Origin of the sequence: Tenacibaculum aquimarinum (assembly GCF_022478115.1) — a bacterium.
Lineage (GTDB): Bacteria > Bacteroidota > Bacteroidia > Flavobacteriales > Flavobacteriaceae > Polaribacter > Polaribacter aquimarinum_A.
In genome coordinates, this window is sequence record NZ_JAKGSC010000001.1 from 576,715 (window position 1) to 634,385 (window position 57,671).

The window sequence follows — 57,671 nt, forward strand, 5'->3', positions numbered from 1 at the left end:
AATCCGTTATTGATAAATTCTCCAATCCAAGTTCTTTCTTCTGGTAAAAATCCAGAAACACCTTTCATTTTTGGATTGTGAATATCAATGGCTTCGTGACAAATATTATAATCTCCACAGATAACTAAATTCGGAATTTCTTTCTTCAAATTATTGATGTATTCTTGAAATTCATCCATATAATTGAACTTATAATCCAAGCGTAGAGAATTTGTTCCTGACGGAAGATATAAGCTCATTACAGAAACCTCGTCAAAATCTACACGTAAGTTTCTTCCTTCAAAATCCATTGATTCTATTCCGGTTCCGTATTCAATATGATTTGGTTTTTCTTTACAAAAAATAGCGACTGAAGAATACCCTTTTTTCTCTGCTGAAAACCAATAATGATATGGGTAACCTGCGTTTTCAAACAATTCTAAATCTAATTGTTCTTTATGTGCTTTGGTTTCTTGAATACAAATTACATCCGGATTTGCAGCTTGCAACCAATCTAAAAAGCCCTTTTTTAAGGCAGCTCTAATTCCGTTTACGTTATATGATATTATTTTCATTTAGTTTAAAAAGATAGGGTTTTTAAGAAAAAGCCAAGTTAATTGCTTTTTTTCTCCTGTTTGTGTTTGAATTTTCTTTACTCTTGGTGATAAAACTATACCAATTCCTGCAGCAATAATTGCTCTTGTAATTGTACTTTCTAAACCTAAAAGTTTCATTCCAAAAAAGAGAGCTACAAATACAATTGGGTAAATTAGGAAATAATATTTTTTTAGAAAATTCATCTTAAATACTCATTTCAGGAATTTCTCCGTTTACAATTAAAGTTCCTTCTGTTGCAGCTTCAATTTCTTTAACAGAAACTCCAGGAGCTCTTTCTAATAAATGAAAAGCACCATTCTTTACTTCTAAAACTGCTAAATTAGTAACTACTTTTGTTACACAACCAACACCTGTTAACGGTAAAGAACATTGTTTTAATATCTTAGATTCTCCACGTTTGTTTGTGTGCATCATGGCAACAATAATGTTGTCAGCAGAAGCTACTAAATCCATAGCTCCACCCATTCCTTTTACCATTTTTCCTGGTATTTTCCAGTTGGCAATATCACCGTTTTGTGCAACTTCCATAGCACCTAAAACAGTTAATTGAACGTGTTTACCACGAATCATAGAAAAACTTGTTGCAGAATCAAAAATAGAACCTCCATCTAAAACTGTTACGGTTTGTTTACCTGCGTTTATTAAATCGGCATCTTCTGTTCCTTCAATAGGAAAAGGTCCCATTCCAAGTAATCCGTTTTCAGATTGAAATTCAACTTCAATTCCTTCAGGAATATAATTTGCAACTAATGTTGGTATTCCAATTCCTAAATTTACATACCATTTATCTTGTAATTCTTTTGCAATTCTTTGCGCTATTTCTTGTTTTGATAAAGCCATCTTTATTACGATTTAGGAGTTACAGTGCGTTGTTCAATTCTCTTTTCATACTTTTCTCCTTGAAAAATACGCTGTACAAATATTCCTGGAATATGTATTTGATTTGGGTCTAAAGTTCCTGCTGGGACTAATTCTTCAACCTCAGCAACAGTAATTGTTGCAGCTCCACACATATTCGGATTAAAATTACGTGCCGTACCTTTAAAAATTAAGTTTCCTGCAGTATCTCCTTTCCATGCTTTTACAAAAGCAAAATCGGCTTTAAATGCCGGTTCTAAAACATACATTTTTCCATCGAACTCACGTGTTTCTTTTCCTTCCGCTACTTCTGTTCCGTAACCAGCAGGAGTATAAAATGCCGGAAAACCTGCTTGTGCAGCTCTACATTTTTCTGCTAAAGTTCCTTGTGGTGTTAACTCTACTTCTAACTCACCCGATAACATTTGACGTTCAAACTCATCATTTTCTCCTACATAAGAAGAAATCATTTTTTTTATTTGTTTTCCTTGTAGTAATAACCCTAAACCAAAATCATCCACACCAGCATTATTAGAAATACAAGTAACATTTCTAACATTTAATTTTACTAATTCTGCAATAGCATTTTCTGGAATACCACAAAGACCAAAACCACCTAACATAAAAGTCATTCCGTCTTTTACACCGGTTAAGGCTTGTTCTACGTTACTTACTTTTTTATTTATCATTTGCTTAGTTGTTTATGTTATTTTCCAATACTTCGGAAAACTTATTTTTATTTTTCTTCCCGCTTAGCGGAAAAAACTAGAAATCTGTCTCTTCTTCGTTCTTTTGGTCATTATTTTCTTCACCATCTTTTTCGTCTGTAGCCGTTTTACTACAATCTAAATTTATTGAAAGATTTTCTGGTTTAGAAAAATTGCTTTTGCTAATTTTTAATGTTTTATCAGCATAACATTTTTCCATAAATAACGCCCATGTTGGTAGAGACATTGTTGCTCCTTGCCCTTTTGTAATTCCCGCAAAATGGGTTGCTCTATCATCTCCACCTGTCCAAACTCCTGTTGCTAAATTAGGCACAATTCCCATAAACCAACCATCAGATTGATTTTGCGTGGTACCTGTTTTACCAGCAATTGCATTTTTAAAATTATAAGGAAATCCGGTAACTGCATCTTTTCCTGAAGTCCAATTAGAACGTAATCTTGCACCAGAACCCGATTGTGTTACACCTTCCATTAAATTTAAAATTGTGTAGGCAGAATCTTCACTTAAAACTTCTTTTGATTCAGGAACAAATTCCATTAAAACGGTTCCGTTTTTGTCTTCAATTCTAGAAATCATCATTGGACTTACTCGTAAACCTTTATTTGCAAAGGTTGAATAAGCACTTACCATTTCTAATAAGCCTAACTCTACAGCTCCAAGAGCTATTGAAGGATTTGCTTGTATTTCTGTTTCTATACCTGCAGATTTAGCTAAACGCGCTACATTAATTGGTGAAACCTTATCTATTAATCTTGCAGACATGGTGTTTATAGAACCTGCTAAACCTTGTTTTAAAGTTAACATTTCTCCATATTTTGGACTAGAGTTTTCTGGTGTCCAATCTTCTGGAATTCCATATTTTCCTTTTGGAATTGTATATAATGTATTTGGAAACTGATCGCACGGAGACATATTTAACTGATTAATAGCAGTTGCATATACAAAAGGTTTAAATGTAGAACCAACCTGTCTTTTTTGCTGCGCAACAGCGTCATATTTAAAATACTTGTTATTTATACCGCCAACCCACGCTTTTATATGACCTGTTTGTGGTTCTATTGAAACCAAACCAGAACGTAAAAAGTGTTTGTAATATTTAATAGAATCATAAGGCGACATAATTGTGTCTATATCTCCTCTATGAGAAAAAACACGCATATCTGTCTTTGTAGTAAATGCGGTTTCTATTTCTTTTGAAGATTTTCCTTGCGCTTTCATTCGTTTATAACGATCAGAATTCTTCTTCTCTCTATTTAAAATTCTAGTAATATCCGATTTTTCAATATCGTAAAAAGGTGCTGTTTTATTTCTTTTTTGTTCTTTAAAAAAGTGATCTTGTAAATTGGTCATATGTTCTGCCACTGCTTCTTCTGCATATTTTTGCATTCTAGAATCAATAGTAACAAAAACCTTTAAACCATCTTTATAAATATTATAAGTTGTACCGTCTGACTTTGGATTATCTTTTGCCCATTTTTTAAGAAAATCTCTTAAATGCTCTCTAAAGTAAGTTGCAGATCCGTCACTATGACTTTCCGGTGTAAAGTTTATCTTTAATGGCAGTTTTTGCAACGAATCTTTTTCTTTTTCCGATAATAATCCATTTTTTTCCATTTGTCCAAAAACTACATTTCTACGACTTAACGATTTCTTTTTAGAAACTTCTCTATGTGGATTAAATTGCCTTGGATTTTTTAACATAGCAACTAAAATTGCCGATTCTTGCAAGTCTAATTCTTTAGGTTCTTTACCAAAATAAATACGAGATGCAGAACGAATACCAGTTGCATTAAACAAGAAACCTTGTGTGTTTAAATACATGGTAATAATCTCTTGCTTAGTGTATTGTCTTTCTAATCTGGTAGCAATAACCCATTCTTTCATTTTTTGAGAAAGTCTTTTAAAAATATTACTAGAACCTCCATTATTAAATAAGTTTTTGGCTAATTGTTGCGTAATTGTACTTGCTCCTCCTCCAGCACCTAATTTAGCAACTGCTCTAGCTAAACCTCTAAAGTCTATACCAGAATGTTCATAAAAACGCTCATCTTCCGTTGCCACTAAAGCTTTAACCAAGTTATCTGGTAAATCTTTAAATAAAATTGGTGTTCTATTTGCTTTTACATAGTATTTTCCTAATGTTTTTCCATCGGCAGAAATTACCTCTGTAGCTAAATCTCTTTTTGGGTTTTCTAACTCATCAAAAGTCGGTAACTCTCCAAAAACACCCCAGGAAGCTAATAAAAACAAGAAGCATATAAAAAGGAATCCGCCTAAAACAAGCATCCAAAACCATTTTATGTATTTTTTAAAACTTGTTGTATTTGTTGTTGTTTTCTTTGTCATTTTATTGTTCAATTTTTTCAATTCTAAATCCTACATCTGTAATTCCTTCAAGCGGAGCTATGCCTTCTGCATCACCATTTTTTCGCATTGCTTGCGCTATTGATAAACTATATTTTCCTGAAGAAGGAAATGTTATGCTTTCTTTGTAAAAAAGTTTATTTTCTTTTATTTCTGAAAATCCTTTACCTAAAAACTGCCCCGTTATATCTGCCATTTCATACTCTAAAGTATCTACAATTTGTTCTCCAGATGGTAACTTTAATTTTGTTACTAAGAATAAATTACTAAATGGATAATGGCTATTGTTTCTTAGGTTGATAAATAAATTTCTACGCGCCAAAGTATCTTCAACAGAAAAATTAAAAACTAACGTACTATCAATTTCCCAAATTCCACTTGGAACAGAAACATAGCTATCAAAAACTCTTTTGGAATCGCAAGAAACCAAGAGTATTACAGCAAAAAGAACTGTAATTAACTTATTCTTTTGGCTTGTCTTGACCATTTTTATTCACTGTTTTTTTGCGTCGATTGTTATTTTTTCTACGAGGTTTTTGACCTGTAGTTTCTGCCTTTGGCTGTTGTTGCTTAGGTTGTTTTTGCTTAGGTTGTTGCTTTTGAGGCTGCTTCTTTTTAGGTGGATTTTGCTTTGGCTTATTTTGGTTGTTATTTGCCTTTGCAGTAGCTGGTTTACGCTTGTTTCTATTATTTTTACGCCTGTTGTTTTTTCTAGGTTTTTTAGGCGTATCAAAACGTGTTAAACTATCTTGACCTACAACATTTTCAAAATCTACTTTTGCCTCTACAACTATGTCAGATTCGTATTCTTCTAACGATAGGCCTTTTTCATTATTGTTGTTTAATGCTATAATTTCATTAACCTGTTCTAAGGACAATTTGAACCATTTAAAGCTATCATTTTTGTAAGTGTACCAAAGCATATTTTGAAAAATATCCATCTTAACATAAACAGCTTCTCCTTTTTCGGTTTTCAAGATTTTATCTTGCTTCGGAAAGTGTTTTAGCGCATCTAAATAAGTGTCTAATTCAAAATTTAAACAACATTTTAACTTACCACATTGTCCTGATAATTTTAACGGATTTAATGATAATTGCTGGTAACGAGCTGCTGCAGTATTTACTTTTCTAAAATCGGTTAACCAAGTAGAACAACACAATTCTCTACCACAAGAACCAATACCTCCTAAACGTGCTGCTTCTTGGCGCATACCAACTTGTTTCATTTCTACACGAATAGAAAACGCACCTGCTAAATCTCTAATTAATTGTCTAAAATCTACACGTTCATCTGCTGTATAATAGAATGTTGCTTTTTTACCGTCTCCTTGATATTCTACATCAGAAAGCTTCATTTTTAGCTCTAAACGACTAATTATTTCTCTTCCTTTTCGTTGTGTTTCTAACTCCTTGTCTCTAGCCGTTTTCCAAATATCTAAATCTCTTTGAGAAGCTTTTCTGAAAATTTTCTTAACGTCTTCGCTATCTGCTTTAACGTTTCGTTTCTTCATTTGCACCTTTACCAACTCGCCACCAAGAGAAATAACTCCAATATCGTGTCCTGGAGAACCTTCTGTTGCAACAACATCTCCCATTGAGAGTGTTAAGTTTTCTGTGTTCTTAAAAAAGTGTTTTCTTCCGTTTTTAAAACGGACTTCATAAATATTAAATGGAGCTTCGCCAGTTGGCAAAGTCATGTTAGATAGCCAATCAAAAACAGCTAATTTACTTCCACTTCCGCAAGCACCACCTGTTCCGCAATTTCCGTTACTTTTACATCCTTTTGGCACACCATTTTCGGTTGTACCACAATTTCCACACGCCATGTATCTATATATTTTGAGGTTTTTAGTTTTTTTCCGAAGAAAAAATAAAAACTCTTTGTATTAATTATTTGATTTTTAGAAAACTACAAAAAAAGTGCTGTTTTTCTTTAATCAGTAAATATACGCATTCTCAAACAATGAAAAAATAGGTTTAAAAAGTTCTTACTGTTTCTTTTAATTTCTACTATAAATCAAAGGTAATCAGTAAGTTTTTAAGAAGTTTTATTCTTTTAGAATTTGAAAGCATTAATTTAGAATTCGTATAAAATTTTGATTTTTTAAAACTGAAATCCAAAACTTACACCATAACCTCTTGCGGTTAAATTCCCAGGGTTTTCATTTAAATCTAAAAGTGGTTTTTTAATACCATAAAAATTATAATCCCAAAAAACATTCATAGTTAAAGTATAATTTGGATCTTTATCTATTGGAAATTGAAGTCCTAATCTGAGGTTTCCCATCGCAGAATTTATTTTTTCTGAAACTGCAATGTTTTTAGCTAGTAAAGCATACATGTTAGCGTTTTCGTAATCTTGAAAATAATAACGAAACATTCCACCAAGCTTAACGGCAGAAATTGATTGTTGAGATTGGTATTGAAAACCACCAACTGCACCTAAGGTAAACTTCTTAAATAACGGATAATTTACAGTGTATAATACTCCAAAAGAAAGTTTATTGTCAAGCTCACTTTGTTTATATTTAATTTCTGAAGGTAAAATAAGTTCTAATTCTGCGGTTTGAATCCATTGTTTTTCAAGTGCATAATTTGTAGCTGTTGATTCTTTATCAACTTGTTTTGCGGTGTTTATTCCGTCTGAAACAGTAAATTGAGCAAATGTTGAAATTGAAATCAGTAATGCGAATACTAATGTAATTTTTTTCATAAGTAGTTTTTTGGTTTCAAGTTACTCCACAACTTTTATTCCAAAAAACTGTTAAATGTTTTTTTTATTACTAAACGATTGTTTAGTTTTGTGTCGTATTTATATTCAATGGCTAGAAAAAAACAATATAACGAAGACGAAGTAGTAGAAAAAGCAATGAACCTTTTTTGGGAAAATGGTTATGAAGCTACTTCTATGCAAATGCTTGAAAAAGAAATGGGCATTAACAAGTTTTCTATATATTCTAGTTTTGGTAATAAACACGGTTTATTTTTAGAAAGTTTAAAAAAATATAAATCTAGAAGTAATAATGTTTTAGAAAAATTTGGAAAAGGAACAAACGGAATAAAAGATATTAAGCAATTTTTTTACGATTCTGTAAGTTCTAATTTTAAAACAGACGAAATAAAAGGTTGTTTTGTTACCAACACTTATAATGAGTTTTCTGTAAAAGAAGATGAATGCATTCAAAAACAAATGAGTGCATTTATGGATAACTTAAAATCTATCATTATTAAAAAATTAAAAACCGATACTTCTAAAGATGAAGAGACTATAACAAAGCAAGCTAACTATTTATTATTGGCAAAAAATGGTTTGGCTGCTGCCGCAAGAGTAAATACAAAAAAAGAAATTGAAGATTACATAGAAATGGTCTTCAAAAATTTATAAACATTTTTTTTACACAATAACTAAACGGACGTTTAGAAATAATTAACAGAATAATAAAAACAAGAATTATGACAACTTTAAAAGTTCACAACATCGAAACTGCTCCAGAAGGAAGCAAAGCATTATTAGAAAACTCTCAAAAAGCTTATGGAATGATTCCTGGTTTACACGGTGTTTTAGCAAGTTCACCTCAAATATTAAAAGCATATCAAACAATACACGAGTTATTCACGCAATCTTCATTTAATGAAGAAGAATTAACGGTAGTTTGGCAAACAATTAATGTTGAACATGCTTGTCATTACTGTGTTCCTGCACATACAGGAATTGCACATATGATGAAAGTAGATACAAATATTACAGAGTCTTTACGTAACGAAACTCCTTTAGAAAACGCTAAACTTGAAGCTTTACGCACAATGACATTGTCTATAGTTAGAAATCGTGGTAATGTTTCTCAAGCAGATTTAGATGTTTTTTATGCAGCTGGATACGAAGAAAAACATGTTTTAGATATCATCTTAGGATTATCTCAAAAAACAATAAGTAACTACACAAATCATATTGCAAATACACCTGTAGACGAAGCTTTTCAAAAATTTGCGTGGTCAAAAAAATAAAAAGTTGTAGAAAAACTAGAACAAGGCGCAAGGTGTACTTAAAATTAATGAACTTACAGAATTTTAAATTATGACAGATAAATTAAAAATAGATATCGTTTCAGACGTAGTATGTCCTTGGTGTACTATTGGTTACAAACGTTTACAAAAAGCAATTGACGAACTTGGAATTGCAAATCAAATTAACATTGAATGGCAACCGTTTGAGTTGAACCCAAATATGCCATCCGAAGGTCAAAATGTAAACGAGCATATTACCGAAAAATATAGATCGACTAAAGAGCAACAAAAACAATCGAAAGAAATGATGACAGAAGCTGGTGCAGAACTAGGTTTTAAATTCGATTATTTTGATGAAATGCGAATGGTAAACACTTTTGACGCTCATGTTTTATTAGAATATGCAAAAGACTTTGGTAAACAAACCGAATTAAAAATGACTTTAACCAAAGCCTTTTTTAGCGACCGTAAAGATGTCTCTAAAATAGCTGTTTTAAAGGAAGCACTTTTAGAAGTTGGTTTAAATGCTGATGAAGCATTATCAAAATTAGATAATGAAGACGCGCGAACTAAAGTAAGAATCATTCAAAATCAATGGAAAAATATGGGTGTAAATTCTGTACCAACTATTGTTTTTAATCGTAAAAGTGCAGTTACAGGAGCGCAACCAGTTGCAACTTTTAAACAAGTATTAACGGAGTTAATTAAAGAACAACAATCCGTTTAATATAAAAGCCGATTGTAAAAAAATATAAATCATGGAAAATAATAACAATAAAGGTGAGTTAGATGTTTTATTAGACGTAAAACGTAGTGAAGGGGCTGCAAAATTCTCAGACGAAAAGAAAAAAATATATGCAGACGGAATTACAAGTGTTGCAAACTCTGGAGTTTTAGATTCGGCTTTAAAGGTTGGTGACAAAGCGCATAATTTCACTTTAAAAAATGCATTAAATGAATCGGTTTCTTTATATGACGAATTAAAAAACGGACCCGTAATTTTAACTTGGTACAGAGGTGGTTGGTGTCCATATTGCAACATTACTTTACATGCATTACAAGAAAAATTACCTGAGTTTAAACAAGAAGGTGCTACACTTTTGGCTTTAACACCAGAATTACCTGATAACTCACTAAGTACTTCAGAAAAAAACAATCTAGAATTTACAGTTTTAAGTGATTTAGGAAATACAATTGGTAAAGAATATGGAGTAGTTTTTACATTAACAGATGATGTTGCTACTATTTACAATGCTGGTTTTGGACTAAACAACGTAAATGGAGATACAAGTAATGAGTTACCTTTAGCTGCAACCTATGTTATTGATACAAATGGAATTATTAAATATGCTTTTTTAGATGCTGATTATACTAAAAGAGCTGAACCTAATGAAATATTATCTGTTTTGAAAAAAATTAAATAAAAAAGCTCACATTTTGTGAGCTTTTTTTATACTTATAATTTGAGTTTCTAAAACAAATTTAGAACACTTTTACTTCTTAAATTTCAAAACTTCGCTTCGTCCTTTTTTGAATATTTTATTGCTGTTTCCTTTACCTTTTCGGAGTTCTTTTTGCTCCTCAAAAGATAGCTGAATTATTTCTTGACAATCTGTAGAACAGGTATTTTCCATAGCTTCGGAACACTCATCACATTGAATAAATAATAAATGACACGCTTCGTTTGCACAATTTGTATGTTCATCACAAGCTTTACCACATTGGTGACAATTAGAAACAACATCATCAGTAATTCTTTCTGCTCTTCGATGATCGAACACAAAGTTTTTACCGATAAATTTATTCTCTATTCCTTCTTCTTTTACTTGTCGTGTGTATTCTATAATTCCGCCTTCAAGTTGAAAAACGTTTTTAAAACCTTTGTGTTTGTAATAAGCTGATGCTTTTTCGCAACGAATTCCACCAGTACAATACATCAATAAATTTTTATCTTCTTTATTGTCTTTTAAATCTTCTTCAATAATATCTAAAGAATCTCTAAAAGTATCTACATCTGGAGTTACAGCGCCATCAAAATGACCAATTTCACTTTCGTAATGGTTACGCATATCTACACAAACTGTGTCTGGATTTGCTAACATTTCGTTGAATTCCTTGGCGTTTAAATGAACTCCTTTTGCGGTTACATCAAAAGTGTCATCATTTAAACCATCGGCAACAATTTTGTTACGCACTTTTACTTTCAACTTTAAAAACGATTTGTTGTCTTGTTCCACAGCAACATTCAATCGGATATCTTTCAAAAAAGAAATACTATCTAATTGCTCTTTTAACGCTAAGAAATTTTCCGAAGGAACAGAAAGTTGTGCGTTTATTCCTTCATAAGAAACATATATTCTTCCTAAAACATCTAAAGTATTCCATTCTAGGAACAACTTATCTCTTAATAATTGTGGGTTTTCTATCTTATAATATTGATAGAATGAAATGGTAAGACGGTCTTTACCCGCTTGGTCTATTAATTCAGCGCGTTCTGCAGCGCTTAACTTGTTGTACAGTTGCATGCTATACTTTTTTAAGTTATACAAAAATGTTGCGATTTATCTAAAAATCAATGCAAATATACTGCTTTTTTGAATTTTGATGTTTAAAATTACACTTTTACAGCAAATTTGATATTTCTTACACTTTAACTGAAATTTTCAATAAAATAGAATGTAATTAATTCATTTTTTTTAAACCTTTGCGTAGTCTTAGTAAATAATTTATTTATCAAAAAAATAAGTATGAGAGTAGCTGTAGTAGGAGCAACAGGAATGGTAGGAACCGTAATGTTGCAAGTTTTAGAAGAACGTAATTTACCAATAACAGAATTAATTCCGGTAGCATCGGCAAGATCTGCTGGTAAAAAATTAGCATATAAAGGAAACGATTATACCGTTGTAACTTTAGAAGATGCTGTAAAAATGAAGCCAGATGTAGCATTATTTTCTGCTGGTGGAGATACTTCTTTAGAATGGGCTCCTAAATTTGCAGAAGCTGGTACAACTGTTATCGATAATTCTTCTGCTTGGAGAATGGATCCAACAAAAAAGTTAGTAGTTCCAGAAATTAATGGAGATGTTTTAACTGCGGAAGATAAAATTATTGCAAATCCAAACTGTTCTACAATTCAGTTAGTAATGGCTTTATCTCCTTTACATGATAAATATAAAATGAAACGTTTGGTAATTTCTACGTATCAATCGGTTTCAGGAACTGGTGTAAAAGCTGTTAAACAATTAGATAACGAAGAAGCTGGTGTTGATGGCGAAATGGCATATCCACATAAAATTGGAAGAAACGCTTTACCTCATTGTGATATTTTCTTAGAAAACGGATACACAAAAGAAGAAATGAAATTGGTTAAAGAACCTAAGAAAATTTTACGTGACGATTCTTTTTCTGTAACTGCAACTGCGGTTAGAATACCAACTGCTGGTGGACATTCAGAAGCGGTAAATGTGCAGTTTGAAAATGATTTTGATGTAGCTGAAGTTCGTCAACTTTTAAATGATTTCCCTGGAGTTATTGTACAGGATGATTTAGCAAACAATGTATATCCAATGCCAATAAACGCTCATAATAAAGATGAAGTTTTTGTGGGAAGAATTAGAAGAGATGAGTCTCAAGAAAACACCTTAAACTTATGGATTGTTTCTGACAATCTTAGAAAAGGTGCTGCAACAAATACAGTTCAAATTGCAGAATATTTAGTTGCAAATAATTTGATATAATTACTTTCAGGTAAATTTTTATAAAACAAAAATCCCGAGTTTTTAACTCGGGATTTTTTTATTTCTCTACTTTAAGAACATCAGCAATAATTCGCTCCAATTCTGGTTTTGGTAACGCACCATTTGCCATTTGAGGTTCACCTTCCATTGGGCAAAATAACATTGATGGAATACTTCTAATTCCAAATGCAGCAGCCAATTCTTGTTCTGCTTCAGTATCTATTTTATAAATGTGTATTTTATCTCCGTATTCTTCAGAAAGCACTTCTAAAACTGGCGCTAATGCTTTACATGGTCCACACCAATCTGCATAAAAATCGATTAAGACTGGTTTGTCTCCTTCAAATTTCCATGTTTTATTTTCTTCGTAATTAAATACTTTTTCTAAAAAAGTAGCTTTTGTTAAATTTTCTGTCATTTTTTAAAATTTAAGTGTTTCCAAATTAGTAGAAACATTTTCACAAAAATAGTCGTTTTATTTAGGAAACATTACATAGTGTTAAATTCCTCTTAAAATATAGGGTTTTAAGGCTTTTTCAGCTAACTTTGAAGAATTACTAAACCAAATAACATGAAGAAATTAATCATTCCTATCTTATGTGCAAGTGCAATTTTTGTCTCTTGTAAAGAAGAAATCAAACAAAGAAATATAGAAGTGAAGTATCCTGAAACTGCCAAAAAAGCTGTCGTAGACACGTTATTTGGAACCGCTGTAACAGACAATTATCGTTGGTTAGAGGACGATAGAAGTAAAGAAACTGAAGACTGGGTTAAAGCAGAAAACAAAGTTACTTTCGATTATTTAAGTAAAATTCCATACAGAGAACAATTAAAAGATCGTTTGTCTGAATTGTGGAATTACGAAAAAGTTGGAACACCATTTAAAGAAGGAGATTACACATATTTCTATAAAAATGATGGTTTACAAAACCAATATGTTGTTTACAGACAAAAAGATGGTGGAGAACCAGAAGTGTTTTTAGATCCAAATACGTTTTCTGAAGACGGAACAACTTCTTTAAGCTCTCTTAGTTTTTCTAAAGACGGAAAAACTGTTGCGTATTCAATTTCTGAAGGAGGTTCTGATTGGCGTAAAATTATTGTTTTAGATGCAGAAACTAAAACCGTAAAAGAAGATACATTGGTTGATGTAAAATTCTCAGGAATTTCTTGGTACAAAAACGAAGGTTTTTATTACTCAAGTTACGACAAACCTAAAGGAAGTGAATTGTCTGCAAAAACAGATCAGCACAAATTATACTATCATAAATTAGGAACATCACAAAAAAACGATCCTGTTATTTTTGGAGCTATTCCTTCAGAAAAGCACAGATATGTTGGTGGTGGCGTTTCAGAAGACAATAACTTTCTTATTATTACAGCAAGTGTTTCAACTTCTGGAAATAAATTATTCTTTAAAGATCTTAGAAAACCAAATAGCCCGTTAGTAACTGTTTTAGATCATACTAATAGCGATACATATCCAATTGATATTATTGGCAATAAAGTATATTTAGTAACCAATTTAGATGCTCCAAACAAAAAAGTAGTAACAGTAGATATTACAAATCCAACCCCAGAAAACTGGAAAGATTTTATTCCAGAAACAGAAAACGTTTTAAGTTTAAATTCTGGCGCTGGTTATTTCTTTGCAGAATATATGGTTGATGCAGTTTCAAAAGTATTACAATATGATTATGATGGAAAATTAGTAAGAGAAGTAAAATTACCTGGAGTTGGTTCTTCCGGTGGTTTTGGAGGAAAAAAAGATGCTAAAGAATTGTATTTTTCTTTTACAAACTACAATACACCAAACTCATCTTATAAATTTAATCCAAAAGACGGAACGTATGAATCTTACTGGAAACCAGCAATAGATTTTAATTCTGATGATTATGAAAGTAATCAAGTTTTTTATACATCAAAAGACGGAACAAAAGTTCCAATGATTATTACACATAAAAAAGGAATTGAGTTAAACGGAAAAAACCCAACTATTTTATATGGTTATGGAGGATTCAATGTTAGCTTAACACCAAGTTTTAGTATTGCAAATTCAGTTTGGATGGAACAAGGTGGAGTTTACGCTGTACCTAATTTACGTGGTGGTGGAGAATATGGTAAAAAATGGCACGATGCAGGAACACAAATGAAGAAACAAAATGTATTTGATGATTTTATCGCTGCCGCGGAATATTTAATTGCTGAAAACTATACTTCATCAGATTATTTAGCTGTTCGTGGAGGTTCTAACGGAGGTTTATTAGTTGGGGCAACAATGACACAAAGACCAGATTTAATGAAGGTTGCTTTACCAGCAGTTGGAGTTTTAGATATGTTACGTTACCACACATTTACAGCAGGAGCAGGTTGGGCGTACGATTATGGAACTGCAGAACAAAGCAAAGAAATGTTTGAATATTTAAAAGGATATTCGCCAGTACACAATGTAAAAGAAGGTGTTTCGTATCCTGCAACTATGGTAACAACAGGAGATCATGATGATAGAGTTGTACCAGCACATAGTTTTAAATTTGCTGCAGAATTGCAAGACAAACAAACAGGAAATAATCCTACATTGATAAGAATAGAAACTAATGCAGGTCATGGAGCTGGAACACCAGTAGCAAAAACTATTGAGCAGTATTCAGATATATTTGGGTTTACTTTATTTAATATGGGATTTGACCAATTACCAAATCCGCCGAAGGCTAAAATAAAAAGTTAAATTCTGTAACAGATTACAAATTAAGACACTAATACTTAAATCAATCTAAATTAAATACAATGAAAATAATTAAAAAAGCACTTTTTGTTTCTGCAATTGCTGCCGGAATGATTGCTTGTAAACAAGATAAATCTGAAGAAAGATCTGCAGGTATTATCCTTGAAAACATGGATACTTCTGTAAAACCTACAGATGATTTCTTTAGATATGTAAACGGAACTTGGTTAGATAATACTGAAATTCCTGCAGACAGAACTTCTTGGGGTGGTTTTGGTGAATTACGTAAAAAAACCGATGCAGATGTATTGGATATTTTAAACGAAGCAATTGAACAAAGAGATTTTCCGAAGGTAAAAGATGCAAACGGAAATGAAATAGATTCAGATCAAGAAAAAGCAGTAAACTATTATGAAACTATAATGGATACTGTTGCAAGAAACAAACAAGGTATAGAACCAATAAAACCTTTTTTAGCTAAAATTGATGAAATTAAAACCAAGAAAGATGTTGAAACTTATATAACAAACATGGCTCCTTATGGTGGTGGTGGTTTTTACGGTTTTGGTGTTTATAACGATTTAAAAAACAGTAGTCAATATGCAGGTTATATGGGCGCTGGTGGTTTAGGTTTATCTAGAGATTATTATGTAGATGCTAAAGTAGCAGATAAATTAGCAAAATATCAAGAATTTGTTGCTAAGATGTTTACAACTTTTGGAGATGATGAAGCTACCGCTAAAAAGAATGCGGCTACTATTGTTGCTTTCGAAAAAAGCTTAGCAGAACCAATGATGACTAAAGAAGAGCGAAGAGATACTCGTAAAATGTACAACCCAATGTCGGTTGCAGAGTTGTCTAAATTATCTCCAGGAATTGATTGGGATGCGCACTTAAAAGGTATTGGAGTAACTGATTTAGATAAAATAATTGTTACAGATTTAGGATACTTTAAAGCACTGAGCGGAATTTTAGCATCTCGTTCTGTAGAAGATATTAAACTATTATTACGTTGGGGAGCAATCAACAACTCTTTAGGTGTATTATCTACCGATTTAGAAACTGCAAATTGGGAGTTTTACAGCAAAGAAATGCGTGGAGCTAAAAAACAACGTCCAAGAGACGAGCGTGCTTTAGGAAACTTAAATGGAGCCGTTGGTGAAGCCTTAGGTAAATTATATGTAGACAAAATGTTTCCGCCAGAAGCTAAAAAGAAAGCAGAAGAAATGATTGACAATGTAATGTTAGGTTTCGAAAAACGTATTGCTGGTTTAGAGTGGATGAGCGAAGAGACTAAAACAAAAGCATTAGAAAAATTACACAAATTAACCGTTAAAATTGCTTATCCAGATGTTTGGAAAGACTATTCTGCTTTACAAGTTAAAGGTTTAGAAAAAGGTGGTACTTATTTCGAAAACGCACTAAACGTTACAAAATGGAACTACAACAAAAACATGGATAAGTTAGGGAAACCAGTAGACAGAACTGAATGGGGAATGTCTCCACAAACTGTAAACGCTTATTTTAATCCTGTAAATAACGAAATTGTATTTCCAGCAGCTATTTTACAACCTCCTTTTTATGATTATAAAGCAGACGAAGCTGTAAATTATGGTGGAATTGGAGCTGTTATTGGACACGAAATTTCTCATAGTTTTGATGATTCTGGAGCTCGTTTTGATGGTGATGGAAACCTTAAAAACTGGTGGACAGACGAAGATTCTGAAAAATTTGGTGTAATTGGTAAACAATTAGTAAAACAATACAGCGATATTATTGCTATCGATAGCATGCACTTAAACGGTGAGTTTACTTTAGGAGAAAATATTGGAGATTTAGGTGGTGTACAAGCTGCTTATGAAGGATTGAAAATTTTCTTAGAAAAAGAAGGAAGACCAGCAAATATTGATGGTTATACTCCAGAACAACGTTTTTTCCTTTCTTGGGGAACTATTTGGAGAACTAAAATGCGTGATGAAGCTCTTAAGAATTTAATTATGACAAACACACACGCTCCAGGACAATACAGAGCCTATATGCCACTTAAAAACGTAGATGCTTTCTATGAAGCTTTTGACGTTAAAGAAGGTGATAAAATGTACATAAAACCAGAAGAAAGAGTTAGAATCTGGTAGACACGCAGTGTCTTTTGTTATGATTCTCTTTACGGAGAATTATACAAATTATATCATATAAAACCGATACAGCAATGTGTCGGTTTTTTTTATTTCTTTTTTTTGCAATGGAAAAAAGAAAGATAAATAACACTTATTTTTACACCATGTTACAAGTAAACAACATATCATTTAATTATAAAGAAAGTAAAAATGTTTTAAAAAACATTTCATTTCAAGTAGAAGCAGGAGAACATTTATGCATAATGGGCGAAAGCGGAAGCGGAAAATCGACACTTTTAAAAATAATTTACGGATTATTAGACCTAGAAAAAGGAGACATTTCTTGGAATAAAGAACCCGTTTTAGGGCCAAAACACAACTTAGTTCCAGGTTTCGAAAACTTTAAATACGTAGCACAAGATTTCGATTTAATGCCATTTACTTCAGTTTCAGAAAATATTAAAAAATTCTTATCTCGTTTCTATCCAGAAGAAGCAGAAAACAGAACTCAAGAATTACTAGAAGTTATAGAAATGAAAGCTTTTGAAAACACTAAAGTAAAAAACTTAAGTGGCGGTCAGCAACAACGTGTTGCCATTGCAAGAGCCTTAGCAAAAGAGCCCGAAGTGTTATTGCTAGACGAACCTTTTGGACAAATAGATAACTTTAAAAAGAACTCATTAAGAAGAAATTTATTTACCTTTTTAAAAGAAAAAAACATTGCTTGTATAATTGCCACACATGATGAAAATGATGCACTTTCTTTTTCTGATAAATTGATTGTAATACAAGATCAAAAAATAATTGCTAACCAAACTCCAATAGCAATTTACAACAAACCAAAAAGTAAATACATTGCTTCTTTGTTTGACGATGTAAATGAAATTACTCTAAAAGGAGAAACGCATTTATTATATCCGCATCAAATTAAAATTGTAGAATCTATAGGTACTGAATCAAGTTCAGCACAGGCAACCGTTTTAAACTCTTACTTTAAAGGGTTTTATTGGTTAATTGAAGTTGAATTTGAAAATCAAATAGTATTTTTAAATCATTCTCATGATGTAAGAAAAGGAAATTTTATTCAAATAAAATTATAAAAAAAATCACCTTAATTAAATAATTAAGATGATTTGAATGTGTGATTTAAACTCTATGAAAAATTGGGGGATATTTTTTCATATTGAAAATATTACAAGACAAAGATAAGCTGTGTTTGTTAAAAACAAATGTAATTAACCGCTTATAAACTGTTAAAATGGGAAAAACAAAAAAATTAACTTGGATACTTTTTTCTAAATTCTTCTGGAGTTAAACTGGTATGCTTTTTAAAATACTTATGTAAATTGGTCGGGTCTTTAAAACCTACCTTAAAAGCAATCTCTTTTATAGAAAGGTCATACTGTAAAAGCAATCTTTTTACTTTAATAACAACAGTGTCATCAATAAACTCTTTTGCAGGTTTATTCGCAATAAATTTTACAACAGTATTTAACTTTTTTGTAGAAAAACCTAGCTTACTTGCGTAATCATAAACTTTTTTAGTTTTACAATAATCTTCTTCTAGAATATTTTGAAATTTAATAAAATCTTTTAAATACTTACTCTGTTGATTATTATTATATTCTTTAGATTTTAGCCTATAAATTAATGTAATTAAAATATGTAAAAGGCTTCTTATAAGTTTATAAGAATAAATATCATTTATAACTAAAACCTCTTTTTCTATACCTTTTATTAATTGAGAAATACCTTTAAAATCTCTTTGCTCAAATTGAGTTTTAGGAGAAACTAACAATTCATTAAACATTTGTATTGCACTTGAAACCTCAATTTCATTTAAATAACTATTTAAAAACTCTTCCTTAAAACACAATAAAAATCCTTTAGTGTCTTTATTTAGATAAAACCGGTGCATTTGGTCTTTTCTAATTGCTAAAATGGTTCCTTTACTATAATCATAGTCTTTAAAATCTATTGAATGCTTACCATTATTTTCTGTAATAAAAATCAATGCGTAAAAATCTACCTTATGGTTTCTTGTAAGAATTTCTTCACCTTCAAGTTCTGGTAAATTTTCAAAATTTATAATGTCAAAATTTGTTTTTTGAAGTTTTTTGTAATTGTGTGTCTTATATGAAGTGTTTGACATTTAGTCTTAAAAGTTAATTATTAGATATTTAGACCTACAAAATACAACTTTTATATTATCTTTTTTATTATGGATTTATTATTGTTAAAAATAATCACATCATTTTTCTGTTTACCTAATAACAGTTTACCAATTGGTGAAACTACAGAAATAGCAAAATATAAATTGCCCGAAATCTCTAATTTACCTGCAGAAATAGATAAAAAATAATTAGCTTTATCTGTACTAATTAAACTTCCTAGACGAGCAACTTTAGAGGTTTTTTCTACATCTATTCTTGCTAAAACTTCTTTCATTTGGGTAATTCCTGCCAATTGTTGTCCTGCTTTTTCCATTTCTAATTGCAACATTGCGCGCCCAGTTTCATGCTTATCGCCAGCAGAACTTTTGGTTTCCGATTGCAAAGCTTTCTGGTTAGAAGAAATTATCTCTTCAACAGTTTGTAAACGTTTGTTTACGTACTCTTGGCAAAGGTTGTATAGTTCTTGTTTTATTTTCATAAGATTTCTGTACTGCGCTCGAAATTATATTAATCTATTAATTCTGCTAATTCTTTACCAATTAAACTACCAATTGCAATTCCCATTCCACCTAAACGAACTCCAAAGAAAACATTATTAGACAATTGTTTTACAATAGCTTTTTTCTGATTCCCAACTCCCATAATTCCGCTCCATCTGTGTTCAATTTCAACATTTGTGTTTGGTAAAATTGTAGTTTTTAAAATCCTTTCTAATTCATTCTGAATAATTTCAGTTTCACCAAATTCTGTAGTTTGTTCGGTTTTAAAATCGAGATTTCTTCCGCCACCAAAAAGAATTCTATCATCAATATTTCTAAAATAATAATAACCTTTATCTAAATGAAATGTTCCTTTTATCTGTAAATTTTTTATCGGTTTTGTAATGAGAACTTGTGCTCTAGCTGGTTGTACTTTTTCGTTTAAAAGTTTGTTAGCAAAACCATTTGTAGCAATAAATAGCTTATTTGTTTTAAAGGTAATTTTATCGGTTTTTACCTCAACAACATTTCCACTTTCAGAAAAACTTTCAACAGAAATATTGTTTAAAATTTTAATTCCATTTTTTTGAATTTTACTTACTAATTCAGAAACCATTTTACCAGTGTTTATTTGACCTTCAAAAATATTTACAAAATGGTTTGGTAGTACATTTTTGAAACCAAATTTATATTCTTCAACCAAAAAAACATCAGCATTAAAAATTGGCTTTAAAAGTTTATTTATATTCTCTTTTTGTGCCAAACATTCTTCAAAAAACTGCTTGTCATTAAATAATTCGTATCCAAAATTCTGCTGAAAATCTATATTAGAATCTCCTAAATTCTTCCGAAGTAATTGTAAACCATTCCAGCGTTTTTCAACCAAATTATAAACTTCTTCTTCAGAATGTGTATTTAAATCGTCAATAATTTCAGATAAACTTCCAAAACAGGCAAAACCGGCATTTTTTGTACTTGCTCCTTGCGGTAAAATTCCTTTTTCGAGAATCAAAATTTTAGCTTTTGGGTGTTTTTTCCGAAGTTCTAAAGCACAATTTAAACCCACAATTCCGCTACCAACAATTGTAAAATCGATGTTAGAAAACCATTCTTTATATTCCCAATAACTGTAATTCATTTAAATTGTTTTTTCAAAACATATACTGTTGTCCATACCTTTATATTGCCCATAATTTGGAATAATTTTATAAGCGCATTTTTTATAAAAAATTACAGCTTCTACTTGTCTTTTTCCTGTTTCTAAAACACATTTTTTATAACCCAATTCATTTGCCCAAATTTCTAGTTCCTTTAATATTTTTTGAGCAACTCCTTTACCTCTATTTTCCTCAGAAACAAACATTCTTTTTACTTCAACGGAGACATCATCAAACTTTTTAATTGCGCCACAACCAATCGGTTTTTTAGCGTCATAAATAACAATTACTTGTTTTAAAACATCAATATTATTATACTGATTATAAAAATCATGTTCATCTCCATCAGTAATTTTTAAATACGCATCTAAATGCTTAACCAAGTTTTTAAAATCTTGGTTTTTAGAGTTTGTTCTAATACAATTTGTTATCATAATTTAAGAAACCTACATGTTAAAAGGTTATACTTCATTTTAAAATGGTCATTGAGTAAAGTTACATAATCTGTTTAAATAATTTGTACCTTGGCACACTACTTGTAAATTATATTTTATATAAATGAAGAATATGAAACTTATTGGTCTTTTTGCAATAATTGCAACATTATTTCAATGTGCAAGCATAAAATTTGAAGATAATCCGCCTTTTAAAATAAACAACGCAACATATAAAAACTATGTTGGTGGAATGCCTGGAGTTAGTGGAACTAATGTGATTATAAACTACGAAGCAACTGCTATGGTTAGTTTTGATAGTTTATTTTTTAAGGGAAGAAAAGCTAAAATAGAATTAGAAACTATTAAAAAGAAAAACTATATAAAAGGTCATTTTAATACTTCAACCGTAAATTCTAAAGAAGATTTAATACTTCATAAAGACAGCAAAAAAGAATACGGAAATAAAGCGCCAGAAAAGAAGTTTCCGTTCGAATTAAAAGAAAACGAAGCTGTAATAAGCTACTTAGAAAACGGGGAAACTAAATTTTTTAAAGTAGAGAATATTAAAAAAGGAGAAGCTGTTTTTTATCCTTCAGCAAAACCTAGGAAATAAAATACAAATAAATAACATGTTGACTATCAATAAACAAAACACTCTTAAAAGGGTGTTTTTTATTTTTGGCACGCAATTTGTCTTAGTATAAGCATAACCTTAAAACTTATACTTATGAAAACTTTAAAATTACTCTCAATATTCCTATTAAGTAGTTTGCTATTTACATCTTGTGTAGTAAGCAACGATACTTATTTAGATGACACAAGCGTTTCTTTAGAGCAATTAGTTACCGATTATGATTTATGGTATATAGATTACCATAGAACAACCGGAACAGGAGATATTCCTTTTGTATCTAGAGCTTTTACATTATCATTTTTAAATGGTCGTTTATACGCTAATAACAATATTGTAGATATTGGTAGAACAGGAAATGGTCTTGGAATTTTAGTTGGAAACTACAACACTTACAATGGTGTTTTAGAAACTAACCACGATTTAGATGGTTACAACGATTTTGATGTACATCAGATTTCATCAAACGAAATAAGAATATACAACCCAAGAGAAAATGTAAACTATTATTTAATAGGATACCAACGCAACAATTTTGATTACGATAAGTTATTTTATGAAAACATTGAATACTTTTTACAAGAATATATAGATTGGGAAAAAACGGCAGTAACTGGTGGAGTACCAAATGATTTTGATAATGAAAATTATCTAGCTTTTACTCCAGAAAATATAACAACTTTTTATTCTTCTCAAGACGCGCTTGGCACGGATGTTGATTCTATAGATTGGGATTATGTAGGAGATTACAAAATATATGATGTAACTGGTTATGAAGATTTAAAAGTTTTAACACTTAATTATGATGGTGGAGATATAGAAGAGTTTGAATTGAGCGTTATAAATGACGGAAAGGTAAGTTTATATCATATAGATTCAGAAACAAAGTACGATTTCTCTGGAAGAGGATTTATCCAATACCTTAAAGGTGGAGATGCTAATACAGCTGTAAGGAATAACGGTAGAAAACGTACTAAAGTAGTAAGAGAAAAAAAGATTAGAAGAAATTTAAAATAAAGTTTGGTTAGTTGATTTTTGGTTGGTTATTTATAACCAATTGAAAGAAAAGCCACCTCGAGAGAGGTGGCTTTTTCTATGGCATATTTTCTTTTTTTAATAGAAACAACTACCTTTAACAAAAACAAAACTTAATGAGTAAAACGGCATTTATTACAGGCGCAACTTCTGGTATTGGTAAAGCTACGGCAGAGTTGTTTGCAAAAAATAATATTAGATTAATTCTCTGCGGAAGAAGAGCAGATCGTTTACAAGAATTGCAACAAGAATTAAGCAAACTAACAGAAGTAACAACCTTACAATTTGATGTTTCTAAAAGAAACGATGTTGAAAAAGCTATAAAATCTATTCCAGATAATTTTAAACAGATTGATATTTTAATCAATAACGCAGGTAATGCGCATGGTTTAAGTTCTATACAAGATGGAAGTATTGACGATTGGGACGCAATGTTAGATATTAACGTAAAGGGATTGTTGTATGTTTCTAAAGCAATTATTCCAAATATGATTGATAACAACAGTGGTTTTATTGTAAATATTGGTTCTATTGCCGCAAAAGAAGTGTACGCAAACGGAAATGTATATTGTGCATCAAAACATGCTGTAGACGCTTTAAATAAATCTATGCGATTGGATTTAAATCAACATAATATAAGAGTTTCTGCAATTCATCCTGGTTTGGTAGAAACCGAGTTTTCAGACGTTCGTTTTAAAGGCGATACAGAAAGAGCAAAAACAGTTTACCAAGGTTATAAAGCCTTGCAAGCAGAAGATATTGCGGATATTATTCACTTTGTGGTTACAAGACCATATCATGTTAATATTGAAGATTTAGTTGTGTATCCAACAGCACAAGCAAGTGCAACTATGATAAATAAGAGTTAAAAAATGATTAACAAACGCTTACTTATCAAAAATTTACTTTCTCATAACGATGAGAATAGTTTTTATGATAAAAAGCAAAAGTTATCCTTAAATTCTAAAGAAGGAAAAGCAAAGTTTTTAAAACATATATGTGCACTTTCCAATTCTAATCCTACTAATAATTCTTACATCGTAATTGGTATAGAAGATGAAGAAAGTAAAATTATAGGAGTCGATTTTTTTGATGATAGTAAGATTCAGAATTTAGTAAATGCCTATTTAAAAAATCCACCAAAAATTGAATACGAGAATGTTGCTTTTCCTCGTTTACCTCGTCATAAAGTAATTGGTTTGGTAACAATTCATCCAAATAACAACATTACTTCTTTACTTAAAAATGCTTGGAAATATAAACGGGAAACCATTTTTTACAGAAGAGGAAGTAACTCTATGCCTTTTCTTGGAACTAACTTTGAATTAAGAAATACCAACAAAAATATTGTTGAAGCTATTGAAAAAAATGCTCGTAATAATATTGAATTAACCTTAGACGGTGTCTTCGATTTTATGAATAGTCATAAACCAAAATACAATCCACAATACAAAGTTTTTAAAGAGCAATTTGTGTTATGTTGGGCTGGAGAAAAAACAATTATTAAAGGCGAAGAATTTTATTCTAGAGTAGATATTGAGTTAATAAACGAACAAGTTAGGTTGTTTTATTCCTCTTTAGACGAAGTAAAAATTGAATACAATAATAACAGTTTTATAGTTACGGAATACATTCTATTAGGTATTGATAAAAATGAAACTCATTATCCGTTAGAGAAAACAATTATCAACTTTAAAGACAATGGAAAGCATGATATTGTTAATGAATTTTTATTTGATCCGCCACAATATAATAAAGAAGTAATTGAAAGTATTTACAAGAACAACAATGCAATAATTACTAAAATTGAAAATAAAACTCCTCTTTCGTTAACAGAACAAAAAGCTGTTTTTAAACTTCCAACAAGTTATTTAATTTGCTTTTTAAATGGTTTTTTAGATGCTCCTGAGCAACTTAAAAAAGCTAAAAATTATATTAAAATGTTAGATAACAAAACAACATACATTAAGTATAAAGAAGCAATGCGTGTACTTAGAAAAGTAACGTATTATTAATAAAAAAACCTCACTACAAATTGTGTAATGAGGCTTTTAACTATTTTAAAGACTATTATCTTCCGCCGTCTAAAGCATCTTGCCAGTCTTTTAATTCTTGCCATTTTCCTGCTGCAGCTAAACCTGCTTGTTTAGGCCAAGTTTTTGGATTGTGCATTTTAAAACGTGCGCCACCGCTTTCTAAAACTTCTTGACATTTTTCTACTGAAGTTGATCCTAAACCTGCCCAAGTTTTTACATCAAAATTATGGAATAACTCTTGAATTTTTGGTCCAATTCCTTCAACAACTGTTAAGTCGTTTTCTTTTACTTTTTTACCAAAAGCGGCTTTAGCTGCCGCTGCATCAAATGCAATTGCTGTAGCTGCTGCACCTGCAAATGAAGATGCCATGTTAGCTGTTCCACTTCCGCTAGATAAACTTGATTTTGCTGAAGACAAGTCACTTTCTAAACGAGTTTTACTTGCTTTACAAGCATTTAAATCTGCTTCTAAACTTGCAATTCTAGCATTAGAATCATCATTATTTTCACCTCCGCTAAGAAGTTTTCCTAATAAATAACCTAATATAGCCGAAATAAGACCTACTAATAATGGGATTAATATACACCAATTCATAATTTATATTTTTTAAAGTTTGTTTAGTTAATTGTTACGACTGTTCGTCTATTTTTTGCTTTACCTTCATCAGTTGCATTATCTGCAATAGGTTCATTTGGACCTTTAGAAGTAGCGTTAATATTATCACTTAAAATACCGTTGTTAACTAGGTAGTTTTTTGCAAAATCTGCTCTATTCTGTCCTAAAACCATGTTATTATCTGCGTTACCAGTATTATCTGTATGACCTACAACTTGAACTTTAGCGCCTAATTTATCTACACATCTAGAGATATCAGCTATTTTTTGACGTTGTTCTGCCGTTAAATTTATACTTGCTTGTCCTGTATTAAAATGCAATACTAACGGATTCGCTTTAATTCCTTCACAGGCTTTTGCTAATGCTTCATCAGAAGAAGAAGAGTCTTCACTTCTTGTAAAAATATCAAAACCTAATGGACCATGGAAAATTCCATTTGCGTTAGGAGCCATTTCATCATTTAGTTTTCCAAAAGTGTTTATTAACTTCGAAGAAATTCCTTTAGAAACCATATAATTCTTTACAGAATTTGCTCTAGCTAAACCTAAATTTGGAAAGGCTGAAGGGTTTTCTTCATCACTTGTATAATAACCCGTAATGTTAAATCTTTTTTCTCCATTAGCATCTAAATATTCTTTTACATTTAAGATACCATCGTTAATTGATGATGAAACTGAATCTAATATTTTAAAATTAGAACTGTTAAATTTAAAATTATCTTTTGTGCTAAAAGATAAATTTCCATCGGCATCTTTAATACTAAAAGGCCATAATGTTGCTGCTGTTTTATCAGGTGTAACCGAATTATTGTCTACTTTTTCTTTGTTTAACTTGCAGGTTTTTTCTCCGCAACAAGCGCTACAACAAAGTTTCCAGTACAAAAATGTACCGACAATAATGGTTAACAAAATACCCAATAAATAACTTGTTTTTTTACTCATTAGTTAGTGATTTAAATTGTTGATTGTGAAAGTATTAAATAATATTGAAAAATAAAACTATTCTTCTAACTATCTATAAGAAACAACTTTAACTCAAAAGTCACCATTTTGTGTGTTTGGAAGATAAAACTGTTTTAATTTTAATTAAGAGTATTTTAAGAAATAATCACAAATAAATGTTAAGTGTCTGATTTTGTTGAAACTAAATTTAATTTCAATAGTCTATTATAATACAAACCTAAATTTATAAAACTTAATATTATGAAAAAATTAGCCTTTATTTTATTCGTCTTTACAATCTCTTTTAACAATGTAAATGCCAACAACAAAGTAAAAAGTTCTTTAGTTACAACATCAATTGAAGCTCCAAAATTAAGTGCATTATGCCAATTAATTGTAGCTGGAAATTACGATGCTGTTAAAAATTTAATTAACAACGGAACCAACATTAATAGAAAATCTACAGGAATGACTCCCTTGATGTTTGCTGCACGTTATAACAAAACAAAAATTGCAAAATTATTAATTAAACATGGAGCAAAATTAAATGTAAAATCTGAAAAAGGATTTACAGCGCTAGAATATGCAAAAATGTCTAAAGCAAAAGATGCGTATTCTGTTATAAAAACAGCTTTAGAAACAGCATAATTTCTACTTAATTATTTGAATTAAAAAAGGCTTCACAATTTGTGAAGCCTTTTTAGTATGTTAAAATGTCGATTATCGACTTATAAATCAAACTTAATTCCTTGCGCTAATGGCAATTCATCAGAATAATTTATAGTATTTGTTTGTCTTCTCATATAAACTTTCCAAGCATCTGAACCAGATTCTCTACCGCCACCAGTTTCTTTTTCACCACCAAAAGCACCACCAATTTCTGCACCAGAAGTTCCAATATTTACATTTGCAATTCCGCAATCTGAACCTGCATAAGACAAAAATTTCTCAGCTTCTTTCATTTCATTGGTCATAATTGCAGAAGATAAACCTTGAGCAACACCATTCTGTTTAGCGATAGCGTTTTCTACTTCTCCAGAATACTTCATTAAATATAAAATTGGTGCAAACGTTTCATGTTGAACAATTTCAAAATGATTCTCTGCTTCAATAATTGCTGGTTTTACATAACATCCGCTTTCATAACCTTCACCTTTTAAAACTCCTCCTTCAACTAATACATTTCCACCTTCAGCTTTTGCTTTTTCAATAGCAGCTAAATAGGTATTTACAGCATCATGATCTATTAACGGGCCAACATGTTTTGTTTCGTCTAACGGATTTCCAATTTTAATTTGTCCGTAAGCACCAACAATTGCATCTCTTACTTTATCGTAAACCGATTCGTGAATTATTAATCTTCTTGTTGAAGTACAACGTTGTCCACATGTTCCAACAGCTCCAAAAACAGCACCAGGAACTACAACTTTCAAATCTGCAGTTGGTGTAATAATAATAGCATTGTTTCCTCCTAATTCTAGTAAAGATTTTCCGAAACGTTGCGCAACAGTTGCGCCAACAATTCTTCCCATTCTTGTAGAACCTGTTGCAGAAACTAAAGGAATACGAGTATCGGTTGTCATCATTTCTCCAACTTTATAATCTCCATTTATAATACAAGAAATTCCTTCTGGTAAATTATTGTCTTTTAAAATTTCTGCAATTATATTCTGGCAAGCAACTGAGCATAAAGGTGCTTTTTCAGAAGCTTTCCACACACAAACATCACCACAAATCCAAGCTAAAGCTGTGTTCCAAGCCCAAACTGCAACAGGAAAATTAAATGCAGAGATAATACCAACAACACCAATTGGATGCCATTGTTCTCTCATTACATGTCCTGGTCTTTCCGACGGAATTGTTTGTCCGTTTAATTGTCTTGATAGTCCAACTGCAAAATCACAGATGTCAATCATTTCTTGCACTTCACCTAAACCTTCTTGGTACGATTTTCCCATTTCATAAGAAACCAATTTACCAAGCGCTTCTTTCTTTTCTCTTAATTTATTACCAAACTGACGTACAATTTCTCCTCTTTGTGGAGCTGGCATATCTCTAAATGATAAAAATGCTTTTGTCGCAGCATCCATCACTTTTTCGTAATCTTCTTTAGTCGTAGCTTTTACACTACCAATTAATTTTCCATCAACAGGAGAGTAACTTTCAATAATTTCTCCATTAGAAAAAATGTTAGAACCTGTAGAAGTTCCGTTATTTATGTCTTGTAAACCTAATTCTAATAAGGCTTCTTTAATTCCAAAATCAGTCATTTTGTTGTTAAATTTTAGTTGTTTAATTTAGAAGTTCGAAATTACGAATAATTTTACACATTTATAAATTAAACAGAATTAACTATTTTTGTTTAATTCTAAACAAATTGTTATGAAAAAAATCCTTTTGATTACTGCTTTATTATTAATCACTTTTGGTTGTAAAAATGAAACTAAATCAACTTTAGGCGAAAAACAGAATGAATTCGCTATTATAATTCATGGTGGCGCAGGAACTATTTTAAAGAAAAATATGTCTGATGAAAAAGAAGCTGCATACAAATCAAAGTTAGAAGAAGCTATAAAAGTTGGTCATTCAATTTTAAAAAATGGCGGAACAAGCCAAGATGCTGTAATGAAAACGATACAAGTAATGGAAGAATCGCCATTATTTAATGCAGGAAAAGGAGCTGTTTTTACACATGAAGAAACCAACGAATTAGATGCCTCATTTATGGACGGAAAAACATTAAATGCAGTTGCTGTTGCTGGCGTAACAAGTGTAAAAAGTCCGATAGAATTAGCCATAAAAGTAATGACAGATTCTGATCATGTAATGCTTTCTGGTAAAGGTGCTGCTGAATTTGCTAAAGAAAAAGGGTTGGAAATTGTAGATCCAAGTTATTTTTATACTGAAAGACGTTTTCAATCTTTACAAAGAATAAAAAATAAAGCAAAAACGGAATTAGATCATGACGATAAAAAAGCTGCTTTTTACGATGCTGATATTAAAAACGCAAAATTTGGAACGGTTGGTTGTGTTGCTTTAGATAAAAACGGAAATATTGCTGCAGGAACTTCTACCGGAGGAATGACCAACAAACGTTGGGGAAGAATTGGAGATGCGCCAATTATTGGTTCTGGAACCTATGCAAATAACTTAACATGTGGAGTTTCTTCAACAGGTTGGGGAGAATATTTTATTAGAAGTCAAGTTGCCTACGATATTTCTGCACAAATGGAATATCAACATAAAACCTTAAAAGAAGCTACAACAGACGTTATTCAACATAAATTAACAAAACTTGGAGGAACTGGCGGAGTTGTTGCGCTTGATAAAAATGGTAATATGTCTTTTGAATTTAACACTGCTGGAATGTATAGAGCTTCTATGAATGATAAAGGCGAATTAGTGGTAAAAATTTATACGGAATAAACTACTTTTGTCTTGAATGCAAGACGAAATTTTTAACATACAAACCGAAGCAGAGTTTACAAATGCTGCGCTACAAGTTTTTAAACATCAATTTAAAAATAATAGAACATATCGTTCTTTTTGCGACTTAATAAATGTGCATCCTTCTGATGTAAAAACTGTTGAAGAAATTCCGTTTTTACCAATTCAGTTTTTTAAATCGCATGAAATTATTGCTTCTTCAGAAGAAATTCAGGAAACATTTACAAGTTCTGGAACTACAGGAAGTACAACAAGTAAGCATTTTATTACTGACTTATCTTGGTACACAAAATCTTATTTAAAAGGGTTTCAACATTTTTACGGAAACATAGAAGATTATGCTGTTTTAGCATTATTACCTAATTATTTAGAACGAAAAGGTTCTTCGTTGGTTTTTATGGTTGATGATTTAATTACCAAATCTAAAAATCATGAAAGTGGCTTTTATTTGCATAATTTGGATGAAATCACTCAAAAAATTGAGAAATTAGATAAAAATGGACAAAAAACGCTCTTAATTGGTGTTTCTTTTGCTTTGTTAGATTTGGTTGAAAAACAGCAATTCAACCTAAAAAACACCATAATTATGGAAACTGGTGGAATGAAAGGAAGGCGAAAAGAACTTGTTCGTTCAGAATTACATTCAATTCTTTCTGATGGTTTTGGTGTTGAAAAAATTCATTCAGAATACGGAATGACAGAATTATTAAGTCAAGGTTATTCTAACGGAAATGGTGTTTTTGATTGTCCGCCTTGGATGAAAATTTTAACACGCGATACAGAAGACGCGTTATCAATTCAAAAACCAGGAAAATCTGGCGGAATCAACGTAATAGATTTAGCAAATTATAATTCTTGTTCATTTATTGCCACACAAGATTTAGGAAAACTACACCAAAACGGAACTTTTGAAGTTATTGGTCGTTTTGATAATTCTGATATTAGAGGTTGTAACTTAATGGTGTTGTAATTTTTTGTATATTACTGATTAAAATCATGATTATGAGGTGTTTATTTTTTATATTTTATATTTTTTCCTCTTTATTTACTAATGCTCAAGTAGTAAATATTCCTGATAATCAATTTAAAGCTGCTTTAATTAACAGTCAAGATATTATTGACACAAATAACGATGGAGAAATTCAAGTTACCGAAGCAGAAGCCTTTACTGGAACTATTCATGCTTGGGAAAGACAAGTTGAAAGTTTAATTGGAATTGAAGCGTTTATAAATGTGACTAAAATTTGGGTTTGGAATAATTCTATAACAGAAATAGATTTGAGCCAAAACACAGCTTTAACATATCTTCATATTGAAAGTAATAACCTTACAAGTATTGATTTAAGTAACAACCTTAATTTAGAAAAACTAATAATAGGAAATAATAATCTTTCTGAATTAAACCTTAGTTCAAACCATTTATTTTCACAACTAAATGCTAGTGGAAATAATAATTTATCATATATAAACCTAAAAAATGGAAACTCTCATAGGTTGTATAATTCACCTGCCAGTAATTTTGGAGGATTACCTGGTTTACTTAACGTTTGTGTAGACGATATAAGTAACACAACTCTTACAGATAGAATTACACAAGATGTTGGTCATAATGTTAATTTTACTGAGTATTGTAGTTTTTCTCCTGCTTTATCAAATCAAATAACAGGAAATATAAAATATGATATTAATAATGATGGGTGTACAAATACAACAATAAATATTGCTAATTTGTTAATTACCTCAACTGATGGATCTAATAGCTTTGGGACGATTTCAGAATCAGATGGAAGTTATTTAATTTATACTGGAGAAGGCGATTATACAACAAGTGTTAATTTAAGTACACTACCAAGTTATTTCTCTATAAATCAAAATTCACAAGTATCTAATTTTACAAGTTTTGGAAATACAGATGTTAAAGATTTTTGTATTTCTTCTAATGAAACAACAAACGATTTAAATATTAGTATTGCTCCAACCTCAGAAGCTAGACCAGGTTTTGATGCTTCATATATTATTACATACAATAATGTTGGAACAACTCAGTTAAGCGGAGAAGTAACTATAACTTTTGATGATAGTAAATTAAATTTTCTAACCGCTACACCAAGTGTTACTTTTCAAACTTCAAATTCTTTAACATTTAACTTTACAAACTTAAACCCTTTTGAAAGTAAATCTATAAATGTAAATTTTAATGTTTTTGCTCCACCAACTGTTAATATTGATGAAGAATTAGAATTTAATGTCACTATAACTCCTAATAATAACGATAATACTCCAGAAGATAATACATATATTTTAAACCAAACAATAATTGGTTCTTTTGACCCAAATGACATTACATGCATAGAAGGAAATCAAGTTCTAATTGATAAATCTGATGAGTTTTTACACTATATCATTCGTTTTCAAAATACAGGAACAGCTAGCGCAATTAATGTTGTAGTAAAAAACATCTTAAATGAAAATCTCGATTGGAGTACTTTTCAATTAGAAAGCTTAAGTCATACAAACAGAGTAAGCGTAAGTAACGGAAATAAAATTGAGTTTATTTTTGAAAACATTAATCTTCCTGATAGCACATCAGACGAACCAAATTCTCACGGTTATATTACATATAAAATAAAACCAAAAGAAAATATTGGTATTGGAGAAATAATAGAAAATGACGCTAGTATTTATTTTGATTTTAATTTACCTATAGAAACAAACATTGCACTAACTGAAATGGTGGCTTTTTTAGGAATTTCTGATGAAGTTTCATTAAACTTTAATGTATATCCTATTCCTGCAAAAAAGAATCTTTTTATAAAATCGGATACTGATATTATTAATGTGAAAATATTTAATAATTTAGGGCAGTTGGTCATAGAAAAAACTAATAAAAATAAAGTTGATGTTTCTAGTTTAAGTAGCGGAATTTATTTTTTAAAAGTAGAAGACATTAATAAAAAAATTGGTCTTAGAAAAATTGTTTTGTAAATTAACCTATTTTTCAGCGACTACTTTTAAAAAATAAATAATGAAACACTGTATAACCTTTATTTTTCTTAGCTTTTCAACTGTTTTTTTTGCACAACAAACGGACTATAATACTAAAAAAGGAGCTGTTGCGAGTGGTTATGATGTAGTAGCTTATTTTAGCAATCAGGTTAAAAAAGGAAGCAAAAAATTTACTATAAAGCACGATGGTGTTGCTTTCTGTTTTTCTTCAGAAAAAAACTTAAAATTATTTAAAGAAAATCCAGATAAATACATTCCACAGTACGGTGGTTATTGTGCGTATGCTGTTGCAGAAAGAAATAAAAAAATGTATACACATCCTGAATTTTATGAAATTAGAGACGGAAAATTATACCTATTTTACAATCCTTGGATTGGAAGTGCATTAGAAGATTGGCAAGAAGGAGATGTGAAAAAAAGGCAAGAAAAAGGAGATACTAATTGGAAAAATTTACAGCATAAAAAATAATTCTATGAAGTTTATTTATATCTTATTTTCCCTAATTACAAGTAGTCTTTATAGTCAACAAGTAGATTATAATACTCAAAAAGGAGCCATTGCTAATGGTTACGATGTTGTAGAATACTTTAACAACAAAGCTGTAAAAGGAAATAAAAAAATTACTACAAAACACGATGGTGTTACTTTTCGTTTTTCTTCGGCAAAAAACTTAGAAAGGTTTAAAAAATCTCCTAAAAAATATATACCTCAATTTGGTGGTTATTGTGCTTACGCAATTGGTTTAAATGGAGAAAAAGTTTCCATAAACCCAAAAACTTTTGAAATTAGAGACGGAAAATTATACCTGTTTTACAATTCTTGGGGAACTAATACTTTAGAACTTTGGAAAAAAGAAAACCCTAAAAAATTGCAACAAAACGCTAACATTAATTGGGAAAAAATAAAATTTAGAGAATAGCTTAATTTACACCAATTGTTATTCCTGCGAAGTCAGGAATCCACAGAAACTTAATTATAGATTCCGGCTTCCGCAGGAATGACAGAAAATCAATAAAAATCTATTGTTATTTAGTACTTTTGTATTCAAATAAATACCCATGAATTTTTCGTACTTCAATAGAAAAGAAACACAACAAGAACTTCAAAACACTGAATTTGATCTACTAATTATTGGTGGTGGAATTACAGGTGCAGGAATTGCTTTAGACGCAATTTCTCGTGGAATGAAAGTTGCTTTAATTGAAAAAAACGACTTTGCTTCTGGAACCTCAAGTAAATCAACAAAATTGATTCATGGTGGTTTACGTTATTTAAAACAATTTGATTTTTGGTTGGTAAAAGAAGTAGGTACAGAACGTGCAATTGTACACAAATTAGCACCGAATTTAGTAATTCCTGAAAAAATGATTTTACCACTAGTTGATGGCGGAACATATGGTTCTTGGTTAACATCAGTCGGTTTAAAAGTGTATGATATTTTAGCGTCTGTAGAAGGTGAAGACAAGCGAAAAATGCTAACTAAAAAGGAAAGTTTAGCAAAAGAACCGTTACTTCCTAAAAAGATTTTAAATGGAGCTGGTTATTATGCAGAATACAGAACAGATGATGCGCGTTTAACTATTGAAGTCTTAAAAACTGCTGCAGAAAAAGGCGCAGTTTGTTTAAATTATACTGAAGCTTCTGAGTTTTTATATAAAGAAGATAAAGTGGTTGGAGCAACTGTAAAAGATACTTTCTCTTCGGAAGAATTTACAATAAAATCCAAATATGTGGTAAACGCTGCTGGACCTTGGGTAGACGAATTAAGACAGATAAATAATTCTAAAATTGGGAAACGTTTACACTTAACAAAGGGTGTTCATTTGGTTGTTCCTCATGAAAAATTACCTGTACAACAATCGGTTTATTTTGATATTCCAGACGGAAGAATGATGTTTGCAATTCCACGTGGAAGAGTTACCTACTTTGGAACAACTGATACTAATTTTCAGCTAGATAAAAACAACGTAGAAACCAACTTGGTAGATGCTACGTATTTAATTTCTGCAGTTAATAATATGTTTCCAGACATAAATATAACTTTAGACGATATTGAGTCTTCTTGGGCAGGATTACGACCTTTAATACATGAGGAAGGAAAATCTGCTTCTGAGTTATCTAGAAAAGATGAAATTTTTGTTTCTAAAACGGAATTAATTTCTATTGCAGGAGGAAAACTTACCGGTTACCGTAAAATGGCTGAACGTATTGTAGATTTAGTTGCTAAAAAATACCAAAGAAAATTTGATATTAAGTTTAAAAACGTAACTACAGATAAAATAACATTATCTGGCGGAACTTTTAAAGATTCTAGCGAAGTACAAAGTTATACTGATGCTATTTATAATAGAATTGCTGAAGTAGATTTTGATCAGAAAGATGCTGAATATTTAGTTTATAATTATGGTAAGCAAACAGATGTTATCTTAAAGAAATTTGATGCTTTATCTGATGAAAATCAACAAGAAAAAATGATAAAAGCAGAGGTTTGGTTTACAATAGAAAACGAAATGGTTTGTACACCAACCGACTTTTTTATGCGTAGAACTGGCCGTTTATTTTTTGATATAAACAGCGTTTATAAATACCAAGAATTGGTGTTAAAAGAGTTTGTAAATTATTTTAATTGGGATACAAATACTGTTAAAAAACATCAAAAAGAATTAGAAGAGAAAATTGCTTTAGCTTCTAATTTCAATTAAATGATAATATTTTAGTGTTTGTAGGTTTTGTTTTTAAAAACTCTGATATTCTAATTCTATAAAATCCATTTGATGGAGATTTTCTAAAATCTTCTATTTGATAACCTCCTAAAACATATAAATTATCATTTAAAAAATGCATTTCTGCGCCAGCAAAATTTAAATCTGTTCTATATTCTTTTAGTGTTTTATCTATAGGATTAAAAACAACAAATCTTCCTGCTTCATACAAATAAATTAATCCATCATTTGTTGTAATTGCTGGTTTTTTCATTGCTCTAAAAAGCTCACCTTCTTTTTTCCATTTTCCTGTTTTTAAATTAAAAGACTCTATCTCTTTTAATTTTTTTCCTCTAAAACCTCCAAATAAAAATAAGTTGTCGTTAAAAACAATTCCGTTTACTTCCTTTCCTTTAGAAATTTTGGTAAGTAAATACCAATATCCGGTATCAGAATCATAAAGGTGAACATCGTCTGAATAATTTTTCCTACCATTATCAAATAGTTTAGTAGAACCTCCAAAAACAACAATTTTATTATCATAAACTGCAGCACCAAAATCTACTGCTTGATGTGGGTTTGTTTGATCTTTTGTAACAGAAAAATCTTTTATAGAAATTATTTCAATATTATTTTCAAGAAGATCTCTTGCTTTTGTTTTTGATAACTTTTTTCCTCCTAAAAGATAGATACTTTCTTCTTTTAAAACAGCTTTAAAATAAGCTCTTTTTAATACCTTATCTTTATTTTGAATCCATTTTCTAGTTTCAAAATCGAAAGTCTGTAATGAGCCTTCAAAATTATTAAAATTAATAGAACTTGGTCTATTTAAAATCTTCATAATTTCTTCTTCAGTACTTCTTTGTAACTCTGTAATTCCTTTTTTATTTTTTTCAAATAAGCTGGAATTATCGCCACCAAAAACATGTATTTTATTGTCTTTTAATATAGAACCAAATGAATAAACTCCTTTTGGTAAATTCTGTAACCTTTTATATTCAATGGAGTTTTTAAGCTTTTTATTAGTGTTTAATTTTACCTCCTCCAAAGTCTCTACTTTTTCATCAAGATAAATAACTACAGGAGATTTAATAACATCATAATCAATACTTTTAGTTTTGTATTTAATGTGAGTAATTGTAAGGTTTATACTTTCCTTTTTATGTAATCTAAAAGAAAATTCGCCTTTATTATTGGTTAGAAGCACCTTGTCTTTAAAGAGAATATGGGCTTTTTGAACCGGGGTTTTAGTACTAAAATCTAAAACTACGCCTTTAATTCTTTGAGAAAAAACGTTATTACAGGCTAATAAAAAAATTAAAAGAAGTATCTTTTTCATTGGAAAAATTTCTTTTTATATATCAAAAATCATACCTATTTAAGGTTATGCTTTTTCATTTGCTTCAATGTCTTCTGTTAAATCTAACTCTCTTAAAGTTGGATTTAAAGCTCCTGTGGCAACTACGGTAATTAATGTCATCGTTCCACCAAAAACAACAGCTACAACTGGTCCTAGTAATTTTGCAGCTAAACCGCTTTCAAAAGCACCAAGCTCGTTAGAAGAACCCACAAACATAGAGTTTACAGAAGATACTCTTCCTCGCATTTCATCTGGAGTTTTTAATTGTAAAATTGTTTGACGAATAACCATTGATATTCCGTCTGCAGCTCCACTTATAAAAAGTGCTAAAATACTTACCCAGAAAATAGAAGATAACCCAAAAGCAATAATACTAAGTCCAAAAATAAATACTGAAATCAACATTTTTTTCCCTGTATTTTTATCAATTGGAATGTAAGTTGTTATAAACATGGTAACAATACTTCCTATTGAAATTGAAGCGTTTAAAATACCAAAACCTTCTGGCCCAACTTTTAAAACGTCTTGTGCAAAAACCGATAAAATTGCCACGGTTCCTCCAAACAAAACAGCAATCATATCTAAAGTTAACACGCCTAAAATTGCTTTATTTTGAAAAACAAATTTTACTCCTGCGGATAAACTTTGCATCATAGGTTCGCCAATTTTTTTATTCAAAATTGGTTTCTTCTTTATTAAAAAAGTGAATAGTAAAGACAGCATAACTAATATAAAAACTAAGCATAGCGTTTTGTCAACACCTATCCAACTTATAAAAAAACCTCCGAAAAGAGCACCAGAAACAGAAGCTGTTTTCCAAGTACTTGTACTCCAAGTTGCAGCATTATGATATATGTTTTTAGGTACTAATAAAGCCACTAAAGAAAAAATTGTTGGCCCAAAAAATGAACGCAAAAAACCACCAAAAAAGACTAAAGCATAAATTGAATATAAAACAGAGTTGGTAGACCAATTACTTATTATGTTGTCTGTAGTTAAGAAAAATAAACCTAAACTAATTAAAGAAAAAGCGGCAGTACAAATTGCTAATAAGTTTCGTTTTTCTCGTTGATCTACAATATGGCCAGCAAATAAAGCCATAGAAAATGCCGGAATAATTTCCATTAAACCAATTATTCCTAAAGAAAGTGGATCTTTTGTAATGGAATATACCTGCCATTCTATTACAATAAATTGCATAGACCAACCAAATACCAATAGAAATCTAACGAATAAAAAAATGTTAAACTCTTTTATTCTAAGAGCAGCATAAGGGTCTTTCATTCAATTTATTTTTTTAAATCCATTAGTATAGAAAAAGTATTATTTATTTCTTCTTCCTTAACAACTATTGTCATTTCATTAGTTGTAGAAATAACTTCTTGCACAGCAATATTAGCCCAAGCAAGTTGTTTTAAAATAAAATAATAAATACCAGATTGTTCTAAGTTTCCTTTGGGTAATTTTATAGTAATTGAAGCCAAGTCTAAAACTGTACTTGTTAATATTTCATCTTCAAAAAAATCTTCAACAAAAGGTATTAAACTTTTACTAGTAACTATATTGGTTTCAAAAATACCTTGAGAAATAGTTAAAAAAGTATCGGTTTGTTCAGCAGATTTGGTTAAAATTTTAGCAATTTCTTTTAATAATGTTGGTGTATTTTTAAAGGTAAAATCACATAATTCTGATCGAACTATAAAATCACCCAAATTTACTGCTAGCTTTTTTATGTTTTTCCTTATTCTTAAATCGGTTGCTGGAGAAAGTCTATTTATTGCCATCATTACTGCTCCAACTTTAACTTCTTTGCGCAAAACTTTAGTAACTTCTGGCAAAATTTCTCTTGCTAAAGAAGATACATTTATTAATTTTTCATTTAGCGCTTCTTCAATAAAAGGCGTTTTTCTTATAGTAGCTTCAACAGCTTCTTGTATAGTTTTCATTCAGTAATTTAAAAATAAAACAATTTGTTCAAAATTAAACATTTGCTTTTACTTGAATTGATATATTTGTGAAAACTTTTAAAATGAACGTACAAATTATAAATAAGTCTAAACATGCAACTCCAAATTATGAAACTGAAGGAGCAGCAGGAATGGATTTACGCGCAAATATTGAACAAGCAATAACATTAAAACCTTTAGAAAGAGCCATTGTTAAAACTGGTTTATTTATAGCTTTACCTATTGGTTTTGAAGCACAAGTTAGACCAAGAAGTGGTTTGGCTGCTAAAAAAGGAATTACAGTTTTAAATTCTCCTGGAACCGTAGATGCAGATTATCGCGGGGAAATTGGTGTAATTTTAGTTAACTTATCTAATGAAGAGTTTGTTATAAATGATGGAGAAAGGATAGCACAATTAATTATTGCAAAACACGAACGTGTAAATTGGCAAGAGGTTACCGTTTTAAGTGAAACAGAACGTGGTGCTGGTGGTTTTGGAAGTACAGGAGTTTAAAACACTTAAATATAAAAATGAAATAATGAAAAAGAAACAAAATTTAGTGCAATTTAGACTTACAATAACTTTTTTATTATTCACAATTTGTAATACTATTAATGCTCAATGGAAATACGAGAGTGTAAAAAACATAAAAGATGATGTAATTATCTTTTACGATGTTGTCTATGAAAAAGAACTCACCGAAAAACAAAAAAAGAGCACAAGTTTTATTAAAGAACTAGTAATTACTTTTAATAAAAATAAGCTCTTAGAAAAAAGATTGGGTGAAAATTTAAATTTATCTAAATATCTTTTATTAGATTATAGTGAAGAAAAAGCATACTCTTATTCTGATTATAGTAAGCGTAAAAAGGCGGTTATTAAAGACTTTAAATTACCTACAAGAGATGTAACATTTCATGAAGGGAAAAAGAAAGAAATTTTGGGTTTTTCTTGCCAATTATCTACCGTAAATAGAAAAGGAAAAAACTACAACATTTATACGACAAAAGAATTAGGGTTAAGATATGTACAGTTTTTTAATACAGAGGGGTTTATGTTAGAATTTCCTGGGTATAGTAAAAGCTTAGGAGCTTATACTGTTACTGCAAGAAGAATAGCATATTCTAAAGTTCCAAACTCTATTTATAGTTTAGATGACTATAAAATAATAACTCCAGAAGAAAATAAAAAAGAGCTTAAAAAAATAAAAGAAAAAAAAATAATTAAGGCAGAAACTGATCATAGAAGAATTGGAACAAACGCTCCTAAATTTTCATTTAGAACAATGAAAGGAGATAAAATTAAAAGTAATAGTTTAAAAAACAAAGCAACAGTTCTTTATTTTTGGTTTACTAAAGGAAAATGGAGCAAAAAACAAATTCCTGAGCTTAATACACTGAAGAAAAAATTTAAAAATAAAGATGTAGCTTTTATAGCAATTGCTTTAGATAAAGAGTACAAGTTAGATTCCTTTTTAAAGTTTAATGAATTTAATTATCAACTTGTTGAAGATGGAAGATGGTTAGCAGAAAAGTTTGAGGTAAAATCTTTTCCAAGCCATGTAATAATTGATGAAAAAGGAATTATACAATTTTACAAATCTGGATATAATACAGAGTTAATAGAAGAAATGTCTTATAAAATAAGTAAGATTTTAAGTAAATAATTAAGGTTCTAAAACTTTATAAACCTGACTCATTTTTCGAACCTCATCATGCAATAAATCAAAAGGTAAAAAAGTGTGTGAATGATATTTATAACCGAGCTTTTTATAAAATTGAAAAGCTTGTGGCTGCGCATCCATTGCATCTAACCAAATAATTGTATAGCCTTTTTCTTTAGCTTTTTTGTCTAACCAAGAAAGCAACGTTTTACCAATGCCGTTTCCTTGTGTGTTTTTATGTAAATAAATTCGGTGGAGTTTTACTTGTTTTTCTTCAGATAATCCTTCCAGTTCTTCATCCCAAATAATTCTAAAATTACCTATAATTTCACCTTTAAATAGTACAAAATAGTATTCGGTTTTCTCTTGAGAGAGCTCTTTTAAAATGTTTTCTTTTGAATATTGTGTATTTACATACCAATCTCCATTATCTTGCCAAAAGTGAGCATACGCAAGCGGATATACTTCTTTCATAAGAGTAAACAACCTATCTGAATCTGAACTCAAAATAGGTTGTAATTGTATGTTTTCTGTTACTTTTATCATTTCAAAATAAAAAAAACTGCTACAGATTGATTAATTCCGCAGCAGTTTTATAATTATAAAAACTTCTAATTAAACTTAATCTTGGTTTTCAATAGCATCTTTTATTTTTCCTTCTAATTCTTCCATTAAATCTGGATTGTCTTTTATTAAACCTTTAACAGCATCTCTACCTTGACCTAATTTTGTTTCTCCGTAACTAAACCAAGAACCACTTTTCTTAACAATACCTAATTCTACACCAATATCTAAAATTTCTCCAACTTTAGAGATTCCTTCTCCATACATAATATCAAATTCTGCAATTTGAAAAGGTGGTGCAACTTTATTTTTAACAACTTTAACTTTAGTCATATTTCCTATAACTTTATCGCCATCTTTAAGTTGTGTTCTTCTTCTAATATCTAAACGTACAGATGCGTAAAACTTTAATGCGTTACCACCTGTTGTTGTTTCTGGATTACCGAACATTACACCAATTTTTTCACGTAATTGGTTAATAAAAATAACTGTACAGTTAGTTTTAGAAATTGTACCTGTTAATTTACGTAATGCTTGACTCATTAAACGTGCATGAAGACCCATTTTAGAATCTCCCATCTCTCCTTCAATTTCAGATTTTGGAGTTAATGCTGCAACAGAATCAATTACAACAATATCAATTGCTCCCGAGCGAATTAAATTGTCTGCAATTTCTAATGCTTGCTCTCCATGATCTGGTTGAGAAATAATTAAATTGTCTATATCTACACCTAAATTAGCTGCATAAAATTTATCAAATGCATGTTCTGCATCAATAAATGCTGCAATTCCACCAGCTTTTTGAGCTTCTGCAATTGCGTGTAAAGTTAATGTTGTTTTACCTGAAGATTCTGGTCCGTAAATTTCAATAACTCTTCCTCTTGGATAACCACCAACGCCTAAAGCTAAGTCTAACCCTAAAGAACCTGAAGAAATTGCATCTACTTCTTGTGTAACTACATCTCCTAATTTCATTACAGAACCTTTTCCGTAAGTCTTGTCTAATTTATCTAAAGTAAGCTGTAATGCTTTAAGTTTTGCTGCTTTTTCTTTATCTGCTGCTGCCATAAATCTTGCTTTGTTTATTTTTAAATAAGTGCGACAAGTTACAAAAATATAAGATGATTTCCCTAACAAAAAACAGTCAAATTTATAGTATTTTTACACAAAGTATAATCTCAATGAAATCTATAATAAATTTAAAAAACAAAAATTCTTTTGTTAAAATTGAAAAAGGTGAATTAATTAGTTTTAAGAGAGAAAATAAAGAATATATTCATCAAAAAGGGAATAAAGGGTGGCGTAATTCTGATGATGAAATGTTTCCTGTAATTGGTCCAACTGTTAAAAATAATTATAGAGTTCATACCAAAAATGGTATTGCAATTTTAGATCAACATGGTTTATTGCGTGAACTTGATTATACTTTAGTTTCTTCGAATGAAAATTCGGCTAATTTTATAAAAAAATATTCTAAAAATACTGCTATAAAAAACAGTAAATTCCCAGTAAAATCTAATGAAGAAAATTTATTTTGGCCGTTTGATTTTTCTTTTGAAAAGAATTTTAAATTAGAAAATAATGTTTTAAAAATAGAATTTATTATCAATTCAAAAAAAGGAATGCCTTTTATGTTGGGCTATCATCCTGCATTTCTTTTATCTAATACAGGTAATGAAATTTTAGAATCTAATGAAACTAAAATTACCTTAAAAGATGTTTTTAAAGCAGGTTCTAATGCTTTTCCCATTTTAGGAACAGATAAAGTTACCTTAAAAAATATTGATAAAAACGATTTAGAAATTACTACTAAAGGGTTCAATAATTTTATGTTGTGGACAGAAGTTGACAATATGCTTTGTATAGAGCCAATTACACAATATACTTCTCATACAGATCAAAAATTTTCTGAAGAAAATATGAGTTTATCTCAAGGAGTAAATTTTTTTTCTGTAGCAATTAAAGTTATATAATTTGATAAAAAAACACCGCCATTTTATAATTCATAAACCTTGGGGAATGATTTCTCAATTTGTAAATCCTGCAAAGCGGAAGAAAAAATTATTGGGTGAATTATATGATTTCCCTGATGGAACAATGGCAATTGGACGTTTAGATGTGCCTTCGGAAGGCCTACTTTTATTAACAACTGATGGAAAAGTTTCTGCTGAGATTAGATCACAAAAATACGAGAAAGAATACTACGTACAAGTTGATGGAATTATAACTGAAAAAGAGATAGCACAATTAAAAACAGGTGTAGAAATTGGTTTTAATGGAAAAAAATATATTACAAAGCCAGGGAAAGCATTTTTAATTGATGACCCAAAGTTTCCACTGAGAAGTCAAAAAATTAGAGATGAACGACATGGTCCAACAAGTTGGGTTTCAATAATTATTAGAGAAGGAAAGTTTAGACAAGTACGTAAAATGACCGCAGCAGTTGGGTTTCCTACTTTACGTTTAATTCGCATTAGAATTGGTGAAATACAATTAGGAAATATAAAAGTTGGAAAAGTTATTGAAGTTAATGGATTTGTTTCTTAAAAAAACATATCTTTCTGTAATTTTTATGCTTTTTTATCTACTAAGACATAATACTTATTTTTTATAAACTTCTGATTTTTAATAAATAATGAAAATATTAATTCTTTTTCTTTTCTTTATTACTAGTATATATTCTCAAAGAACTTATATACCTGATAATAATTTTGAGCAAGCTCTTATTGATAAAGGTTATGATTCTGGTCCAATAGATAATTACGTTTTAACTTCCAATATTAATAATTTGAATGAAATTTTTTTAATGGACTATAATATTTCTGACTTAACTGGTATTCAAGATTTTTCTAATATAAAACACCTACAGGTTAGAAATAATAATTTAGTAGAAATAGATATTTCTTCTCTTATTAAATTAAGAACCATCTCTTGTAATAATAACAAATTAGAAAGTATCGATATATCTAATAATAGGAACTTAGAAATTCTTTTTTGTAAAAATAATAATATAAAAGAAATAATAACCACTAATAATCCTCTGCTTCAATCTATTGATTTTAGTAACAATAAAATTGAAGAATTAAATTTTTCAAGTAATAACGATTTACAGTTTATTTCTGTTAATAATAATGATTTAGAGTATCTTAACGTTAAAAATGGACACAATATTGAAATTACAAGCTTTAATGCATTAAATAATCCAAAATTAGAATGTATTGCTGTTGATAATATTAATTATAGTACTATTAATTGGTTAAATGTTGATAATACAACTAGCTTTACTGATAATGAGGAAGCATGTACACCAATACCATGTAACATTTTTGTTGATGAAATAGAAGATATAAACACATGCCAAAATTATATTTTACCAGAATTAATAAATGGAAATTATTACACGCTCTCTGGTGGTGAAGGTGAAATGTTACAATTTGGAGATATAATTTCTAGCTCACAAACTATTTATATTTATAATACAGATACTATAAATTCTAATTGTACAAAAGAAAGCAGCTTTACTATAAATATAGACTGTAATGTTGGTAATTTTAATTCTTTTCCATTGTTTTTTACTCCAAATGACGATTATAAAAATGATTTTTGGGTGGTAAAATCTAATAAAGAAATTAAAGAAATATTAATTTTTAATAGGTTTGGAAAACTTATTTCCAAACCAGACTTACAATTAGGTTGGGATGGAACTTATAAAGGAAATAAAGTTCCTTCAAATACCTATTGGTATAAAATACATTTTTTAGATAATTCTCTAAAATATGGAAGTATTACATTACTTAGAAAATAAGTAATGCAAAAACACCGTCATTTTATAATTCATAAACCTTAGGGAATGATTTCTCAGTTTATAAATCCCGCAAAGCGGAAGAAAAAATTATTAGGTGAATTATACGATTTTCCTGAAGGAAAAATGGCAATTGGACGTTTAGATATGCCTTCGGAAGGCTTATTTTTATTAACAACTGATGGAAAAGTTTCTACTGAAATTAGACCCCAAAAATACGAGAAAGAATACTACGTACGAGTTGATAGAGTTATAACCGAAAAAGAGGTAGCACAATTAAAAACAGGTGTATAAATTGGTTTTAATGGAAAAAAATATATCACAAAACCTGAGAAATAATTTTTAATTGATAAAATACAATTAGATGATTTAGTAGTTGGAGGCGCTAAACAAGTAAATAATTTAACTTGATATTTATCATATAAATTAGTAAAACTTGTACTTAATTTTGTTAAATGAATAATTCTAACACAACTTTATATATTGTAGCTGGGGTAATAATTTTACACTTTGTAGTTGGTTTTGGTTACTTAATTTATAAAATGACTAAAAAAAAAGAGAAGTAAAACACTTCTCTTTCTTATTAAATTCTAATTAAAATTTATTTTCCTCCATTAGCTTTTAAATCTGCCAAGCATTGAGCGTCTAAAGTTGGTACACTTCCTGCTGAAAGCATGTTACCAATACCTTGGCTCGTTTCTGCTGCCCAATACATTAAACAATCTTCTTCATCACAATGTTTAGGATGTTCTTCATCTTCATGATCACTTTGTAAATCGGTTCCTAAATTTGTTAATCCTAAAATATGGCCAAACTCATGGTTAATTACTGAAGTTTCTAACATACTTCTTTCTGGATCAAAACTACTATCACTTAAATTATGAATTGTTTCTTCATAAATTACAAAAGAAGTGTTCCAATAGGCTGTTCCTAAAACCGAACTAGAATTGGTATCATTAGAAGATTTTCCATTAATAAACAAAACCCAAACAGCAATTGTTGTATCTGTATTATAAGCTGTTCTATTTTCTTTTTCTATAGCCACAACTTCTTCTAAAGTATAAACTGTTTTACCTGTGCTAGGAATTTCATTAGTAATAAATTCTATCCCTTCTGGTTTGTTAATTCTATTTTCAAGAAAAGTTTTAAAATTATTTTTAGCTATTTCAGCAGGTTCAAAACCTTCAATAAAAGCCATTTCTACTGTTATTTTCTTAAAATTAATATCTGATAGCAAATCATTTGCAGAAGATCCTGTAGGTTGCCTGTTTTCATTGACAGTTACTGTTGGGTTCTCTGTATTTTCTTCACTCATAGAAGAAGAACATGAATAAAATACTAAAAAGAATAAGAAGGTTTTTATAAGAGAAGTTTTCATTTAATTTTAATTTATAAATATACTTACGAACAAATAAGGTTTCTGGTTTTAAAAAAAGCCTTACAACTATAATTAAATAGTCGCAAAGCTTTTAAACAACTAAACTAAAGGGGCACTAAAAAATTTATATTTTTTTAAATGTTAATGTTGTTGATGCATCTGTTTTACTTTTTAAATGAACTAAAGTATTGCTATAAGTAGTTACTACCCAATCTTGCCCTAAAGCACTAACTGCAGTTCCACTAGCAAAATTTGTGTTTAAAAAAACATCTGTTTCTGAGCTTACTGAATAGGTTCCTTCTATATTACTTGTTGTTGTGTTTACAATATCTTTAGCTAATAACTTTAAGTCGTTAGTAAACTCAATTGTATAATTTACATAATCATTTGCAGTATCTACACTTGCAACAATATAGCTTTCTACAGTAAATTTAGTTCCTGTTAAAATGGCTTCAACTTCTGCTGCTACTTCAGCAGAATCTTCTTTTTCTTCTTCAAACTGAACACACTCTGAAATTGCATTCTGAAAATCTATATCACTATTAACTGCTACAGACGTTCCATTACTTAATGTTACATTTATAGGATAATCAACTGAAAATAATTCATCTTGTTGTAAACCTGTAATAAAAGTGTGTAATTGGTTTTCTGACTGAAGAACAACATTTCCTGTTTGTTCCAAAGCAATATCATAGGTTAAAATTGTAATTGGAAACTCAATATCTACACAAGAAATTGCATCTTCTCCTTGAGATTGTGCGTTTTCACATTCTTGTTTTAAAGCATCAAATTCCGTTTGATTATTAACAGTAACTTCTGTGTAATTACTTGTTTTAACACTTATAGGAAATTCAAATATAACAGTATCAGAATCATCATTAAACTCTCCCATAATGTTTAATACTGAAGAAAAATCTAATTTACTTAAAAGCGTAACTTGTTGTCCGTTTACGGTTGCAGATAGGGGAAATAATAGCTCTGTACATGCATTTCCATCTAAAAAATCATCTTCCGAACCATTATTCATTGCAGTTCTTTCATAATTTGATGCTGTTGGTGATGTTGAAGAATTTGTGTTTGGATTAGATCCTATTTCTGCATTTTCTTCAGTTTGACATGCTGTAAAACCTAAAACTAATGTTAATGTTAATAGTGTTATTTTTTTTAATACTTTCATCTTAATATCTTTTAATAATTAATGTTTATTATTTTAATAGGAAAAAACTTTTTTAATTTACCTAAATATTATTTTTGGGAGAGGCCTAATTTCCCTTCTGTAAGTAAAACAACTAAATATTTATTTACCCTACCTTTGCAATTCATTTTTCCTTAAAAAAATATTTTATGGCTACTAAGTCTCTTTGTGATGAAATTTATTTTAATGAATTTTATACTTCTCATATTCAGCATGCTAGTAACTTTGCATACTATAAATCTGGAGATAAAAATACTTCATTAGATTTAGCACAAGAAGCATTTATAAAAATTTGGGAAAACTGTTCTAAAGTAGATTTTTCTAAAGCAAAGTCTTACTTATTTACAGTGGTAAATAACCTTTTTCTTAACAAAGTTAAACATGAAAAAGTAGTTTTAGAATATGCTAAAAGTAGTCCTTATTTAGATGTTAATAACCAGAATCCTGAATATTTATTAGAAGAAGAAGAGTTTAAAAATAAACTTCAAAATGCAATTTCAGAATTAACTGAAGGAGAAAGAGAAGTTTTTTTAATGAATAGAATTGATGGAAAAAAATACAGAGAAATAGCAGAATTCTTAGAAATTTCTCAAAAAGCAGTTGAAAAAAGGATGTCATCAGCATTAAAAAAATTGAGAACAAAAATTGAAGGAATTTAATCTTCTTTTAAAGTAGGGTAAAACACATTATAGTTGTTATATATATAGAAGTACCAAAAATGAAAAACGAAAACGACATTTTAAAATGGCTAAACAGAGAAAACTCTGATGAAGATTTATTGCGCCTAAAAGAAACTGAAGAGTTTACTACTTTAGAAAAAATTGCGCATTATTCATCTCAGTTAGATACTCCAAAAGTAAATGTAGAAGAAGCATTAAAAGATTTAAAATTAAAAACGCAAAACACAACCAAAAAAGGTAAAGTTGTTCGTTTTAATATTAAAAAATTGTACAAATATGCTGCTATTTTGGTTGTTTTATTAACAACTACTTATTTTCTATTTTCAAATAGTAACACTAATTTTAAAACAGAATTTGCACAAACAAAGAACTTTAATTTACCCGATAATTCTGAAGTAATTTTAAATGCTAACTCTGAAATTTCTTACGCTAAAGATAAATGGGAAGAGAATAGAAATTTAAATTTAGAAGGAGAAGCATATTTTAAAGTACAAAAAGGAAAAAAGTTTACTGTAAATACTGAAATTGGTGAAGTAACTGTACTTGGAACACAATTTAATGTAAAAGAAAGAGAAAACTATTTTGAAGTAAAAACTTATGAAGGTTTAGTAAGTGTTACGTATAAAAACTCTGTTGTTAAATTGCCTAAAGGAACCATTTTTAAAGTAGTAAATGGTAAAATTGATACCACACATACTTTTGATATAAATGAAAAATCTTGGTTGCAAAAAGAATCTAATTTTAAAAGTACAGCTTTACGTTTTGTTTTAGAAGAAATAGAAAATCAATTTGGATATACTATAGAAACAACAGCTATAAATTTAGATATTTTATATTCTGGTGGTTTTACACATAATGATGTAAATAATGCATTAAAATCAATAACAATTCCTTTACAATTATCTTATAAAATTGATGGTAAAAAAATTACTATCTTTAACTATGATAAATAGGTTTCAGTTTTTTTTTATCAGTTTTATACTTATAACTAGTATAACGTTTGCTCAGAATTCTTCTGATAAAATTGCACTGTCTTCATTATTATTGAATTTAGAAAAAACGTATGATATTAAGTTTTCTTATTCAGATAATGATATAAAAAACGTTACTATAACGCCACCTAAAAAAGGAATATCGCTCCAAGATCTTTTAGCTTATTTAAACACAAAAACAACTTTACAATTTAATACTTTAGACAATAGATATGTAACTATTTCTTACTTAAATAAACTTATTTCAATTTGTGGTAGTGTATTAAATGTAAGCAATTTAGAACCACTTGTTTTAGCTTCGGTAAGAATAAATAATTCTAAAATAGGAACTGTAACTAATGACAAAGGTGATTTTTATCTTCAAAATGTACCTGTAAATGCCACAGTAAGTATTTCTTTTATTAGTAATAAAACAAAAGAAGTATTGGTGAAAGAATTATTTTCTTCTAGTGGTTGTAAAACAATTTATTTAGATGAAGAAGTTGAAGAATTATCTGAAGTAAGAATTGCACAATTTTTAACTTCTGGTTTACAAAAAAATGTAGACGGAAGTACAGTTTTAAACACAGAAAAATTTGGAATTTTACCTGGTTTAATTGAACCCGATATTTTAAAAACAATTAAAATTTTACCTGGAGTAGAAAGTGTAAACGAAAGTATTTCTAATATTAATGTTAGAGGTGGTACAAACGACCAAAATTTAATGCTTTGGGATGGAATTAAAATGTATCATTCTGGTCATTTTTTTGGCTTAATATCGGCTTATAATCCATATTTAACAAAGAAGGTTGCGGTAACTAAAAATGGTACAAGCAGTGCTTTTTCTGACGGAGTTTCTTCAACAATAAACATGCAAACTTCTAATAGAATTACAAATAAATTTTCTGGAGGTGGTGGTTTTAATTTCTTAAGCGCAGATGCTTTTTTAAGAGTTCCTATTAAAGATAATATTGAGTTTCATATTTCCGGAAGAAGATCTTTTACAGATTATTTAAATACACCAACTTATAATAATTATTTTGCACGTAGTTTTCAAAATAATTCAGTTGCTTCTAACTCAGAAAATGATGCTGATTCTAATTTTTATTTCTATGATTATTCTTTTAAATTCTTATACGATGTAAATTTTAACCATGCTATTAGAGCTAATTTTATTCACATTAAAAATAATTTTGAATTTAAAGAAGAATACGCTTCTAATACCAATACAATAGAAGAAAAAAGTAATTTAATACAAGAAAATATAGGCGCTAAAATTAATTGGGAAGCAGATTGGAGTTCAAATTTTTCTACAAATTTATCGGCTTTTTTCTCTGATTATAGAATTAATTCTTCAGATTATAATAAGGAAACAGATCAATTTCAAACACAATTTAACAACGTTTTAGAAACTGAAATTAAACTCCATTCTAAATATGAGTTTTCTGATGTTTTTCATTTTACAAATGGTTTTGTATTTAATGAAATTGGTATAAGAAATACCACTACAGTTAATGCTCCAAGTTTTTCTAAAACATTAAAAGAAGTATTATTAAAAAGTGCATTTTATTCTGAAATTGAATATCAAAAAAACAAAACTTATGCAAGATTTGGTTTTAGAGTTAGTCATTTTAATAAGTTTAATAAATTCATTTTAGAACCTAGAGTTAACATAAGACAAAAAATAAATTCAGAGTTTTCATTAAAATTAGAGGGTGAATTTAAAAACCAAACTACAGCTCAAAAAATAGATTTTGAAGATAATTTTTTAGGTATAGAAAAAAGAAGATGGATTCTTTCTGATAACGATAAAACGCCAATAATTAAAAGTAAACAAGCTTCTTTTGGAGTGGAATTTTCTAAGAATAAACTAATATTAGATATTACAGGTTTTTATAAAAAAGTAAGTGGAATAACTGCTGCAAATCAAGGATTTTACAACAATACACAAACTTTTAATTCTATTGGAAATTACGAGACAAAAGGAGTAGAGTTCTTAATAAATAAACAAGCTAAAAATATTAGTACTTGGTTAAGTTACACCTATTCTAAAAACGATTATGAGTTTGATATTTTTAATCCTCAAACTTTTTCCAATAGTTTAGATATTACACATTCATTAAGTGCTGCTTTTAACTATAGTTTTACTAAAAACTTTAAAATATCTCTAGGTAATGTTTTACGTTCTGGTAAACCTTTTACCAAGCCTATTAAAGGTAATGAAACTATACAAAACGGAAATAATACTATTGTAAATTACGATAATCCAAATAAAGAAAGGTTAGATAACTTTTTTAGAGTTGATGTTTCCGGAAGTTATAAATTTAAATTTTCTGAAGCTATAAAATCTACAATACGTGTAGGTTTTACCAATATTACTGATAGAAAAAACATTATAGATTCGTATTATATTGTAGATGAAACTGCAGAAAATAATGTAAGACGAATAGATAATTATTCTTTACCTTTTACACCAAATTTAAGTTTTAGAGTAAACTTTTAATTAGCATTTAAATCCATTCTAATATGTGGAATTCCGTCTTCTAAATACTCTTCACCTATTTGTTTAAAACCATGCGTTTCATAAAACTTCTTTAAATACAATTGGGCAGAAATTGTAATTTCTTCAACTTTAAAATGATAATTTACAGCGTCTATAGAAGCTTTCATTAAATTGTGTCCGTAACCGTATTTTCTTTCTTCAGCAGCTACAACAACTCTACCAATACTTGCATTTTTAAAATAATCTCCTGGTTTAAAAATACGTGTATACGCTACTATTTTATCGTTTTTAAAACCTAAAATATGTAAAGATTTTTGATCTTTATAATCAATATCTTGGTACACACACTCTTGTTCTACAACAAAAACTTCTGAGCGTAATTGTAAAATAGCATACAACTCATTAATAGTTAATTCTGAAAATGATTTTACGGTAAATTTCATTAACAAGAAATTTTATCAACTCTATTTGCATGTCTTCCTCCTTCAAATTCTGTTGCAAGAAAAATATCTACAAAACCAATTGCTTGTTGTACAGAAACAAAACGTGCAGGAATTGTAAGTACATTAGCATTATTATGTTGTCTGGTAAGTGCAACCAATTCATTATTCCAACATAATGCAGCTCTAATTCCTTGGTGTTTATTTGCTGTCATTTGTGCACCATTTCCGCTTCCACATAAAATAATACCCATTTCTGCTTTACCACTTTCTACAGCATTAGCTGTTGGATGAATAGCATCTGGATAATCCATAGAATCGTTAGTATCAGTTCCAAAATTGATAACTTTATATCCTTTTTCTTCTAAATGTTTTATAATTTCGAACTTATATTGTGTTCCTGCGTGATCGTTACCAATAGCGATTGTCATAATAGATTGATTTTAATTGTGTTGTATGGTACAAAAATACAGAAACTAACGGTTATCAACAGTTATAAACAATGTAAATTTTAGCTTTTTTAATAACTCTTTAGTTTTTAAGTTTTTAACGTTTTAAGACAATGTTAAGAAGTTGTAATGAGAAACTCGTAACTTTATTTGGTGAATCTAATTTTTATTTCAATACAGCGGAGCTAACCACATACACAACTTTTTTTATGAGTTTTTCATAAATGTTTATCAACATAAAATTTACAATTTATTTACATAGATTGGTTTGTTAACTATTAAGAGTTTTTAGTTAATTACTGTTTATAACTATTGTTAATAACTACATTTTTAAGTTGATTTTTAAGCTTTTAAATAACTCATAAAATGTAGATGGTTTTTAATAACTCATATATTAAAATATAAAAGAAGAATTTTATAGTAGCTATTAACACACTATTATAAACATCATTTGTTTTTTAAAATTTATAAAAGAAAAATAATTATAATATAGAATGTTGATAACTGTTAATTTAATTCAATTTCAAATCTTTTAAAAAAATCAGAATTAAGTTTAAGAAAATTTATACAGTTTTCTTTTCAACTTTATAAAGTGTAAGTGAGTCTTTTTGAATCTCAACAGTTTCTATAGGAGTGGCTTTTTTATGCAAAGAAGTATTTATAGTTATTACAGTAACAAATATTCCTGCAACAAATATAAATGCGAATAAAGCGATAATTTTACGTAGATTTTTCATGTTAAAAAATGTAACTCCTTTCTATAAAGACGAATACATTTAACAAACGTTACAATTTTATTAAGATTTCTTTAACGTATTACAAACTGAATAGCTTTTTCTTTTATTGAAACCGTAACATTTCCAGTTCCTATTAACTCACCATCTGCTTGTATGAAAGGTTTATTAGCTGTTTGCGGTATTATTTTTAATTCTTTAGTAAGATAGGTCTCTACTTTTTTATGATTGATAATTTTACCGTTATATAACTTTGGAAGATTAAAAACTAAATCTAATAAACCAATATTTTTAGCAATTGTTACATCAAACAAACCATCAGCGGCGTTTTTATAATCGGTCATTTTCATTCCACCTCCAGAAAATTTACAAATACCAAACAAAGTCATTAAACATTTAGTTTCAATAATTTTATTAGCAATTTTAATTTTAAAGTTTGTTTTTTTATAAAAGAATAAACCGGCAATTCCGCTTAATAAATAAGCGATAGAACCAAAACGTTTTAATTTATTTAGTTTATTAACAACATAACCATCATAACCAATACCTGCAATATTATTAAAATAAGCAGTAGTATTTTCTAATTTTAGAAAGCCAATATCTTGTAAAATTATTTTCTTTTTTTCTATAATTTCAATTGCTTTTTCTATGTTATTTGGTATGTTGTAGGTTTTAATCCAATCGTTTCCAGTACCAATAGGAATCACTGCAACTGTTATTTCAGAAGTTTTTACATATCTTTGCGTCATAATTCCGTTTACTACATTGTGTAGTGTTCCATCTCCACCAACGGAAATTATATTTCTATAACCTTGTTGAATAGCAGTGTGTACCAATTCAATTTCGTGTTTAGAATGTGTTGTATACCCAACAGAAAAATCGATATTTTTTTCGGTTAATAACTGCGCAATATCTTTCCAATTTTTAGAAAGTTTTTTATTTCCTGAAGTAGGATTTGCAATTACAAACCAAGAATGTATCATAAATAATAACAAATAATTCAGCCAAAATACATAACTATTATTTAATAGTAAAAATGATTAATTAATTGTACTTTGGAAGTTATAAATAGAACAATAATAAATGTCAAAAAAGAAAAATAAAATTTATAAAAAGAAAGGAAGAATTATTAAAGACTTAACTAAAAATATCTTTAAAATTCTAAATGAAGACACTAATAAACAATACAATTACAAACAAATTGCTGCTAAAATTGGTATTGTAGATACCGATGGAAAAACACAAATTCTTAAAAAATTAGCAGAATTAACAGCAACCAAAAAGATTAAAGAAGGCGATAGAGGAAAATATCAAATTAACAAAGATCGTAAATATCATGTAGGAACTTTAGATTTAACATCTAACGGAAATGGATATTTTATTTGCGATGATTTTGAAAAAGATATTTTTATTCCATCTAACAATCTTGGTAAAGGTTTACAAGGCGATACTGTTAAAGCTTACGTTTACAGTAGACGAAAAAGTAGTAAACAAGAAGCAGACGTTGTAGAAATTTTAGACAGAGCAAAAACCGAATTTGTTGGAGTTTTACAACTTAATAAAAACTTTGGTTTTGTAGTACCAGATAATAATAAAATGTATGCCGATTTATTTATTTCACAAAATAAATTAAACGGAGCAGAAGACGGTGATAAAGTGTTGGTTAAAATGATTGACTGGCCAGAAAATTCTAAAAATCCTTTTGGAAAAATTACCCAAATTCTTGGTAAACCAGGAGAACACAATACAGAAATCCATTCTATTTTATTAGAATACGGTTTGCCTTTTGAGTTTGAAAAAGAAGTAGAAGAAGATGCCGCAAAACTTCCTATAGAAATTACTGAAAAAGAAATTGCAAAACGTAGAGATATGCGTAAAGATTTAACCTTTACCATAGATCCAAAAGATGCAAAAGATTTTGATGATGCATTGTCATTTACAAAATTAGAAAACGGTAATTATGAAATAGGAATTCATATTGCAGATGTTTCGCATTATTTACAACCAAAAACTATTTTAGATGATGAAGCTTATGATAGAGCAACATCGGTTTATTTAGTAGATAGAGTTGTACCAATGTTACCAGAAGTACTTTCTAACGGTGTTTGTTCTTTACGTCCGCATGAAGAAAAATTAACTTTTTCTGCAGTTTTTGAATTGAATGAAAAAGCACAACTTGTAAACCAATGGTTTGGAAGAACAGTGACTTATTCTGATCAGCGTTTTGCATATGAAGAAGCACAATCTATCATAGAAAATTGTACACTTTCTGACGATATTAAGCCGTATACAATGCCGCTTGATATTTCAATAATTGATAAAGAATACGAAGTAGCTCCAGAAATAGTTGAAGCTACTTTAAAATTAGATGAATTAGCTAAAATTCTTCGTAAAAAAAGAATGAAAGATGGCGCAATTTCGTTTGATAGAGTAGAAGTGAAGTTCAATTTAGATGAAGATGCAAATCCGGTTGGAGTTTTCTTTAAACAATCTAAAGATGCTAATAAATTAATTGAAGAATTTATGTTGTTAGCAAATAGAAAAGTTGCCGAATTTATAGGTTTTTCTAAAGGAAAACCAACCAATAAAACATTTATTTATCGTGTACACGACGAACCAAATGACGAGAAATTAGCCGCTCTACAGAACATTATTAGTAAGTTTGGTTATAAGATTAATACAGAATCTAAAGAAACCACTACAGCTTCTTTAAATCAGCTTTTAAAAGATGTTAATGGTAAAGCCGAATCTAATATGGTAGAAACGCTTGCAATAAGAACAATGAGTAAAGCTGCTTATACAACTCAAAATGTTGGTCATTACGGTTTAGCTTTCGATTATTATAGTCATTTTACATCGCCAATTAGACGTTATCCAGATGTAATGACGCATCGTTTATTACAACATTATTTAGATGGAGAAAATTCTCCAAAGCCAGATTTATACGAAGAAAAGTGTAAACATTCATCCAAAATGGAAGAATTAGCTTCTAAAGCAGAACGAGATTCTATTAAGTACATGCAAGTAAAATACATGCAAGATCATAAAGATGAAGAATTTGAAGGTGTAATTTCTGGTGTTACCGAATGGGGAATTTATGTTGAAATTAAATCGAATAAGTGTGAAGGAATGGTTAGAATTAGAGATATAAAAGACGATTATTATATCTTTGATGAAAAACAATACGCAGTTGTTGGGCAATCTTCTAATAATATAATTCAACTTGGAGATGATGTTGTTGTAAAAGTTAAACACACCGATTTAGAACGTAAGCATTTAGATTTTTCTTTAATTTCACATTAAAAATTGTCTTTACAAGGAATGAAGTAATCTATTAATTTAAAAAAATAATCAATGATTTTAACAACAACAAATAACATAGAAAACCATAAAATAGTAGATTATTTAGGTATTGTAACTGGTTCAGCATACGATTCAAGTTATTCTTCTAACGGAACTAAAATGTCTTTTAAAGATATGTTTAGTATGTCTAAATATTACGAAAAATATACTTTAGGTTTAGAATCTATAAAAGAAAAGGCATTTCAAAATTTAAAAGACAATGCTATTAAACTTGGTGCAAACGCAGTTGTTGGTATAAATTTAGATGTTGAGCCTTTAGCAAATTCTGCTACTTTATTAGTTTCAATTACAGGAACAGCTGTTAAAGTTCAATAAATTAGTATCAATTCACAATATTTTATAATATTTGCCATTAAAATAAATGGTACAATAATTGGTTATGTATAGTAACTAATGAAATTTAATATGAAGAAATTAGCAATAATATGTTTGTTTTTGATTGCCGGAATAGCATCAGCACAAACAAAAATAACAAAGACATTATCAGATTTTTCTGAGTTAAAAGTATACAATGGTATAGAATTAGAACTTATAAAATCAGATAAACAAGAAGTAGAAATAACTGGCGAAAAAGCAGAAAAAGTAAAGATTAGAAATAGTGGTAACACTTTAAAATTCTCTTTAAAATTTCCAGAAACTTCAGCAAATGGAAAAGTTCAAATTAAACTTTTCTATAACAAAGAAATTGCAATTATAGATGCAAATGAAGGTGCTGTTATTACTGGAAAAGAAATTAGCCAACAACAAATTGAAGTAAAAGCACAAGAAGGCGCTTTTATCAATTTAGTTGTTAAAACGAAGCATTTAAAGGTAAAATCTTCTTCTGG

At 29.4% G+C, this 57,671-nt stretch carries 58 protein-coding genes and 1 pseudogene (2 of these 59 only partly in view); 31 read left to right on the forward strand and 28 right to left on the reverse strand.

Translation table 11 applies throughout. From position 1 onward, the window contains the following. From L1S33_RS02785 to L1S33_RS02820, 8 genes are all read right to left on the reverse strand, one after another. Positions 1–554, reverse strand: partial view of an exodeoxyribonuclease III gene (locus tag L1S33_RS02785; protein ID WP_240561141.1) — the 5' portion only. It extends 208 nt beyond the left edge of the window; 554 of the gene's 762 nt are visible here — the first part of the coding sequence; its start codon is at positions 552–554; its stop codon lies beyond the left edge, outside the window. After that, positions 555–779: a hypothetical protein gene (locus tag L1S33_RS02790; RefSeq protein ID WP_240561142.1), complete on the reverse strand. Its 225-nt coding sequence runs from the start codon at positions 777–779 to the stop codon at positions 555–557. 1 nt (position 780) lies between these two features. Further along, complete coding sequence (locus L1S33_RS02795) at positions 781–1,437, reverse strand: 3-oxoacid CoA-transferase subunit B (protein ID WP_240561143.1); 657 nt, start codon at positions 1,435–1,437, stop codon at positions 781–783. A 5-nt stretch (positions 1,438–1,442) separates the two neighbouring features. Further along, positions 1,443–2,144 (reverse strand): CoA transferase subunit A, encoded by a 702-nt coding sequence (locus L1S33_RS02800; RefSeq protein ID WP_240551088.1) that lies wholly within the window; start codon positions 2,142–2,144, stop codon positions 1,443–1,445. Between the two features lie 76 nt (positions 2,145–2,220). Beyond that, positions 2,221–4,530, reverse strand: coding sequence for a transglycosylase domain-containing protein (locus L1S33_RS02805; protein ID WP_240561144.1), 2,310 nt, complete (start codon positions 4,528–4,530; stop codon positions 2,221–2,223). Between the two features lies 1 nt (position 4,531). Next, on the reverse strand, positions 4,532–5,035 hold the full coding sequence (locus L1S33_RS02810; protein ID WP_240561145.1) for a gliding motility lipoprotein GldH: 504 nt from the start codon (positions 5,033–5,035) through the stop codon (positions 4,532–4,534). Further along, on the reverse strand, positions 5,010–6,374 hold the full coding sequence (locus L1S33_RS02815; protein WP_240561146.1) for a PSP1 domain-containing protein: 1,365 nt from the start codon (positions 6,372–6,374) through the stop codon (positions 5,010–5,012). Before L1S33_RS02815 ends, L1S33_RS02810 begins: the two co-directional genes overlap by 26 nt. A 278-nt stretch (positions 6,375–6,652) precedes the next feature. Further along, the gene (locus tag L1S33_RS02820) at positions 6,653–7,261 is read right to left on the reverse strand and encodes a hypothetical protein (RefSeq protein WP_240561147.1); all 609 of its coding nucleotides are present in this window, start codon (positions 7,259–7,261) and stop codon (positions 6,653–6,655) included. A 108-nt stretch (positions 7,262–7,369) separates the two neighbouring features. Here L1S33_RS02820 and L1S33_RS02825 point away from each other — a divergent pair, with 108 nt between their 5' ends. The 4 genes from L1S33_RS02825 (at position 7,370) to L1S33_RS02840 (ending at position 9,977) form a co-directional block, all read left to right on the forward strand. Further along, positions 7,370–7,933 carry a TetR/AcrR family transcriptional regulator gene (locus L1S33_RS02825; protein WP_240551083.1) on the forward strand — a complete coding sequence of 188 codons (564 nt, stop codon included), beginning with the start codon at positions 7,370–7,372 and terminating at the stop codon, positions 7,931–7,933. Positions 7,934–8,001: 68 nt separating this feature from the next. Beyond that, positions 8,002–8,553: a carboxymuconolactone decarboxylase family protein gene (locus L1S33_RS02830; protein ID WP_240561148.1), complete on the forward strand. Its 552-nt coding sequence runs from the start codon at positions 8,002–8,004 to the stop codon at positions 8,551–8,553. Positions 8,554–8,623: 70 nt separating this feature from the next. Further along, positions 8,624–9,280 (forward strand): DsbA family oxidoreductase, encoded by a 657-nt coding sequence (locus L1S33_RS02835; RefSeq protein ID WP_240561149.1) that lies wholly within the window; start codon positions 8,624–8,626, stop codon positions 9,278–9,280. Positions 9,281–9,311: 31 nt separating this feature from the next. Further along, positions 9,312–9,977, forward strand: a complete 666-nt coding sequence (locus L1S33_RS02840; RefSeq protein WP_240561150.1) for a peroxiredoxin-like family protein — start codon at positions 9,312–9,314, stop codon at positions 9,975–9,977. Between the two features lie 69 nt (positions 9,978–10,046). Here the strand turns inward: L1S33_RS02840 and trhO are convergent, their stop codons facing one another. Continuing rightward, positions 10,047–11,078, reverse strand: coding sequence for an oxygen-dependent tRNA uridine(34) hydroxylase TrhO (gene trhO, locus L1S33_RS02845; RefSeq protein ID WP_240561151.1), 1,032 nt, complete (start codon positions 11,076–11,078; stop codon positions 10,047–10,049). Positions 11,079–11,300: 222 nt separating this feature from the next. Between trhO and L1S33_RS02850 the strand changes: the two genes are divergently transcribed. Continuing rightward, entirely contained in the window at positions 11,301–12,290 is a 990-nt protein-coding gene (locus L1S33_RS02850; protein ID WP_240561152.1) for an aspartate-semialdehyde dehydrogenase, read from the forward strand. A gap of 58 nt (positions 12,291–12,348) precedes the next feature. On the opposite strand, the gene trxA is transcribed toward L1S33_RS02850, so the two are convergent. After that, positions 12,349–12,708, reverse strand: a complete 360-nt coding sequence (gene trxA / locus L1S33_RS02855) for a thioredoxin (RefSeq protein ID WP_240551076.1) — start codon at positions 12,706–12,708, stop codon at positions 12,349–12,351. 153 nt (positions 12,709–12,861) lie between these two features. On the opposite strand from trxA, the gene L1S33_RS02860 reads away from it, so the two are divergent. The 3 genes from L1S33_RS02860 to L1S33_RS02870 all read left to right on the forward strand — a co-directional run bounded on the left by L1S33_RS02860 (position 12,862) and on the right by L1S33_RS02870 (position 18,232). Beyond that, a complete protein-coding gene (locus L1S33_RS02860) occupies positions 12,862–15,018 on the forward strand; it encodes a prolyl oligopeptidase family serine peptidase (protein ID WP_240561153.1) in 2,157 nt (718 codons plus the stop codon). 59 nt (positions 15,019–15,077) lie between these two features. After that, the gene (locus L1S33_RS02865) at positions 15,078–17,150 is read left to right on the forward strand and encodes a M13 family metallopeptidase (protein ID WP_240551074.1); all 2,073 of its coding nucleotides are present in this window, start codon (positions 15,078–15,080) and stop codon (positions 17,148–17,150) included. Positions 17,151–17,296: 146 nt separating this feature from the next. Beyond that, entirely contained in the window at positions 17,297–18,232 is a 936-nt protein-coding gene (locus tag L1S33_RS02870; RefSeq protein ID WP_240561633.1) for an ABC transporter ATP-binding protein, read from the forward strand. A gap of 176 nt (positions 18,233–18,408) precedes the next feature. On the opposite strand, the gene L1S33_RS02875 is transcribed toward L1S33_RS02870, so the two are convergent. The 4 genes from L1S33_RS02875 to L1S33_RS02890 are packed head-to-tail and all read right to left on the reverse strand — an operon-like array spanning position 18,409 to position 21,376. Next, positions 18,409–19,284 (reverse strand): AraC family transcriptional regulator, encoded by an 876-nt coding sequence (locus L1S33_RS02875; protein WP_240551073.1) that lies wholly within the window; start codon positions 19,282–19,284, stop codon positions 18,409–18,411. Positions 19,285–19,334: 50 nt separating this feature from the next. Next, positions 19,335–19,784 (reverse strand): 3-oxoacyl-ACP synthase, encoded by a 450-nt coding sequence (locus L1S33_RS02880; protein ID WP_240561154.1) that lies wholly within the window; start codon positions 19,782–19,784, stop codon positions 19,335–19,337. A gap of 29 nt (positions 19,785–19,813) precedes the next feature. Continuing rightward, on the reverse strand, positions 19,814–20,923 hold the full coding sequence (locus tag L1S33_RS02885) for an NAD(P)/FAD-dependent oxidoreductase (RefSeq protein WP_240561155.1): 1,110 nt from the start codon (positions 20,921–20,923) through the stop codon (positions 19,814–19,816). Further along, the gene (locus tag L1S33_RS02890) at positions 20,924–21,376 is read right to left on the reverse strand and encodes a GNAT family N-acetyltransferase (protein ID WP_240561156.1); all 453 of its coding nucleotides are present in this window, start codon (positions 21,374–21,376) and stop codon (positions 20,924–20,926) included. It lies immediately after the preceding gene. Positions 21,377–21,500: 124 nt separating this feature from the next. On the opposite strand from L1S33_RS02890, the gene L1S33_RS02895 reads away from it, so the two are divergent. The 4 genes from L1S33_RS02895 to L1S33_RS02910 all read left to right on the forward strand — a co-directional run bounded on the left by L1S33_RS02895 (position 21,501) and on the right by L1S33_RS02910 (position 25,060). Beyond that, entirely contained in the window at positions 21,501–21,992 is a 492-nt protein-coding gene (locus L1S33_RS02895; protein ID WP_240561157.1) for a hypothetical protein, read from the forward strand. A 114-nt stretch (positions 21,993–22,106) separates the two neighbouring features. Further along, positions 22,107–23,027 carry a hypothetical protein gene (locus tag L1S33_RS02900; protein WP_240561158.1) on the forward strand — a complete coding sequence of 307 codons (921 nt, stop codon included), beginning with the start codon at positions 22,107–22,109 and terminating at the stop codon, positions 23,025–23,027. Positions 23,028–23,161: 134 nt separating this feature from the next. Next, a complete protein-coding gene (locus L1S33_RS02905; protein ID WP_240561159.1) occupies positions 23,162–23,914 on the forward strand; it encodes an SDR family NAD(P)-dependent oxidoreductase in 753 nt (250 codons plus the stop codon). 3 nt (positions 23,915–23,917) lie between these two features. Next, positions 23,918–25,060 carry an ATP-binding protein gene (locus L1S33_RS02910; RefSeq protein WP_240561160.1) on the forward strand — a complete coding sequence of 381 codons (1,143 nt, stop codon included), beginning with the start codon at positions 23,918–23,920 and terminating at the stop codon, positions 25,058–25,060. A gap of 55 nt (positions 25,061–25,115) precedes the next feature. On the opposite strand, the gene L1S33_RS02915 is transcribed toward L1S33_RS02910, so the two are convergent. Continuing rightward, complete coding sequence (locus L1S33_RS02915) at positions 25,116–25,676, reverse strand: hypothetical protein (RefSeq protein ID WP_240561161.1); 561 nt, start codon at positions 25,674–25,676, stop codon at positions 25,116–25,118. A gap of 23 nt (positions 25,677–25,699) precedes the next feature. Continuing rightward, positions 25,700–26,638: an OmpA family protein gene (locus L1S33_RS02920; RefSeq protein ID WP_240561162.1), complete on the reverse strand. Its 939-nt coding sequence runs from the start codon at positions 26,636–26,638 to the stop codon at positions 25,700–25,702. Positions 26,639–26,899: 261 nt separating this feature from the next. Here L1S33_RS02920 and L1S33_RS02925 point away from each other — a divergent pair, with 261 nt between their 5' ends. Then, positions 26,900–27,286, forward strand: coding sequence for an ankyrin repeat domain-containing protein (locus L1S33_RS02925; RefSeq protein WP_240561163.1), 387 nt, complete (start codon positions 26,900–26,902; stop codon positions 27,284–27,286). Positions 27,287–27,366: 80 nt separating this feature from the next. On the opposite strand, the gene amaB is transcribed toward L1S33_RS02925, so the two are convergent. Further along, positions 27,367–28,908 (reverse strand): L-piperidine-6-carboxylate dehydrogenase, encoded by a 1,542-nt coding sequence (gene amaB / locus L1S33_RS02930; RefSeq protein ID WP_240561164.1) that lies wholly within the window; start codon positions 28,906–28,908, stop codon positions 27,367–27,369. Positions 28,909–29,020: 112 nt separating this feature from the next. Between amaB and L1S33_RS02935 the strand changes: the two genes are divergently transcribed. From L1S33_RS02935 to L1S33_RS02960, 6 genes are all read left to right on the forward strand, one after another. Further along, positions 29,021–30,064 (forward strand): isoaspartyl peptidase/L-asparaginase family protein, encoded by a 1,044-nt coding sequence (locus L1S33_RS02935; RefSeq protein ID WP_240561165.1) that lies wholly within the window; start codon positions 29,021–29,023, stop codon positions 30,062–30,064. A gap of 16 nt (positions 30,065–30,080) precedes the next feature. Further along, a complete protein-coding gene (locus tag L1S33_RS02940; protein WP_240561166.1) occupies positions 30,081–31,055 on the forward strand; it encodes a LuxE/PaaK family acyltransferase in 975 nt (324 codons plus the stop codon). A gap of 32 nt (positions 31,056–31,087) precedes the next feature. Beyond that, the gene (locus L1S33_RS02945; protein WP_240561167.1) at positions 31,088–33,070 is read left to right on the forward strand and encodes a DUF7619 domain-containing protein; all 1,983 of its coding nucleotides are present in this window, start codon (positions 31,088–31,090) and stop codon (positions 33,068–33,070) included. A 40-nt stretch (positions 33,071–33,110) separates the two neighbouring features. Further along, the gene (locus L1S33_RS02950) at positions 33,111–33,560 is read left to right on the forward strand and encodes a YHS domain-containing (seleno)protein (RefSeq protein ID WP_240561168.1); all 450 of its coding nucleotides are present in this window, start codon (positions 33,111–33,113) and stop codon (positions 33,558–33,560) included. Between the two features lie 4 nt (positions 33,561–33,564). Further along, entirely contained in the window at positions 33,565–34,011 is a 447-nt protein-coding gene (locus L1S33_RS02955; RefSeq protein WP_240561169.1) for a YHS domain-containing (seleno)protein, read from the forward strand. 139 nt (positions 34,012–34,150) lie between these two features. Then, the gene (locus tag L1S33_RS02960; RefSeq protein WP_240561170.1) at positions 34,151–35,794 is read left to right on the forward strand and encodes a glycerol-3-phosphate dehydrogenase/oxidase; all 1,644 of its coding nucleotides are present in this window, start codon (positions 34,151–34,153) and stop codon (positions 35,792–35,794) included. Here L1S33_RS02960 and L1S33_RS02965 read toward each other — a convergent pair. From L1S33_RS02965 to L1S33_RS02975, 3 genes are read right to left on the reverse strand one after another with little or no spacing between them, the layout of a single operon-like run. After that, positions 35,787–37,133 carry a Kelch repeat-containing protein gene (locus L1S33_RS02965; RefSeq protein WP_240561171.1) on the reverse strand — a complete coding sequence of 449 codons (1,347 nt, stop codon included), beginning with the start codon at positions 37,131–37,133 and terminating at the stop codon, positions 35,787–35,789. The two genes, L1S33_RS02960 and L1S33_RS02965, sit on opposite strands and share 8 nt — an antisense overlap. 45 nt (positions 37,134–37,178) lie before the next feature. Next, entirely contained in the window at positions 37,179–38,438 is a 1,260-nt protein-coding gene (locus tag L1S33_RS02970; RefSeq protein WP_240561172.1) for an MFS transporter, read from the reverse strand. Positions 38,439–38,443: 5 nt separating this feature from the next. Further along, positions 38,444–39,100 carry a hypothetical protein gene (locus tag L1S33_RS02975; RefSeq protein ID WP_240551053.1) on the reverse strand — a complete coding sequence of 219 codons (657 nt, stop codon included), beginning with the start codon at positions 39,098–39,100 and terminating at the stop codon, positions 38,444–38,446. 83 nt (positions 39,101–39,183) lie between these two features. Between L1S33_RS02975 and dut the strand changes: the two genes are divergently transcribed. Together dut and L1S33_RS02985 are read left to right on the forward strand one after the other, a co-directional pair. Next, on the forward strand, positions 39,184–39,615 hold the full coding sequence (gene dut / locus L1S33_RS02980; RefSeq protein ID WP_240551052.1) for a dUTP diphosphatase: 432 nt from the start codon (positions 39,184–39,186) through the stop codon (positions 39,613–39,615). A 25-nt stretch (positions 39,616–39,640) separates the two neighbouring features. Continuing rightward, on the forward strand, positions 39,641–40,768 hold the full coding sequence (locus tag L1S33_RS02985; protein ID WP_240561173.1) for a peroxiredoxin family protein: 1,128 nt from the start codon (positions 39,641–39,643) through the stop codon (positions 40,766–40,768). Here the strand turns inward: L1S33_RS02985 and L1S33_RS02990 are convergent, their stop codons facing one another. Then, complete coding sequence (locus tag L1S33_RS02990; protein WP_240561174.1) at positions 40,769–41,311, reverse strand: GNAT family N-acetyltransferase; 543 nt, start codon at positions 41,309–41,311, stop codon at positions 40,769–40,771. Positions 41,312–41,386: 75 nt separating this feature from the next. Next, the gene (gene recA, locus L1S33_RS02995) at positions 41,387–42,397 is read right to left on the reverse strand and encodes a recombinase RecA (RefSeq protein ID WP_240551049.1); all 1,011 of its coding nucleotides are present in this window, start codon (positions 42,395–42,397) and stop codon (positions 41,387–41,389) included. Between the two features lie 113 nt (positions 42,398–42,510). On the opposite strand from recA, the gene L1S33_RS03000 reads away from it, so the two are divergent. The 4 genes and pseudogenes from L1S33_RS03000 to L1S33_RS03015 form a co-directional block, all read left to right on the forward strand. Beyond that, positions 42,511–43,302: an aldose 1-epimerase gene (locus tag L1S33_RS03000; RefSeq protein ID WP_240561175.1), complete on the forward strand. Its 792-nt coding sequence runs from the start codon at positions 42,511–42,513 to the stop codon at positions 43,300–43,302. A 4-nt stretch (positions 43,303–43,306) separates the two neighbouring features. After that, on the forward strand, positions 43,307–43,876 hold the full coding sequence (locus tag L1S33_RS03005) for a pseudouridine synthase (RefSeq protein WP_303435321.1): 570 nt from the start codon (positions 43,307–43,309) through the stop codon (positions 43,874–43,876). Positions 43,877–43,964: 88 nt separating this feature from the next. Beyond that, positions 43,965–45,134 (forward strand): T9SS type B sorting domain-containing protein, encoded by a 1,170-nt coding sequence (locus tag L1S33_RS03010; protein ID WP_240561176.1) that lies wholly within the window; start codon positions 43,965–43,967, stop codon positions 45,132–45,134. Positions 45,135–45,179: 45 nt separating this feature from the next. Continuing rightward, a pseudogene (locus tag L1S33_RS03015) lies at positions 45,180–45,422 on the forward strand (pseudouridine synthase); the annotation flags it as partial. A 310-nt stretch (positions 45,423–45,732) separates the two neighbouring features. Here the strand turns inward: L1S33_RS03015 and L1S33_RS03020 are convergent. Next, positions 45,733–46,509, reverse strand: a complete 777-nt coding sequence (locus L1S33_RS03020; RefSeq protein WP_240561177.1) for a membrane metalloprotease — start codon at positions 46,507–46,509, stop codon at positions 45,733–45,735. 124 nt (positions 46,510–46,633) lie between these two features. After that, entirely contained in the window at positions 46,634–47,686 is a 1,053-nt protein-coding gene (locus tag L1S33_RS03025; RefSeq protein WP_240561178.1) for a hypothetical protein, read from the reverse strand. Between the two features lie 167 nt (positions 47,687–47,853). Here L1S33_RS03025 and L1S33_RS03030 point away from each other — a divergent pair, with 167 nt between their 5' ends. The 3 genes from L1S33_RS03030 to L1S33_RS03040 are packed head-to-tail and all read left to right on the forward strand — an operon-like array spanning position 47,854 to position 51,858. Continuing rightward, positions 47,854–48,363 (forward strand): RNA polymerase sigma factor, encoded by a 510-nt coding sequence (locus tag L1S33_RS03030; protein ID WP_240561179.1) that lies wholly within the window; start codon positions 47,854–47,856, stop codon positions 48,361–48,363. Between the two features lie 59 nt (positions 48,364–48,422). Then, on the forward strand, positions 48,423–49,337 hold the full coding sequence (locus L1S33_RS03035; RefSeq protein ID WP_240561180.1) for a FecR family protein: 915 nt from the start codon (positions 48,423–48,425) through the stop codon (positions 49,335–49,337). Then, on the forward strand, positions 49,300–51,858 hold the full coding sequence (locus L1S33_RS03040; RefSeq protein ID WP_240561181.1) for a TonB-dependent receptor: 2,559 nt from the start codon (positions 49,300–49,302) through the stop codon (positions 51,856–51,858). Before L1S33_RS03035 ends, L1S33_RS03040 begins: the two co-directional genes overlap by 38 nt. Here the strand turns inward: L1S33_RS03040 and L1S33_RS03045 are convergent. From L1S33_RS03045 to L1S33_RS03060, 4 genes are all read right to left on the reverse strand, one after another. Continuing rightward, positions 51,855–52,301, reverse strand: coding sequence for a GNAT family N-acetyltransferase (locus L1S33_RS03045; protein ID WP_240561182.1), 447 nt, complete (start codon positions 52,299–52,301; stop codon positions 51,855–51,857). The genes L1S33_RS03040 and L1S33_RS03045 overlap by 4 nt on opposite strands. Beyond that, complete coding sequence (gene rpiB / locus L1S33_RS03050) at positions 52,301–52,729, reverse strand: ribose 5-phosphate isomerase B (RefSeq protein WP_240561183.1); 429 nt, start codon at positions 52,727–52,729, stop codon at positions 52,301–52,303. Before rpiB ends, L1S33_RS03045 begins: the two co-directional genes overlap by 1 nt. Positions 52,730–53,310: 581 nt before the next feature. Then, positions 53,311–53,484: a hypothetical protein gene (locus L1S33_RS03055; RefSeq protein ID WP_240551039.1), complete on the reverse strand. Its 174-nt coding sequence runs from the start codon at positions 53,482–53,484 to the stop codon at positions 53,311–53,313. A 71-nt stretch (positions 53,485–53,555) separates the two neighbouring features. Beyond that, positions 53,556–54,464, reverse strand: coding sequence for a diacylglycerol/lipid kinase family protein (locus tag L1S33_RS03060; RefSeq protein WP_240561184.1), 909 nt, complete (start codon positions 54,462–54,464; stop codon positions 53,556–53,558). A 100-nt stretch (positions 54,465–54,564) separates the two neighbouring features. On the opposite strand from L1S33_RS03060, the gene rnr reads away from it, so the two are divergent. The 3 genes from rnr to L1S33_RS03075 form a co-directional block, all read left to right on the forward strand. Continuing rightward, positions 54,565–56,784: a ribonuclease R gene (gene rnr / locus L1S33_RS03065; protein WP_240561185.1), complete on the forward strand. Its 2,220-nt coding sequence runs from the start codon at positions 54,565–54,567 to the stop codon at positions 56,782–56,784. Between the two features lie 51 nt (positions 56,785–56,835). Beyond that, positions 56,836–57,159, forward strand: a complete 324-nt coding sequence (locus L1S33_RS03070; protein WP_072556338.1) for a YbjQ family protein — start codon at positions 56,836–56,838, stop codon at positions 57,157–57,159. A gap of 90 nt (positions 57,160–57,249) precedes the next feature. Beyond that, on the forward strand, positions 57,250–57,671 hold the 5' portion of the coding sequence (locus tag L1S33_RS03075) for a head GIN domain-containing protein (RefSeq protein WP_240561186.1). 256 nt of this gene lie beyond the right edge of the window; only the first 422 of its 678 coding nucleotides appear in the window; the start codon lies at positions 57,250–57,252; its stop codon lies off the right edge, out of view.

Bases quoted from the DNA above. Each gene is read 5' to 3' on its own strand.
- L1S33_RS02840 (WP_240561150.1), top strand. From the start codon at position 9,312: ATGGAAAATAATAACAATAAAGGTGAGTTAGATGTTTTATTAGACGTA.
- L1S33_RS02865 (WP_240551074.1), top strand. From the start codon at position 15,078: ATGAAAATAATTAAAAAAGCACTTTTTGTTTCTGCAATTGCTGCCGGA.
- L1S33_RS02835 (WP_240561149.1), top strand. From the start codon at position 8,624: ATGACAGATAAATTAAAAATAGATATCGTTTCAGACGTAGTATGTCCT.
- L1S33_RS02960 (WP_240561170.1), top strand. From the start codon at position 34,151: ATGAATTTTTCGTACTTCAATAGAAAAGAAACACAACAAGAACTTCAA.
- L1S33_RS02800 (WP_240551088.1), bottom strand. From the start codon at position 2,144: ATGATAAATAAAAAAGTAAGTAACGTAGAACAAGCCTTAACCGGTGTA.
- L1S33_RS02880 (WP_240561154.1), bottom strand. From the start codon at position 19,784: ATGAAAATAAAACAAGAACTATACAACCTTTGCCAAGAGTACGTAAAC.
- L1S33_RS03020 (WP_240561177.1), bottom strand. From the start codon at position 46,509: ATGAAAACTTCTCTTATAAAAACCTTCTTATTCTTTTTAGTATTTTAT.
- L1S33_RS02970 (WP_240561172.1), bottom strand. From the start codon at position 38,438: ATGAAAGACCCTTATGCTGCTCTTAGAATAAAAGAGTTTAACATTTTT.
- trhO (WP_240561151.1), bottom strand. From the start codon at position 11,078: ATGCAACTGTACAACAAGTTAAGCGCTGCAGAACGCGCTGAATTAATA.
- L1S33_RS03070 (WP_072556338.1), top strand. From the start codon at position 56,836: ATGATTTTAACAACAACAAATAACATAGAAAACCATAAAATAGTAGAT.
- L1S33_RS03035 (WP_240561180.1), top strand. From the start codon at position 48,423: ATGAAAAACGAAAACGACATTTTAAAATGGCTAAACAGAGAAAACTCT.
- L1S33_RS02805 (WP_240561144.1), bottom strand. From the start codon at position 4,530: ATGACAAAGAAAACAACAACAAATACAACAAGTTTTAAAAAATACATA.
- L1S33_RS02975 (WP_240551053.1), bottom strand. From the start codon at position 39,100: ATGAAAACTATACAAGAAGCTGTTGAAGCTACTATAAGAAAAACGCCT.
- L1S33_RS02950 (WP_240561168.1), top strand. From the start codon at position 33,111: ATGAAACACTGTATAACCTTTATTTTTCTTAGCTTTTCAACTGTTTTT.
- L1S33_RS02985 (WP_240561173.1), top strand. From the start codon at position 39,641: ATGAAAAAGAAACAAAATTTAGTGCAATTTAGACTTACAATAACTTTT.
- dut (WP_240551052.1), top strand. From the start codon at position 39,184: ATGAACGTACAAATTATAAATAAGTCTAAACATGCAACTCCAAATTAT.
- L1S33_RS02830 (WP_240561148.1), top strand. From the start codon at position 8,002: ATGACAACTTTAAAAGTTCACAACATCGAAACTGCTCCAGAAGGAAGC.
- L1S33_RS03060 (WP_240561184.1), bottom strand. From the start codon at position 54,464: ATGATACATTCTTGGTTTGTAATTGCAAATCCTACTTCAGGAAATAAA.
- L1S33_RS02790 (WP_240561142.1), bottom strand. From the start codon at position 779: ATGAATTTTCTAAAAAAATATTATTTCCTAATTTACCCAATTGTATTT.
- L1S33_RS02875 (WP_240551073.1), bottom strand. From the start codon at position 19,284: ATGTCAAACACTTCATATAAGACACACAATTACAAAAAACTTCAAAAA.
- L1S33_RS02925 (WP_240561163.1), top strand. From the start codon at position 26,900: ATGAAAAAATTAGCCTTTATTTTATTCGTCTTTACAATCTCTTTTAAC.
- L1S33_RS02905 (WP_240561159.1), top strand. From the start codon at position 23,162: ATGAGTAAAACGGCATTTATTACAGGCGCAACTTCTGGTATTGGTAAA.
- L1S33_RS02940 (WP_240561166.1), top strand. From the start codon at position 30,081: ATGCAAGACGAAATTTTTAACATACAAACCGAAGCAGAGTTTACAAAT.
- L1S33_RS02920 (WP_240561162.1), bottom strand. From the start codon at position 26,638: ATGAGTAAAAAAACAAGTTATTTATTGGGTATTTTGTTAACCATTATT.
- L1S33_RS02955 (WP_240561169.1), top strand. From the start codon at position 33,565: ATGAAGTTTATTTATATCTTATTTTCCCTAATTACAAGTAGTCTTTAT.
- L1S33_RS02990 (WP_240561174.1), bottom strand. From the start codon at position 41,311: ATGATAAAAGTAACAGAAAACATACAATTACAACCTATTTTGAGTTCA.
- L1S33_RS03055 (WP_240551039.1), bottom strand. From the start codon at position 53,484: ATGAAAAATCTACGTAAAATTATCGCTTTATTCGCATTTATATTTGTT.
- L1S33_RS02860 (WP_240561153.1), top strand. From the start codon at position 12,862: ATGAAGAAATTAATCATTCCTATCTTATGTGCAAGTGCAATTTTTGTC.
- L1S33_RS02810 (WP_240561145.1), bottom strand. From the start codon at position 5,035: ATGGTCAAGACAAGCCAAAAGAATAAGTTAATTACAGTTCTTTTTGCT.
- L1S33_RS02825 (WP_240551083.1), top strand. From the start codon at position 7,370: ATGGCTAGAAAAAAACAATATAACGAAGACGAAGTAGTAGAAAAAGCA.
- L1S33_RS02935 (WP_240561165.1), top strand. From the start codon at position 29,021: ATGAAAAAAATCCTTTTGATTACTGCTTTATTATTAATCACTTTTGGT.
- L1S33_RS02795 (WP_240561143.1), bottom strand. From the start codon at position 1,437: ATGGCTTTATCAAAACAAGAAATAGCGCAAAGAATTGCAAAAGAATTA.
- L1S33_RS02910 (WP_240561160.1), top strand. From the start codon at position 23,918: ATGATTAACAAACGCTTACTTATCAAAAATTTACTTTCTCATAACGAT.
- L1S33_RS03040 (WP_240561181.1), top strand. From the start codon at position 49,300: ATGGTAAAAAAATTACTATCTTTAACTATGATAAATAGGTTTCAGTTT.
- rnr (WP_240561185.1), top strand. From the start codon at position 54,565: ATGTCAAAAAAGAAAAATAAAATTTATAAAAAGAAAGGAAGAATTATT.
- L1S33_RS03010 (WP_240561176.1), top strand. From the start codon at position 43,965: ATGAAAATATTAATTCTTTTTCTTTTCTTTATTACTAGTATATATTCT.
- L1S33_RS03000 (WP_240561175.1), top strand. From the start codon at position 42,511: ATGAAATCTATAATAAATTTAAAAAACAAAAATTCTTTTGTTAAAATT.
- L1S33_RS03045 (WP_240561182.1), bottom strand. From the start codon at position 52,301: ATGAAATTTACCGTAAAATCATTTTCAGAATTAACTATTAATGAGTTG.
- L1S33_RS02945 (WP_240561167.1), top strand. From the start codon at position 31,088: ATGAGGTGTTTATTTTTTATATTTTATATTTTTTCCTCTTTATTTACT.
- L1S33_RS02820 (WP_240561147.1), bottom strand. From the start codon at position 7,261: ATGAAAAAAATTACATTAGTATTCGCATTACTGATTTCAATTTCAACA.
- L1S33_RS02915 (WP_240561161.1), bottom strand. From the start codon at position 25,676: ATGAATTGGTGTATATTAATCCCATTATTAGTAGGTCTTATTTCGGCT.
- L1S33_RS02815 (WP_240561146.1), bottom strand. From the start codon at position 6,374: ATGGCGTGTGGAAATTGTGGTACAACCGAAAATGGTGTGCCAAAAGGA.
- L1S33_RS02870 (WP_240561633.1), top strand. From the start codon at position 17,297: ATGTTACAAGTAAACAACATATCATTTAATTATAAAGAAAGTAAAAAT.
- recA (WP_240551049.1), bottom strand. From the start codon at position 42,397: ATGGCAGCAGCAGATAAAGAAAAAGCAGCAAAACTTAAAGCATTACAG.
- L1S33_RS03025 (WP_240561178.1), bottom strand. From the start codon at position 47,686: ATGAAAGTATTAAAAAAAATAACACTATTAACATTAACATTAGTTTTA.
- trxA (WP_240551076.1), bottom strand. From the start codon at position 12,708: ATGACAGAAAATTTAACAAAAGCTACTTTTTTAGAAAAAGTATTTAAT.
- amaB (WP_240561164.1), bottom strand. From the start codon at position 28,908: ATGACTGATTTTGGAATTAAAGAAGCCTTATTAGAATTAGGTTTACAA.
- L1S33_RS03030 (WP_240561179.1), top strand. From the start codon at position 47,854: ATGGCTACTAAGTCTCTTTGTGATGAAATTTATTTTAATGAATTTTAT.
- rpiB (WP_240561183.1), bottom strand. From the start codon at position 52,729: ATGACAATCGCTATTGGTAACGATCACGCAGGAACACAATATAAGTTC.
- L1S33_RS02900 (WP_240561158.1), top strand. From the start codon at position 22,107: ATGAAAACTTTAAAATTACTCTCAATATTCCTATTAAGTAGTTTGCTA.
- L1S33_RS02850 (WP_240561152.1), top strand. From the start codon at position 11,301: ATGAGAGTAGCTGTAGTAGGAGCAACAGGAATGGTAGGAACCGTAATG.
- L1S33_RS02885 (WP_240561155.1), bottom strand. From the start codon at position 20,923: ATGAATTACAGTTATTGGGAATATAAAGAATGGTTTTCTAACATCGAT.
- L1S33_RS02890 (WP_240561156.1), bottom strand. From the start codon at position 21,376: ATGATAACAAATTGTATTAGAACAAACTCTAAAAACCAAGATTTTAAA.
- L1S33_RS02895 (WP_240561157.1), top strand. From the start codon at position 21,501: ATGAAGAATATGAAACTTATTGGTCTTTTTGCAATAATTGCAACATTA.
- L1S33_RS02965 (WP_240561171.1), bottom strand. From the start codon at position 37,133: ATGAAAAAGATACTTCTTTTAATTTTTTTATTAGCCTGTAATAACGTT.